34 protein-coding genes, 1 tRNA gene and 1 pseudogene are annotated in these 50,075 nt (G+C 71.9%); 22 read left to right on the top strand and 14 right to left on the bottom strand.

Annotated features, from left to right (window positions below):
• Positions 1-157: 157 nt before the first annotated feature.
• Positions 158-844: a DegT/DnrJ/EryC1/StrS family aminotransferase gene (locus ABD343_RS29225; RefSeq protein ID WP_344532393.1), complete on the top strand. Its 687-nt coding sequence runs from the start codon at positions 158-160 to the stop codon at positions 842-844.
• Between the two features lie 61 nt (positions 845-905).
• Here the strand turns inward: ABD343_RS29225 and ABD343_RS29220 are convergent, their stop codons facing one another.
• On the bottom strand, positions 906-1,817 hold the full coding sequence (locus ABD343_RS29220) for an extracellular catalytic domain type 1 short-chain-length polyhydroxyalkanoate depolymerase (protein ID WP_344532392.1): 912 nt from the start codon (positions 1,815-1,817) through the stop codon (positions 906-908).
• Positions 1,818-1,894: 77 nt separating this feature from the next.
• On the opposite strand from ABD343_RS29220, the gene ABD343_RS29215 reads away from it, so the two are divergent.
• A tRNA-Thr gene (locus tag ABD343_RS29215) sits at positions 1,895-1,967 on the top strand.
• A gap of 63 nt (positions 1,968-2,030) precedes the next feature.
• Here ABD343_RS29215 and ABD343_RS29210 read toward each other — a convergent pair.
• Positions 2,031-4,670 carry a SpoIIE family protein phosphatase gene (locus tag ABD343_RS29210; RefSeq protein ID WP_344532391.1) on the bottom strand — a complete coding sequence of 880 codons (2,640 nt, stop codon included), beginning with the start codon at positions 4,668-4,670 and terminating at the stop codon, positions 2,031-2,033.
• Positions 4,671-5,114: 444 nt separating this feature from the next.
• Here ABD343_RS29210 and ABD343_RS29205 point away from each other — a divergent pair, with 444 nt between their 5' ends.
• The 8 genes and pseudogenes from ABD343_RS29205 to ABD343_RS29170 all read left to right on the top strand — a co-directional run bounded on the left by ABD343_RS29205 (position 5,115) and on the right by ABD343_RS29170 (position 19,275).
• The gene (locus ABD343_RS29205; RefSeq protein ID WP_344532390.1) at positions 5,115-10,730 is read left to right on the top strand and encodes a HAMP domain-containing protein; all 5,616 of its coding nucleotides are present in this window, start codon (positions 5,115-5,117) and stop codon (positions 10,728-10,730) included.
• Positions 10,731-10,990: 260 nt separating this feature from the next.
• On the top strand, positions 10,991-11,686 hold the full coding sequence (locus ABD343_RS29200; RefSeq protein ID WP_344532401.1) for a response regulator: 696 nt from the start codon (positions 10,991-10,993) through the stop codon (positions 11,684-11,686).
• Between the two features lie 134 nt (positions 11,687-11,820).
• A complete protein-coding gene (locus ABD343_RS29195; protein ID WP_344532389.1) occupies positions 11,821-14,580 on the top strand; it encodes an FtsK/SpoIIIE family DNA translocase in 2,760 nt (919 codons plus the stop codon).
• Positions 14,581-14,860: 280 nt separating this feature from the next.
• Positions 14,861-15,691, top strand: coding sequence for a helix-turn-helix domain-containing protein (locus tag ABD343_RS29190; RefSeq protein ID WP_344532388.1), 831 nt, complete (start codon positions 14,861-14,863; stop codon positions 15,689-15,691).
• Between the two features lie 85 nt (positions 15,692-15,776).
• The gene (gene rimO / locus ABD343_RS29185) at positions 15,777-17,339 is read left to right on the top strand and encodes a 30S ribosomal protein S12 methylthiotransferase RimO (protein ID WP_344532387.1); all 1,563 of its coding nucleotides are present in this window, start codon (positions 15,777-15,779) and stop codon (positions 17,337-17,339) included.
• The gene (pgsA, locus tag ABD343_RS29180; RefSeq protein ID WP_344532386.1) at positions 17,336-18,175 is read left to right on the top strand and encodes a CDP-diacylglycerol--glycerol-3-phosphate 3-phosphatidyltransferase; all 840 of its coding nucleotides are present in this window, start codon (positions 17,336-17,338) and stop codon (positions 18,173-18,175) included. Before rimO ends, pgsA begins: the two co-directional genes overlap by 4 nt.
• Positions 18,176-18,198: 23 nt before the next feature.
• Positions 18,199-18,764 (top strand): annotated as a pseudogene (locus tag ABD343_RS29175) (CinA family protein).
• Between the two features lie 130 nt (positions 18,765-18,894).
• A complete protein-coding gene (locus tag ABD343_RS29170; protein ID WP_344532385.1) occupies positions 18,895-19,275 on the top strand; it encodes a helix-turn-helix domain-containing protein in 381 nt (126 codons plus the stop codon).
• A 589-nt stretch (positions 19,276-19,864) separates the two neighbouring features.
• On the opposite strand, the gene ABD343_RS29165 is transcribed toward ABD343_RS29170, so the two are convergent.
• The 3 genes from ABD343_RS29165 to ABD343_RS29155 form a co-directional block, all read right to left on the bottom strand.
• Entirely contained in the window at positions 19,865-20,641 is a 777-nt protein-coding gene (locus ABD343_RS29165) for an SDR family NAD(P)-dependent oxidoreductase (protein WP_344532384.1), read from the bottom strand.
• A gap of 86 nt (positions 20,642-20,727) precedes the next feature.
• Complete coding sequence (locus ABD343_RS29160; protein ID WP_344532383.1) at positions 20,728-21,561, bottom strand: Fpg/Nei family DNA glycosylase; 834 nt, start codon at positions 21,559-21,561, stop codon at positions 20,728-20,730.
• A gap of 120 nt (positions 21,562-21,681) precedes the next feature.
• The gene (locus ABD343_RS29155) at positions 21,682-26,571 is read right to left on the bottom strand and encodes an Lhr family helicase (protein ID WP_344532382.1); all 4,890 of its coding nucleotides are present in this window, start codon (positions 26,569-26,571) and stop codon (positions 21,682-21,684) included.
• A gap of 83 nt (positions 26,572-26,654) precedes the next feature.
• Between ABD343_RS29155 and ABD343_RS29150 the strand changes: the two genes are divergently transcribed.
• Genes ABD343_RS29150 through ABD343_RS29140 form a run of 3 tightly spaced genes read left to right on the top strand, consistent with a single transcriptional unit; the run spans position 26,655 to position 28,646 of the window.
• Positions 26,655-27,506: an AraC family transcriptional regulator gene (locus ABD343_RS29150; RefSeq protein ID WP_344532381.1), complete on the top strand. Its 852-nt coding sequence runs from the start codon at positions 26,655-26,657 to the stop codon at positions 27,504-27,506.
• A gap of 22 nt (positions 27,507-27,528) precedes the next feature.
• Complete coding sequence (locus ABD343_RS29145; protein ID WP_344532380.1) at positions 27,529-28,341, top strand: AzlC family ABC transporter permease; 813 nt, start codon at positions 27,529-27,531, stop codon at positions 28,339-28,341.
• Positions 28,338-28,646: an AzlD domain-containing protein gene (locus tag ABD343_RS29140; protein WP_344532379.1), complete on the top strand. Its 309-nt coding sequence runs from the start codon at positions 28,338-28,340 to the stop codon at positions 28,644-28,646. Before ABD343_RS29145 ends, ABD343_RS29140 begins: the two co-directional genes overlap by 4 nt.
• A gap of 15 nt (positions 28,647-28,661) precedes the next feature.
• Here the strand turns inward: ABD343_RS29140 and ABD343_RS29135 are convergent, their stop codons facing one another.
• Positions 28,662-29,570, bottom strand: coding sequence for a hypothetical protein (locus ABD343_RS29135; protein WP_344532378.1), 909 nt, complete (start codon positions 29,568-29,570; stop codon positions 28,662-28,664).
• 78 nt (positions 29,571-29,648) lie between these two features.
• Here ABD343_RS29135 and ABD343_RS29130 point away from each other — a divergent pair, with 78 nt between their 5' ends.
• The 4 genes from ABD343_RS29130 (at position 29,649) to recX (ending at position 33,201) form a co-directional block, all read left to right on the top strand.
• A complete protein-coding gene (locus ABD343_RS29130) occupies positions 29,649-29,843 on the top strand; it encodes a DUF3046 domain-containing protein (RefSeq protein ID WP_344532377.1) in 195 nt (64 codons plus the stop codon).
• Positions 29,844-29,886: 43 nt separating this feature from the next.
• Positions 29,887-31,122: an AI-2E family transporter gene (locus tag ABD343_RS29125; RefSeq protein WP_344532376.1), complete on the top strand. Its 1,236-nt coding sequence runs from the start codon at positions 29,887-29,889 to the stop codon at positions 31,120-31,122.
• A 189-nt stretch (positions 31,123-31,311) separates the two neighbouring features.
• The gene (gene recA, locus ABD343_RS29120; protein WP_344532375.1) at positions 31,312-32,475 is read left to right on the top strand and encodes a recombinase RecA; all 1,164 of its coding nucleotides are present in this window, start codon (positions 31,312-31,314) and stop codon (positions 32,473-32,475) included.
• A 3-nt stretch (positions 32,476-32,478) separates the two neighbouring features.
• Positions 32,479-33,201: a recombination regulator RecX gene (gene recX / locus ABD343_RS29115; RefSeq protein WP_344532374.1), complete on the top strand. Its 723-nt coding sequence runs from the start codon at positions 32,479-32,481 to the stop codon at positions 33,199-33,201.
• An 88-nt stretch (positions 33,202-33,289) separates the two neighbouring features.
• Here the strand turns inward: recX and ABD343_RS29110 are convergent, their stop codons facing one another.
• The 6 genes from ABD343_RS29110 to ABD343_RS29085 all read right to left on the bottom strand — a co-directional run bounded on the left by ABD343_RS29110 (position 33,290) and on the right by ABD343_RS29085 (position 40,613).
• On the bottom strand, positions 33,290-35,350 hold the full coding sequence (locus ABD343_RS29110; protein WP_344532373.1) for a glycoside hydrolase: 2,061 nt from the start codon (positions 35,348-35,350) through the stop codon (positions 33,290-33,292).
• 51 nt (positions 35,351-35,401) lie between these two features.
• Positions 35,402-36,997 (bottom strand): FAD-dependent monooxygenase, encoded by a 1,596-nt coding sequence (locus ABD343_RS29105; RefSeq protein WP_344532372.1) that lies wholly within the window; start codon positions 36,995-36,997, stop codon positions 35,402-35,404.
• A 178-nt stretch (positions 36,998-37,175) separates the two neighbouring features.
• Positions 37,176-38,054, bottom strand: a complete 879-nt coding sequence (locus ABD343_RS29100) for an amino acid ABC transporter permease (protein WP_344532371.1) — start codon at positions 38,052-38,054, stop codon at positions 37,176-37,178.
• The gene (locus tag ABD343_RS29095; protein ID WP_344532370.1) at positions 38,051-38,698 is read right to left on the bottom strand and encodes an amino acid ABC transporter permease; all 648 of its coding nucleotides are present in this window, start codon (positions 38,696-38,698) and stop codon (positions 38,051-38,053) included. Before ABD343_RS29095 ends, ABD343_RS29100 begins: the two co-directional genes overlap by 4 nt.
• A 155-nt stretch (positions 38,699-38,853) precedes the next feature.
• Positions 38,854-39,765: a glutamate ABC transporter substrate-binding protein gene (locus tag ABD343_RS29090; protein WP_344532369.1), complete on the bottom strand. Its 912-nt coding sequence runs from the start codon at positions 39,763-39,765 to the stop codon at positions 38,854-38,856.
• Between the two features lie 62 nt (positions 39,766-39,827).
• Positions 39,828-40,613, bottom strand: coding sequence for an amino acid ABC transporter ATP-binding protein (locus ABD343_RS29085; protein WP_344532368.1), 786 nt, complete (start codon positions 40,611-40,613; stop codon positions 39,828-39,830).
• 370 nt (positions 40,614-40,983) lie between these two features.
• Here ABD343_RS29085 and ABD343_RS29080 point away from each other — a divergent pair, with 370 nt between their 5' ends.
• Both ABD343_RS29080 and ABD343_RS29075 read left to right on the top strand, forming a co-directional pair.
• A complete protein-coding gene (locus ABD343_RS29080) occupies positions 40,984-41,724 on the top strand; it encodes a response regulator transcription factor (RefSeq protein ID WP_344532367.1) in 741 nt (246 codons plus the stop codon).
• 29 nt (positions 41,725-41,753) lie between these two features.
• On the top strand, positions 41,754-43,163 hold the full coding sequence (locus tag ABD343_RS29075) for a sensor histidine kinase (RefSeq protein ID WP_344532366.1): 1,410 nt from the start codon (positions 41,754-41,756) through the stop codon (positions 43,161-43,163).
• Here ABD343_RS29075 and ABD343_RS29070 read toward each other — a convergent pair.
• Positions 43,129-46,179: an alpha-mannosidase gene (locus ABD343_RS29070; protein WP_344532365.1), complete on the bottom strand. Its 3,051-nt coding sequence runs from the start codon at positions 46,177-46,179 to the stop codon at positions 43,129-43,131. The genes ABD343_RS29075 and ABD343_RS29070 overlap by 35 nt on opposite strands.
• Before the next feature lie 134 nt (positions 46,180-46,313).
• Positions 46,314-47,312 carry a TAXI family TRAP transporter solute-binding subunit gene (locus ABD343_RS29065; protein WP_344532364.1) on the bottom strand — a complete coding sequence of 333 codons (999 nt, stop codon included), beginning with the start codon at positions 47,310-47,312 and terminating at the stop codon, positions 46,314-46,316.
• A 78-nt stretch (positions 47,313-47,390) separates the two neighbouring features.
• On the opposite strand from ABD343_RS29065, the gene miaB reads away from it, so the two are divergent.
• The 3 genes from miaB (at position 47,391) to ABD343_RS29050 (ending at position 49,984) form a co-directional block, all read left to right on the top strand.
• Positions 47,391-48,881: a tRNA (N6-isopentenyl adenosine(37)-C2)-methylthiotransferase MiaB gene (gene miaB / locus ABD343_RS29060; RefSeq protein ID WP_344532363.1), complete on the top strand. Its 1,491-nt coding sequence runs from the start codon at positions 47,391-47,393 to the stop codon at positions 48,879-48,881.
• Positions 48,882-48,884: 3 nt separating this feature from the next.
• Complete coding sequence (locus ABD343_RS29055; protein ID WP_344532362.1) at positions 48,885-49,184, top strand: hypothetical protein; 300 nt, start codon at positions 48,885-48,887, stop codon at positions 49,182-49,184.
• A gap of 92 nt (positions 49,185-49,276) precedes the next feature.
• Entirely contained in the window at positions 49,277-49,984 is a 708-nt protein-coding gene (locus ABD343_RS29050; RefSeq protein ID WP_344532361.1) for a class III extradiol dioxygenase subunit B-like domain-containing protein, read from the top strand.
• Positions 49,985-50,075: the final 91 nt, after the last annotated feature.

The raw sequence follows: 50,075 nt of genomic DNA, 5'->3' as shown, positions 1-50,075 counted from the left end.
CTTTCAGCGCCGATGGTACTGCATGCGGGAGCGTGTGGGAGAGTAGGACACCGCCGAACTCCTTTTGAGGCCGAGGGCCCTGGATTTTCATCCAGGGCCCTCGGCTTTTTTATTTCCCGTCACCGGGAGTTCACGCGGGATGGACAGCATCCGCCTCATGGGGACCACACAGTTGACCGCCGCAGGGGTGGGTGCAGGACACGAGGTCGTACTGCCCGCGTTCGGGGGTGCGGAAGTGGCTGAGGCCGTGCGCGAGCTGGGCGCGCGGCCCGTGTGCGCGGACGTGGATCCCGCGAGCTTCTGCCTCGACGCCGAGGCCGTGGAAGCCGTGGTGACGGAGCGGACCGCCGCGATCGTGCCCGTGCATCTCTTCGGCCAGGCCGCGGACATGGCCGGGCTGGCGAAGGTCGCGCAGCGGCGCGGGGCACGTCTCGTGGAATGGGAGCCGCGGCCGCGTACGGATTCCGTGGACGCCGTGCGCCGGCGGCAGCACGCCGCCTATCTCGCGCGCCGGCTGAACGGCGTCGTGATACCGGGCGCACGTCGGGAAGTCGAGCACGCGTACACCGAGTACGTGGTCCGCGTCCCGGGGAACGGCCGTCCGGACAGGGACGCGTTCAAGCGGGCGCTGCGGGCGCGGGGCGTGGAGTGTCATGTGCCGGTGAAGGCGCCTGTGCACTGGCTGCCGGGATTCCGCGCGGACGTGCATCTGCCCGCCGCGGAGAAGGCCGCCGAGGAATGCCTGGCGCTTCCGCTGTCCTCCGCGATGAGCAAGCGGGAGCTGCACCAGGTCGTCTCGGCGTGCAACGCGCTCGGCGGGCTGATGCACGAGCGGGCGTCCTGACCGGTTCCTCCGAGCCGGTCCGCCGCCCGTTCGCGTTCCGTTCTCTTTCACGTTCCCGTTCTCAGGGTTTCTTCCGCGGGTGCTTCTCGAAGAACTTCCAGAGGAGATCCGTGGCGCGCAGGCCCGCTTGGGGATCGGCGAGGTCGGCTCCCCGGGCGCCGGGCCAGGCGTGGCCCATGGCGGGGAGGGTGTAGACCGCCGTCGCGCTTCTGTCGGCGCAGTCCGCAGTCGTCACGGAATTGCCCTTCGGGAGCCGGTGCTTCGGGGCCGGGGTGCATTCGAGGCGCGAGTGCCAGGTCTTCATGCCGTTCCGGAATTGGCCGTAGTACCGGTCGGTGCCGCCGAGGAAGGTGATGAGGGAGACGGGGCTCTTGGGCGCGTAGGACGGGTCCTTGGGCGCTTCTCCGATGAATCCGCCGCTGACCGGGGCGACGGCCGCGAAGGTGTCGGGGAGTTCCACGGCCAGTTTGAGCGTGAGGTCGCCGCCGTTGGAGATGCCGGTGGCGTAGACGCGGTCCCTGTCGGCGCCCCAGTCACCGGTGAATTCCTTGACGAGCTGCCGGACGAAGCCGACATCGTCCTCGTTTCCGCAGCAGACGAAGGCGTTGAAGCCGCCGCTCTGCCCGTCGGGGTAGACGGCGAGGAACTTCTCCTTGTCGGCCTTGGCGTCGAGGCCGCTGAGTTGGCTCATTTCCTTGCCCGTGCCGGGAAAGGAGTGCAGGGCGATGACGAGGGGGAGGGCGTCGGCGGGCTTGTATCCGGGTGGCGCGTGGACGCGGTAGGTCCGCTTCTTACCCTTCCAGGTGAGGTCGGCTTTCTGGTTGCCGGGGCGGGGCTCGCCGGGCTTGGCCGCGCGTTCGCGGCGCGGTTCGTGGGCGTCTCCGGAGTCGCTGCCGCAGGCCGCGGCTCCGAGGGGCGCGAGCAGGCAGAGGAGTGCCGTGATCAGCCAGGATCGGGGTAATCGGGTGCGCATCGCCGCATCGTGACAGGAGCGCGGTGGACGGTCGAGAGCACCGGCGCCCATGGGGTAAGATCTTTCCCGCTGACCACGCCCCAATAGCTCAGTCGGCAGAGCGTCTCCATGGTAAGGAGAAGGTCAACGGTTCGATTCCGTTTTGGGGCTCAGAGAACAGCAGTTGCGAAAGGGCCTCCGCCACTCGGCGGGGGCCCTTCTGCTGTTCCGGGGCTATTCCGGTACGCGCATCGCGAGGATGGCCATGTCGTCGGACGGCGCATCGTTGGCGAAGCGCTCGACCGCGCGCATGATGCGGGCCGCGACGGCGCCCGCCGTCAGGCCCGTACAGGTGGAGAGGACGTCGGCCAGGCCGTCGTCGCCGAGCATGCGGGTGCCTTCGCGGCGCTCGGTGATGCCGTCCGTGACGCACAGGAGGACGTCGCCCGGGTCGAGGGTGACCGTCTGCTCGTACAGCTCCAGGTCGTCCATCACGCCCAGCAGGGGCTGGGGTTCGGCCGCGGGTTCGACGCTGCCGTCCTGGCGGAGGCGGAGCGGCAGGGGGTGGCCCGCGCAGACGACCTTCAGCTCGGAGCTGCCGTCCTCCTGCTGGGGGCGCAGTTCGCCGTAGAGGAGCGTGAGGAAGCGGCTGCGGGCGCCCTCGTCGAGGATCGCGGTGTTGAGCCGTTCGAGCACGGCCGGGCCGCCGAGGCCCTCGCGGGCGAGGAGGCGCAGCGCGTGCCGGGCGAGGCCGGTGACGGCGGCGGCCTCGGGGCCCGTGCCGCAGACGTCGCCGATGGCGAAGCCGTAGGTGCCGTCGCTGATCTCGAACAGGTCGTAGAAGTCGCCGCCCACCTCGTTGCCCTCACCCGCCGCGCGGTAGATGACCTCGACCTCGACGCCGCCGGCGACCTCGGGGGTCTCGGGCGGGAGGAGGCTGCGCTGGAGGGACTGGCTGATGGCGGTGCGCTCGGAGTACAGGCGTGCGTTGTCGAGGGCGAGCGCCGCGCGGCGGGAGAGGTCCTCGGCCAGCTCCAGGATCTCCTGGCGGAAGCGCTCGTCCGTCGGCTTGCCCAGGGTGAGCATGCCGATGACGCGGTTACGGGCGACGAGCGGCAGGACCACCGTCTCGCCGCCGACGGCGGAGGCGGTCGCCAGCGTCGTGCCGGGCGCGGCGCGGTGGTCCTCGGCGTGCATCACGACGCTCCGGAGCGAGGTGCGCAGCGCCGCAGAGCGCGCGGCGTCGGTCGGAGCGGTCCAGACGCGGGCGCCGGGGGTGGGCACCGGGTCGGGCGGATCGACCTTCGAGAGCAGGGCCTTGAGGTTGTCGATCCGGTCCTCGTCCTCGTGCAGGACGTAGGAGAGCTTGGGGTCGGAGCCCTGGTCGGCGACCGTATAGACGGCGCACCAGGTGGCGAGCGTCGGGACGGTCATCTGGGCCATCAGGGCCAGGGTCTGGTCCCTGTCGAGCGTTCCGGCGAGCAGGTCGGAGGCCTCGACGAGGAACGAGAGCGAGCCGCGGCGCAGCCGCTCCAGCTCGGTGAGGCGGGCCCGTTCGACGGCGAGCGCGATGCGATCGGCGGCGAACTGGAGGCGCAGCGCCTCCTCGTTCGAGTACCGCCCCGGGGCCTCGGTGGCGACGCCCAGCGAACCGGTCAGTCTGCCCTCGACCTTGAGCGGCACGGTGACGACCGAGCGCATGCCGGTGCCGGAGAGGAGCGGGACGGCGCCGGGGACGACGGTGAGGTCCTCGTGCACGGAGGGCATGCGCGCGTTCCCGTACCGGCCGCTGCCGGCCTCGACGGGGACGCGGGCGAAGCGCTGGCGCGCCGAGGGGAGGCCGGTGGAGGCGCGGACCTCCAGCTCGGTCTCGTCGTCGGTGGCGAGGAGGAGATAGGCGGCGTCACCGTCGAGCATGTCGCGGGCGCGTTCGACGGTGCGCTGGAGGAGTCCGTCGAGGTCGTCGGGGGCCGGGGAGCCGATGAAGACCTCGAAGGGGTCGGTGGCCGACGGCTCGTGGGAGTTCGGCTGGCGCTGGCCCGTGGAGTCCGTGGCCGGGCCGCGCGGCGGGGACTGGAGGACGGCGCGCTCGTGCTCGCGGACGAGGAGGCAGACGGTGGAGGGCTCCCCGTCGCCGTCGCGGACGCGCAGGTGCGAGGCGTAGACCGGGATCGTACGGCCGTCGGAGGCGCGGACCCCGTACGAGCCCTCCCAGCGGGAGAGGCGGAGAGCCTCGGCGATGCCGGTGCCGGTGCCGGGGGTGTGGGGCCAGGCCGCGAGATCGGTGAGGGGCTTGCCGAGCACCTGTTCGGCGGGATAGTCGAACAGCTCGGTCGCGTCCTCGTTCCACGCGCTGATGGCGCCGCTGCGGTCGACCTGGACGACCGCGACGTGGACGCGGGTGTCGGCGACGGGCAGCGCGGTGTCCGGGAGGGCGGGGCCGGCGGCGCGGGTGCCGACGGGGCGCTCGGGGAGGTCGAGGCGGAACCAGACGCGCTTGTCTGCGGCCGTGTAGTCGACGCCCCAGCGGGTGGCGAGGGCCGCGCAGAGCAGCAGGCCCCGGCCGCCCTCGCGGTCGGGGCTGCCGGGCTGGAGGCCGGGCTCCTGGAGGGGCAGCTCGCGCTCGGGATAGCGGTCGACGACCTCGATACGGACGCCGTCCTCGTCGCGGAGGCAGAGGACCTCGGCGGCCGTGCCCGCGTGCACGACGGCGTTGGTGACGAGCTCGCTGGTGAGGACGACGGAGTCGTCGACGATGTCGGCGAGTCCCCAGCCCTGGAGGGTGTCGCGCACGAAGCCGCGCGCGGAGGCGACCGAGCGCCCCACCGGCTCGAAGGTGGCAGCGGCTCGCGCGGTGATCACTGGTCTCCCCATCGGTGTCTCGTCGCCTGACTGGCGCGGGAGTGTCCGCTGCGCGGTCACGGCCGCCGTGTGTCCCGGGTCTGCCGTCTCCGCCGGGGCGCTCCCGGGCGCAGGCGGAATGTCGGTGGGGGGACCCCCATACCCGGCGCCCTGCCTTTGCGTCACCGCAGCGCCCCTCCGTAACCCGTCGTGCTCACGCCGCTGTCCTCTGTTGCCCCCTACCCAGCCGGCCGGTGGGGGCACCCCCGCGAGGGGCGGGGATACGGACAGCCGGGTGCCAGGTTACTTACGTTCTCGCCACGCGTGTCCGCCGGATGCGGGTGATTTCCGTCCGGCACGGACGCAGAGCCGTATGCCATGCTGCCGAACTGTTATCGCCGGGTTCGGGCAGGGTGAAACACTGGGAAGGCTCGGAGTAAAAGGGCCCGGGCAGATGGTCGACCCGCGGGAGGGACAGTGGAGTCTGGCGCAGCGGCGCGTAGCACCAACACGCGCGCGAAGGGCGGACGGTCCCGGAGGAACGGGACGATCGAAGTGGACGCCGCGTCCGTCAACAAGCTGCTGGCCGCTTTGACGGCGATGCGCGACGGAAACTTCCGTAAGCGTCTCACCGTGACCGGTGAGGGCCCGATGGCGGAGATCGCCGCCGTCTTCAACGAGGTCGCGGACCAGAATCTGCATCTGACCGGAGAGCTGTCCCGGGTGCGGCGCGTCGTGGGGCGTGAGGGGAAACTCACAGAGCGGCTGCACACCGGCACCTGTGAGGGCTCCTGGGCCTCGGCGATCGATGCGGCGAACGCGCTGGTGGACGATCTGGCCCGTCCCGTCTCCGAGGTCGGCCGGGTGCTGTCCGCCGTCGCGGACGGCGATCTGGAGCAGCGGATGGATCTGCGCTCCCGCGGGACGGACGGGGGCGGTCATCCGCTGCGCGGCGAGTTCCTGAAGGTCGGGCGGACCGTGAACGGGCTGGTGGACCAGCTCTCGGCGTTCACCGACGAGGTGACGCGCGTCGCGAGCGAGGTCGGCACCGAGGGGAAGCTGGGCGGCCAGGCGCGGGTGCGCGGGATGTCCGGCTCCTGGAAGGACCTGACGGACTCGGTCAACACGATGGCGTCCCGGCTGACCGCTCAGGTCCGGGACATCGCCCTGGTGACGACGGCTGTCGCGAAGGGCGACCTGTCACGCAAGGTGACCGTGCATGTCGCGGGCGAGATGCTGGAGCTGAAGAACACCGTCAACACGATGGTCGACCAGCTCTCCTCGTTCCAGTCCGAGGTGACGAGGGTCGCGCGGGAGGTCGGCACCGAGGGCGAGCTGGGCGGCCAGGCGTCGGTCCCGGGCGCGGCGGGCGTATGGAAGGACCTGACCGACTCCGTCAACCTGATGGCGGGGAATCTCACGTCCCAGGTGCGCGAGATCGCGCAGGTGACGACGGCCGTCGCGAACGGCGATCTGTCGCAGAAGATCACGGTGAACGCGCGCGGCGAGGTCGCGCAGCTCGCCGAGACCATCAACGCGATGACGGACACGCTGCGCACTCTCGCGCGGGAGGTCACGCGCGCGGCCAGCGAGGTCGGGACGGACGGTGTGCTCGGGGGGCAGGCCCAGGTGCCGGGGGCCGCCGGGATCTGGAAGGACCTCACCGACTCGGTGAACAGCGCGTTCCGCAATCTGACGGCTCAGGTGCGGGACATCGCGCAGGTGACGACGGCGGTGGCCAACGGTGATCTGTCGCAGAAGGTCACCGTCGATGTGTCGGGCGAGATGCAGGAGTTGAAGAACACCGTCAACACGATGGTGGACCAGTTGTCTTCGTTCGGAGACGAAGTCACCCGTGTCGCCCGGGAGATCGGGGTCGACGGTGTGCTCGGCGGGCAGGCGTCCGTGGCGGGCGCCGCGGGCACCTGGAAGGACCTCACCGACTCGGTCAACACGGCGTTCCGCAATCTGACGGGCCAGGTGCGCAACATCGCGCAGGTGACGACGGCGGTGGCCAACGGTGATCTGTCGCAGAAGGTCACCGTCGATGTGTCGGGCGAGATGCAGGAGTTGAAGAACACCGTCAACACGATGGTGGACCAGCTCTCCTCGTTCGCCGAGCAGGTCACGCGTATGGCCAGGGACGTCGGTACGGAGGGCCGACTCGGGGGTCAGGCCCGGGTCGACGGGGTCTCGGGCACCTGGCGCGACCTGACCAACTCCGTGAACTTCATGGCGAACAACCTGACGTCCCAGGTGCGTCAGATCGCGCAGGTGACGACGGCCGTGGCGCGCGGTGACCTGTCGCAGAAGATCGAGGTCGACGCGCGGGGCGAGATCCTGGAGCTGAAGAACACCATCAACACGATGGTCGACCAGTTGTCCGGGCTCGCCGAGCAGGTCACGCGGGTGGCCCGCGAGGTGGGTACGGAGGGCAGGCTGGGCGGCCAGGCGCAGGTGCCCGGCGTCGCGGGCGTATGGCGCGACCTGACCGACTCCGTCAACGGCATGGCGGGCAACCTGACGACCCAGGTGCGGAACATCTCGCAGGTGGCCACGGCGGTCGCGCGCGGTGACCTGTCGCAGAAGATCGACGTGGACGCGCGGGGCGAGATCCTGGAGCTGAAGACCACGCTGAACACGATGGTCGACCAGCTCTCCTCATTCGCCGAGGAGGTCACCAGGGTCGCGCGCGAGGTCGGCACCGAGGGCATCCTCGGCGGGCAGGCCGAGGTCAAGGGCGTCTCGGGCACATGGAAGGACCTCACCCAGTCCGTCAACTTCATGGCGAACAACCTCACCTCGCAGGTGCGGAACATCGCCGAGGTCACGACCGCCGTCGCGCAGGGCGATCTGTCGAAGAAGGTCACCGTCGACGCGAAGGGCGAGATCCTCGCGCTCGTCACCACCGTCAACGGGATGGTGGACACGCTGCTGTCGTTCGCGGAGCAGGTGACGCGGGTGGCCCGCGAGGTGGGCACCGAGGGGCAGCTCGGGGGCCAGGCCCGGGTGCGGGACGCGTCGGGGATCTGGAAGGACCTCACCGACAACGTCAACATCATGGCCAACAACCTGACGGGGCAGGTCCGGAACATCTCCCAGGTGGCCGCGGCCGTCGCCTCCGGAGACCTGACGAAGAAGGTCACCGTCGAGGCCAGCGGCGAGGTCGCGCAGCTCGCCGACACGGTCAACACGATGGTGACGACCCTGTCGTCGTTCGCCGACCAGGTCACCCGGGTCGCCCGGGAGGTCGGTACGGACGGTGTGCTGGGCGGCCAGGCGCGTGTCGCGGGCGTATCGGGCACATGGAAGGACCTCACCGAGTCGGTGAACTCGATGGCGTCCAACCTGACCGGCCAGGTCCGCAACATCGCGATGGTCACGACGGCCATCGCCAAGGGCGACCTCACCAAGAAGATCGACATCGAGGCCAACGGAGAGATCCTCCAGCTCAAGACCACGATCAACACGATGGTCGACCAGCTCTCGTCGTTCGCCGAGCAGGTGACGCGGGTGGCCCGCGAGGTGGGCACCGACGGCCAGCTCGGCGGCCAGGCGCGGGTGCCGGGCGTCGCGGGCACCTGGAAGGACCTCACCGACTCGGTGAACGAGATGGCGGGCAACCTGACCCGTCAGATGCGGGCCATCGCCGAGGTGGCCACCGCGGTGACGCGGGGCGACCACAACGTGCACATCGACGTCGAGGCCGCGGGCGAGATCCTGGAGCTCCAGGGCTACATCAACACGATGATCGCCAACCTCCGCGACACCACCCAGGCCAACCAGGAGCAGGACTGGCTGAAGGGCAACCTCGCCCGGATCTCCGGCCTGATGCAGGGCCGCCGCGAGCTGCGGGACGTGGCCGGGCTCATCATGAGCGAGCTGACGCCGGTCGTCTCCGCGCAGCACGGCGCGTTCTTCCTGTCGATGCCCACGGGCACGCCGGAGGAGGCCGCGGGCGTCGGCGCGGGGCCCGGCGAGGACGGCTCGTACGAGCTGCGGATGTTCGGGAGCTACGGGTACTGCACGGACTCCATGCCCACCACGTTCAGCCCCGGCGAGTCGCTGGTCGGGACGGCGGCCAAGGAGAAGCGGACCATCTTCGTGGACCACTCGCCGCCCGGGTACCTCAAGATCTCCTCGGGGCTCGGCGAGGCCCCGCCGGCGAACGTCATCGTGCTGCCGGTCATCTTCGAGGGCACGGTCCTGGGCGTGATCGAGCTGGCGTCGTTCCAGCCGTTCGCGCAGATCCAGAAGGACTTCCTCAACCAGATCGCCGAGATGATCGCCACGAGCGTCAACACGATCAGCGTCAATACGCGCACCGAACGGCTGCTGGAGCAGTCGCAGGAGCTGGCGGTGCAGCTCAGGGAGCGCTCGGGCGAGCTGGAGAACCGGCAGAAGGCGCTCCAGGAGTCCAACGCGGCGCTGGAGGAGAAGGCCGAGCAACTCGCCCAGACCAACAGCGACATCGAGATCAAGAACCGTGAGATCGAGGAGGCGCGGCAGGTCCTGGAGGAGCGCGCCGAGCAGCTCTCCGTCTCGATGCGCTACAAGTCCGAGTTCCTGGCCAACATGTCGCACGAGCTGCGCACGCCGCTCAACTCGCTGCTGATCCTCGCCAAGCTCCTCGCCGACAACGCGGAGAGCAACCTCTCGCCCAAGCAGGTCGAGTTCGCCGAGACGATCCACGGGGCGGGCTCCGACCTGCTCCAGCTCATCAACGACATCCTCGACCTCGCCAAGGTCGAGGCGGGCAAGATGGACGTGAGCCCGACCCGTATCGCGCTCGTCCAGCTCGTCGACTACGTGGAGGCGACCTTCCGGCCGCTGACCGCGGAGAAGGGGCTCGACTTCTCCGTACGGGTCTCGCCGGAGCTGCCCGCGACGCTGCACACGGACGAGCAGCGGCTGCTCCAGGTGCTGCGGAACCTGCTGTCGAACGCGGTGAAGTTCACCGACACCGGCGCCGTCGAGCTGGTGATCCGCTCGGCGCGGGACGACGTGCCGGAGACGATCCGCGAGCAGATGCTGGAGCAGGGGTCGCTGCGGGACGCGGAAGCCGACCTGATCGCCTTCTCGGTGGCCGACACGGGCATCGGGATCGCGCAGAGCAAGATGCGCGTCATCTTCGAGGCGTTCAAGCAGGCGGACGGCACGACCAGCCGCAAGTACGGCGGCACGGGTCTCGGGCTGTCCATCAGCCGGGAGATCGCGCGCCTGCTGGGCGGCGAGATCTACGCGGTGAGCGAACCGGGCCGGGGGTCCACGTTCACGCTCTACCTGCCGCTGCACCCGACCGAACTGCCGCCCCAGGGCTACACGCAGATCGACTCGGGCGCCACGCTGGCCATCGCTGCGGCGGAGACGGGCGCGGCGGCGGCCGAGCCGGTCGGTACGGCCGAGGGGCAGGCGGAGGAGGGGCCGCCGATGACGCCGGAGGAGGCCGCCGCCGAGGCGGCGCACAGTCTCGCCGACCGGCGCCGCAGGCGCGAGGAGGCGGGCCGGGGACAGCCCGAGCTGCCCCCGGAGGCCCTGCCGTACAACGCGCAGCACGGCAACGGCGCGGCACCCTCGGCGGCGGGGACGGGCCCCGCGGCGGAGCTGGGGAACGGCTACGAGGGCCGTGGGAGCGCCTCTGAGGGCGCGGCGGACTTCGTCCCGGACACGGTCGCCCCGGAGGGCCAGGAGGTCGCGAGAGCGGAGATGGGCGCCTTCGCCGGGCGCAAGGTCCTCATCGTGGACGACGACATCCGCAATGTGTTCGCGCTCACCAGCGTGCTGGAGCAGCACGGGCTTCAGGTGCTCTACGCCGAGAACGGGCGCGAGGGCATCGAGGTGCTGGAGCAGCACGACGACGCGGCCGTGGTGCTGATGGACATCATGATGCCGGAGATGGACGGATACGCGACGACGGCGGCCATCCGAAAGATGCCGCAGTTCGCCGGGCTGCCGATCATCGCCCTCACGGCCAAGGCCATGAAGGGGGACCGCGAGAAGAGCATCGAGTCCGGAGCGTCCGACTACGTCTCCAAGCCGGTGGACACGGAGCACCTGTTGAGTGTCATGAGGCGGTGGATGGGTGCGCGGTGAATATGACACCGTGACACGTGCGGGGTCTGCGCGGGCCACATGCTGACTCAGTGTGGTCAAGGACGTGTGGAAACGCGGTAAACCGGGAACCTTTTGGTCCCCTGGGGCGTTTCTGCTACGTGCACAGTGACATCGCGGTGACAGGGTGTGGCGGGCCGCAGGGTGCGGCTACCATGACCGGCACAAGGACGGGCGGCGGCGACAGGGAGCCGCTCCCAGGGGCGGCGTCCGAGGGGCTGCCGGGGCGAGGAGGACGGGCCATGGTGCAGAAGGCCAAGATCCTCCTGGTCGATGACCGGCCGGAGAATCTGCTGGCGCTGGAGGCCATTCTCTCCGCGCTCGATCAGACGCTGGTGCGGGCATCGTCAGGGGAGGAAGCGCTCAAGGCGCTGCTGACAGACGACTTCGCGGTCATTCTGCTGGATGTCCAGATGCCGGGGATGGACGGATTCGAGACCGCCGCGCACATCAAGCGGAGAGAGCGCACGCGCGACATCCCGATCATCTTCCTCACGGCCATCAACCATGGCCCGCACCACACCTTCCGGGGATACGCGGCTGGTGCGGTGGACTACATCTCGAAGCCCTTCGACCCGTGGGTGCTGCGGGCGAAGGTCTCGGTGTTCGTCGATCTGTACATGAAGAACGTGCAGCTCCGCGAGCAGGCCTCCCTGCTGCGCCTCCAGTTGGAGGGCAACGGCACGGGACAGCGCGGCGAGCCGGACGAGGAGCCCGCCGAGGCGCCGGGGCTGCTCGTCGAGCTGTCGGCCCGGCTGGCCGCCGTCGAGGAGCAGGCGGAGGCGCTCACCAAGCAGTTGGGCGACTCGGCCGACGCGGCCACGGCCGCGACCGCCGCGCACCTGGAGCGCAAACTCTCCGGGCTCCGCCGGGCACTTGACGCCCTGGAGCCCGGCACGGGCGGCGACACCTCGGCTCACGTGCCGTCACAGAACTGACCCCCGGGGCGCTTTCGGCGCCCCGGGCACGTGCGCCACGGGTGTCAGGAGCGGCCCTCGGGCCCCGTCGGCGAGCGGGCCACACGCCGCCCTCCGAACGACATCAGGGGCCCGTTCCGAGTAACCTCACCCCCATGGCCTCACGAACGTCGGGAAGCGGAAAGGCAGCCAAGAAAGCGCCAGCGAAGAAGGCTGCCGCGAAAAAGGCCCCGGCGAAGAAGGCACCCGCCAAGAAGGCCCCCGCGAAGAAGGCGGCCGCCAAGCCCAAGGGCAAGGGCGGCAAGCCGGCGGCCAAGGGCGCGCCGTCTCCCACCGGGGGGATCTTCCGGATGGTGCGCGCCTGCTGGCTCGGCGTCGCCCACGCGGTCGCCGCGGTGTTCCGCGGCATAGGGCGCAGCGGCAAGGCGCTCGACCCCGCGCACCGCAAGGACGGGCTGGCGCTGCTGCTCCTCGGGCTCGCGCTGGTCGTCGCGGCGGGCACCTGGTCCAACCTCCACGGTCCCGTGGGCGACCTCATCAAGACCCTCATCACCGGCGCCTTCGGCCGTCTCGACCTGCTCGTGCCGATACTGCTCGGCGTCATCGCCGTACGGCTCATCCGGCACCCGGAGAAGCCCGAGGCCAACGGCCGTATCGTCATTGGGCTTTCCGCACTGGTGATCGGCGTGCTCGGGCTGGTGCACATCGGCTGCGGGGCGCCCGGGCGCGGGGAGGGCACCGAGGCGCTCCAGGACGCGGGTGGCCTCATCGGCTGGGCGGCCTCCCGCCCCCTGATCGTCACGCTCAGCGAGATGCTGGCCGTGCCGCTGCTGGTGCTGGTCACGGTCTTCGGGCTGCTCGTCGTCACGGCCACACCCGTCAATGCGATCCCGGAGCGCCTGCGCGACGTCGGGGTGCGCCTCGGTGTGGTGGCGCCCCGGCCCGACGAGGAGTACGAGCCGGAGGACGCCGGGAGCGCCGGGTACGACCCCGGGTACGACGAGGACGAGCCCAGACCGCGCCGTACGCGTCACAGCGTGCGCAAGGACCACATCGACGCGGCCCTCGCCGAGAAGGAGGCGCTGGACCAGCGCCGTACCGGCCGTAAGGGCAAGCGCGGCACCCAGCAGCCGCTGCCGGACGGCGACGCCTCGGACCGGCAGGACCGGCCGCTGGACGCCGTGGATGTCGCCGCGGCGGCTGCGGCCTCGCTGGACGGCGCGGTGCTGCACGGGGTGCAGCCCTCGCCGCTCGTGGCCGATCTGACCAGCTCCGTCTCGGCCGGACGCGAGAAGGCGGGCAAGGACGCCGGTGTCCCGGTGCCGGGCGCACACGGGGACGGGGACCAGGACGACCGGGCGGCCGTGCCCGACCTGACCAAGGCCGCCGCGCCGCCGGAGCCCGACGCGCTGCCGCCGCGGGCCGAGCAACTGCAGCTCCGGGGCGACATCACGTACGCGCTGCCCTCGCTCGACCTGCTGGAGCGCGGCGGCCCGGGGCGCACCCGCAGCGCGGCCAACGACCAGGTCGTCGAGTCGCTGACGAACGTCTTCCGCGAGTTCAAGGTCGACGCCGCCGTCACGGGCTTCACCCGCGGCCCGACGGTGACCCGCTACGAGATCGAGCTGGGCCCCGGCGTGAAGGTCGAGAAGATCACCGCCCTGGCGAAGAACATCGCGTACGCGGTCGCCAGCCCGGACGTGCGGATCATCAACCCGATCCCCGGCAAGTCCGCCGTCGGCATCGAGATCCCCAACAGCGACCGCGAGATGGTCAACCTCGGCGACGTGCTGCGCTCCGCTGAGGCCGCGGGGGAGGAGCACCCGCTGCTCGCCGGGCTCGGCAAGGACGTCGAGGGCGGCTACGTGTACACCAACCTCGCCAAGATGCCGCACATCCTGGTCGCGGGCGCCACCGGATCCGGCAAGTCGTCCTGCATCAACTGCCTCATCACCTCCGTGATGGTCCGGGCCACCCCGGAGGACGTGCGGATGGTCCTCGTCGACCCCAAGCGGGTCGAGCTGACGGCGTACGAGGGCATCCCGCACCTCATCACCCCGATCATCACCAACCCCAAGAAGGCCGCCGAGGCGCTCCAGTGGGTCGTACGCGAGATGGATCTGCGCTACGACGACCTGGCGGCCTTCGGTTACCGGCACATCGACGACTTCAACGCGGCGGTGCGCTCCGGCAAGGTGAAGGCTCCCGAGGGCAGCGAGCGCGAGCTGTCGCCGTACCCGTACCTGCTGGTGATCGTGGACGAGCTGGCGGACCTGATGATGGTGGCCCCGCGGGACGTGGAGGACGCGATCGTGCGGATCACGCAGCTCGCGCGTGCCGCGGGCATCCACCTGGTGCTGGCCACCCAGCGGCCCTCCGTCGACGTCGTCACGGGCCTCATCAAGGCCAACGTGCCCTCGCGGCTGGGCTTCTCGACCTCGTCGCTGGCCGACAGCCGCGTCATCCTCGACCAGCCCGGCGCCGAGAAGCTCATCGGCAAGGGTGACGGTCTGTTCCTGCCGATGGGCGCGAACAAGCCGGTGCGTATGCAGGGCGCCTTCGTCACGGAGGAGGAGGTCGCCGCGGTCGTCGACCACTGCAAGGCGCAGATGGCACCGGTCTTCCGCGACGACGTGACGGTCGGCCAGTCGCAGAAGAAGGAGATCGACGAGGAGATCGGCGACGACATGGACCTGCTCTGCCAGGCGGCGGAGCTGGTGGTGTCCACGCAGTTCGGCTCGACGTCGATGCTCCAGCGCAAGCTGCGCGTGGGCTTCGCCAAGGCGGGGCGGCTGATGGACCTGATGGAGTCGCGCGGCGTCGTGGGGCCCAGCGAGGGCTCGAAGGCGCGTGACGTTCTCGTGAAGCCCGACGAACTGGACGGGGTGCTGGCGGTCATCCGGGGCGACGGCTAGCGCGCGGCGAGCGGGATCGCGCGGGCGGTGGGGGCGCGCACGGGGCGGACGGGACACAAGGTCACTCGTACGAGCGATGAATGGGAGCGTGAGGCAACCGTTTCCGCATTCGTTACGTCCACCGGGAGAGAGCGGCGGGCGGATGCGCGCGTTTCGGGCGGACCGGGTGGCCCGGCCCTCCCGATGGCGGACAAAGTCGGTCCGCCCGCTTGCCCCACCCTTTTGCCCCGCCCCTAGACTGAACCTCCAGCAGGTGGCTACACGCTCGAAAGGCGCCCCCGTGTCCATCGGCAACTCACCCGAAGAGGACCGTCCGCCGGTCGGTGACGAGCACCGCCCCTCGGTCGGCCGAGCCCTCCAGCAGGCCCGTATCGACGCGCGGTTGACCGTGGACGAGATCAGTACGTCCACGCGGGTGCGCGTCCCGATCGTTCACGCCATCGAACAGGACGACTATTCCCGGTGCGGCGGCGACGTCTACGCCCGCGGTCACATCCGTACGCTGGCGCGCGCCGTCGGTCTCGACGGGAACGCGCTCGTCGCGCAGTACGACGAGGAGCACGGCGGCCGCCCGGAGCCGACCCCCGCGGCGACGCTGTTCGAGGCGGAGCGGATCCGCCCCGAGCCCCGGCGCCCCAACTGGACGGCGGCCATGGTCGCCGCGATCGTCGTCGTCATCGGCTTCGTCGGCTTCACGCTGGTCAACGGCGGTGGCGAGGAGGAGTCCGGCGGGGCCGTCGCGGAGAAGACGCCCTCGCAGGCCCCCTCGAAGAAGGAGACCGGGAAGCCCAGCCCGAGCAAGACCGCCGACCCCAAGCCCTCCGACAGCGCCATCGCGGGCGCGCCCGCCGACAAGGTCACCGTCCGGATGACCGCCGAGCGCGGCAATAGCTGGGTCTCCGCCAAGGACCACAACGGGCGCCTGGTCCACGAGGGCGTCCTCCGGCAGGGCCAGTCCAAGACCCTCACCGACGACAAGCGGCTCGACCTCGTCCTCGGCAACGCGGGCGGCGTGAAGCTGTACGTCAACGGCAAGGAGGTCAAGGACGTCGGCCAGGTCGGGCAGGTGCAGCGGGTCAGCTACACGCGAGGAGACCCCGAGGCAGGCTGATCGCACAGCCCTTCGGGGCGGCTGAGCTGGGTGGTCCGGGGCCCTCGCGGCGGGTGGGGAAGCCGGGACGAAGTAGGCTGAGCCCATGCCCGAACGCCGCACCGTCGCCCTTGTCACGCTTGGCTGCGCCCGTAACGAGGTGGACTCGGAGGAGCTCGCAGGCCGCCTGGCGGCGGATGGCTGGGATCTCGTCGAGGACGCCTCGGACGCCGATGTCGCCGTCGTCAACACCTGTGGATTCGTCGAAGCCGCCAAGAAGGACTCCGTCGACGCCCTGCTGGAGGCCAACGATCTCAAGGATCACGGCAAGACCCAGGCCGTGGTCGCCGTCGGCTGCATGGCCGAGCGGTACGGCAAGGACCTCGCGGAGGCGCTGCCCGAGGCCGACGGAGTGCTCGGTTTCGACGATTACGCGGACATCTCCGACCGGCTCCAGACGATTCTGAGCGGCGGAGTCCACGCCTCGCACACCCCGCGTGACCGGCGCAAGCTGCTGCCGGTCAGCCCCGTCGAGCGGCAGGGCGCCTCGGTCGCGCTGCCGGGCCACGGGAACGGCGAGGAGCAGGCCACCGCCACCGCGACCGCCACCGGCTCTGTCTCCGCGACCGTCACCGACTCCGCGCCCGCCGCCGCTCCCGCCGACCTCCCCGAGGGCGTCGCGCCCGCCTCGGGGCCCCGCGCCCCGCTGCGCCGGCGGCTGGGCAGCAGCCCGGTGGCCTCGGTGAAGCTCGCCTCCGGGTGCGACCGCCGGTGCTCGTTCTGCGCCATCCCGTCCTTCCGCGGCTCGTTCATCTCCCGCCGCCCCTCCGACGTCCTGGGTGAGACGCGCTGGCTCGCCGAGCAGGGCGTCTCGGAGATCATGCTGGTCTCCGAGAACAACACCTCGTACGGCAAGGACCTCGGTGACATCCGTCTCCTGGAGACGCTGCTGCCCGAGCTGGCCGCCGTCGACGGGATCGAGCGGGTCCGGGTCAGCTATCTCCAGCCCGCCGAGATGCGGCCGGGGCTGATCGACGTGCTCACCGGCACCGAGGGCGTCGCGCCGTACTTCGACCTGTCCTTCCAGCACTCCGCGCCGGACGTGCTGCGCGCGATGCGGCGCTTCGGCGACACCGACCGCTTCCTCGGGCTCCTGGAGAACATCCGGGGCAAGGCGCCGCAGGCCGGAGTCCGCTCGAACTTCATCGTGGGCTTCCCCGGCGAGACCGAGCAGGACGTCAAGGAACTGGAGCGCTTCCTGAGTGAGGCGAGGCTGGATGCCATCGGCGTGTTCGGGTACTCGGACGAGGAAGGCACCGAGGCCGCCGGTTACGCGGAGAAGGTGCCGTCCGAAGAGGTCGCCGAGCGGCTGGCGCGGGTCTCCCGGCTCGCCGAGGAGCTCACCGCCCAGCGCGCCGAGGAGCGGATCGGGGAGACGGTGCGCGTGCTGGTCGAGTCGGTCGACACGGAGGACGGGCCCGTGGGGCGCGGCGCGCACCAGGCGCCCGAGACGGACGGACAGGTCCTGCTGTCGGTGCCGGAGGGCGTGGACGGGCAGGGACAGGCTCCGGCCGTCGGACGTATGGTCGAAGCACGAGTGGTCGCCGCGGAGGGAGTGGATCTCGTCGCAGAGCCGTGGGACCGAGTGAGTGAGGAGGCGGGCAGATGACGGGAGTGCCGGCCTCCGCTGCGGGACGGGGGCCCGTCGCGAAGGCGAAGGCTGCGCCGACCGTACGGCCGGTGAGCCTGTGGAACATCGCGAACATCCTCACGATGGTGCGGTTGCTGCTGGTGCCCGCCTTCGTGGCGCTGATGCTCGCCAGCGGAGGGCACGACCCGGCCTGGCGCTCGTTCGCCTGGGCGGCGTTCACCATCGCGATGATCACCGATCTCTTCGACGGTGAGCTGGCGCGGCGGTACAACCTGGTCACCGACTTCGGCAAGATCGCCGACCCCATAGCGGACAAGGCGATCATGGGCGCCGCGCTGGTCTGCCTCTCGGCGCTCTCCGACCTGCCGTGGTGGGTCACGGGCGTCATCCTCGCCCGGGAGCTGGGCATCACGCTGATGCGCTTCTGGGTCATCAAGCACGGAGTGATCCCCGCGAGCCGGGGTGGCAAGCTCAAGACCCTGGCCCAGGGCATCGCCGTCGGGATGTACGTCCTGGCGCTGACCGGGCCGCTCGCCACGCTGCGCTGGTGGGTGATGGCCGTCGCCGTCGTCCTCACGGTCGTGACGGGGCTGGACTACGTACGGCAGGCCGTCGTGCTGCGGCGGGCGGGACGTGCCGCGGCGGCGGAGGCGGCCGAGACGTCGGCGGAGATGGCGGAGGCCGGGACCGAAGGGGTCGCCGGGGTCGCGGGGGCCCTGGACTCTCCTGGGACGGCCGAGGCGGCTGAGACGGCTGGGACGGCCGAGGCGACCTCGGGGACCGAGGCGGCCGAGCCCGTCGATGTCGTCGGGGAGGCCGGTTCCGCCGGGGCGCCGGGACCGGAGCGGCAGTGATCCCGCACGGGGGCGGGGCGGGCCTGGACGGCGCGGGACAGGTCGACGAGGCGGTTCGTGCCCTCGGGCTCCTGCGCGAGCGCGGGGAGACCCTCGCGATCGCCGAGTCCCTGACGGGCGGGCTCGTCGCGGCCGGGGTCACGGCGGTGGCGGGCGCCTCACGCGCGTTCCGCGGTTCCGTGACGGCGTACGCGACCGAGCTGAAGCGGGACGTGCTGGGCGTCGACGGGGCGCTGCTCGCCGAGCGCGGGGCGGTCGACCCGGAGGTCGCGCGGCAGATGGCGGGGGGCGTACGCCGGGTGCTGGGCGCCGACTGGGGCATCGCCACCACCGGTGTCGCGGGCCCCGAGCCCCAGGACGGACGGCCCGTCGGGACCGTCTACGTGGCGGCGGCGGGTCCGGACGGATCGGCGGCGGCGGTCCTTCTGCCGCTTGAGGCGGACCCTGAAGGGAATCCTGACCGTGTGCGTGCTCGAATCCGTACCGAGAGTGTTCGAGGAGTTCTGGAGCTGCTCTGCAAGCAACTGATCGAAAATGCCGGGGACAGGGTAGGGAACAGACCGGGGGGAATGGATGTTTGCAGCCCTGAGTGAACACGACATCGCTCCCCGCACGGCCGCTGTCCGAGGCGGTACGGTGGAGGCTGAAGGAGTCGGGGCCAACTGGCCGTCCCGATACAGGCTGTGGAAGACGCCGCGCGTTGAGAGGGAGGAGCACCGATGATTCTGCTCCGTCGCCTGCTGGGTGACGTGCTGCGTCGGCAGCGCCAACGCCAGGGCCGGACCCTGCGCGAAGTCTCTTCGTCCGCCCGGGTCTCGCTCGGATACCTCTCCGAGGTCGAGCGCGGCCAGAAAGAAGCCTCGTCCGAACTGCTGTCATCCATCTGCGACGCACTCGACGTGCGGATGTCCGAGCTGATGCGTGAAGTCAGCGATGAGCTGGCACTTGCCGAGCTGGCCGAGTCCGCGGCGAGCGACACCGTGCCCGCGCCCATGCGGCCGGTGCTCAATCCGCTCACTGTGACGTCGGTCACTGGGGTTCCCGAGGAGCGCGTCACGATCAAGGCGCCGACGGAGGCAGTGGACGTCGTCGCTGCCTGAGAGACGAAGAAGAACCGAAGAAGGTCCCGCCGGAGCGTCCGGCGGGACCTTTGCTGTGTGCGGGGCGTGTGCGGCCGTGCGGGAACGTACGGGTTCGCCGACGGGCGGCTCCAGGGGCGTGCGTACGGCAGAGGGCTGGTTGCCATGCGTGGTCGCGCCGTCGCGGGGAGTGCGGGAGCATGGTGGATCCAGTCGCGAGCCGGCCGGAGCGGGCCGAGGCGGCGGAACGTGCGGCGGGAGGTGGGCGGCATGGCGGGAGGCGCGGGCGGCTCCTGCGGGACGTACGGCACCTGCGGGGCTTGCTGCGCGGGGGTCGCTCCGGATGCCGCTCCGGGGGGCGCGAGAGGGCCGGTGGGCCGTCGGCGCTGGCCGGTGGGACAGGGGTGGCCGTCCGGCGCGCTGTGTCTGCTGTCCGCCCTCTGCGCGCTGCTGTGGGTGAGTGCGGTGGGGCGGCTGGTCTGGGGCGCCGGTGGGGCGCTGGAGGCGTCCGTGGCCGCCGGTGGCTGGGGGCTGAGCCTGCTGCCCGTGCATGTCTCGCCGGACAGGGGCCCAGCACCGCGTGCCACCGATCTCCTCCGGGCGCTCGGGTTCACCACGGCATCGCGACCCCGCCGTTGGGGCGCAGGATCTGGCCGGTCGTGAAGGCCGAGGCGTCCGAGGCGAGGTGCAGCACGGCGTGCGCGATCTCCTCCGGTTCGCCGACGCGGCCCAGCGGGGAGACGCGGGACATGGCCTCCTCGGCGCTCCGCTGCTGGGTGCTGTCGAAGCGGGCGGTCATGGGCGTCCGTATCCATCCGGGGGCGATGGCGTTGACGCGGATGCCGTGCGGGCCCGTCTCGGACGCGAGGATCCTGGTGAGCTGGACGACGGCGGCCTTCGCCGCGCCGTAGCAGAGCAGGCCCGGGGAGCCGCTGTCGACCACGCCGGAGGACATGGTGACGATGCTCCCGCGGGTGCCCGTGCCGATCATGCTGCGGGCGGCCTCCTGGCAGGTGCGCAGGACGCCCTTGAAATTGACGTCGAGGACCCGGTCCAGGTCGGCGTCGTCCGTCTCCAGGACGGTGCTGCGGTGCATGATCCCGGCGACGGCCACCGCGATGTGGAGCCGCCCGCCCGTACGGACGGCGGCGTCGACGGCCCCGGCGACCGAGGCGCGGTCGGTGACGTCGACGGTACGGCCGTGGGCCGTGCCGCCCGTCTCCGCGATCAGCTCCGCCGTACGGGCCGCGCCCTTGCCGTCGAGGTCGGCGCAGTGCACCTGGGCGCCCGCCTCGGCGAGCAGCAGGGCGGTCGCGCGGCCTATGCCGCTGGCGGCGCCGGTGACGAGGGCGGTCCGGCCGGTCAGGTCGTACGCCGTGAGGGTCATGGGTCAGGACGGTACGACCGGATCTGACGGGTCGTCAATTGGTCGTGCGGCCCTCGCGGAACGCCGGTCAGCGGGGCGTCGGCCGGTCAGCGGGGCGCGGGCTGGCAGTGCGGGCAGTACCAGATGCTGCGGGACTGGCCGGGCGGCCCGTACTGGCCGACGCGTACGGAGGTGCCGCAGCGGTGGCAAGGGCGGTGCTCGCGGCCGTAGACGGCGAGGTTCCGGTCGGGGCGGGTGCCGTTGGTGGTGCGGCGGACGGGGCGGTCCTTGTTGGCCTCCAGGAGCCGCTTGGCGACCGTCAGCAGCCGGGAGGGGAGCGGGGGCGTGAGCGAGCCGACCGGGGCCCAGGGCGAGGTGCGGGCGAGGAAGCACAGCTCGGCCGCGTACACGTTGCCGATGCCCGCCAGGTTGCGCTGGTCGAGCAGGGCCTCGGCGAGGGGCCTGGCCGGGTCGGCGAGGAGGCGCCGCTCGGCCTCTGCGGGGTCCCAGTCTGGGCCCAGCAGGTCCGGGCCGAGATGGCCGAGGACGGAGGGTTCCTCGCCGGTGCGCAGCAGTTCCAGGACGGGCAGGCGGTAGCCCGTCGCCGTGTGGGTCTCCGTGGCGAGGACGGCGCGGATCTGGTGGGCGGGGCCGCCCTTGCCGGAGGGGTACGCGCCGCCCGTGAGGCGCCAGGAGCCCTTCCTGGCGCCGCCCGTGAGGCGCCAGGAGCCCTCCATGCCGAGGTGGGAGTGGAGCGTGAGCCCGCCCTCGACGCGGGTGAGGAGGTGCTTGCCGCGCGGGCTGACGTCCAGGACCCGGCGCCCGGAGAGGTCCACCGTCGCGAGCTTGGGCACGCGCAGGTCCGTACGGGTCAGCGTGTGGTCCGCGAGTGCGTCATGGAGCATCCGGGCCGTACGCCAGACCGTGTCACCTTCGGGCATACGGCCATGGTCGCAGGGGCGTGGGGAGAGCGGGAGTGGGCGGAACGGCGATGGGCGGAACGGCACGGGAGCGCGCCTGCCCGGGTTGTGCCCCCCCGGGTTGTGCCCCGGGCTACGCCGCTACGCCGCGCGCAGGCGCAGTCCTCGGGGCGTCGGATGGAAGCCCGCCGCCTCCAGGGCCGTGCCGACGGGGGAGGAGAGCGCGGGCGTGCCGTTGACCCGCTCCACCGTGACCGTGCCCAGGGCGCCCTGGCGGGCGGCGCGGGAGAGGGCCTCGACCGCGGCGGTCAGCCTCTCGTCGGACGGATCGAGCGCACTGCCCTGTCCTCCGGTGCCGGAGCCTTCTCGCGGTCCGCCGCTCGGACCGCCCATGGGACCGCCCATCGGTCTGCCCTCCGGTCCGCTCGTGGCGCCCGTACGGCCGTCGGCCGTGTCGTCGTCCCCGTCCGTCCAGACGAGCATCGTCTTGCCGCCCCGCTCCATGTAGAGCGTCAGGGCGCCGTCGACGAGGACGACCAGTGCGCCCGCCTTGCGGCCCGGCTTGTGAGTGGCTCCGGCGGGAGGGGAGGGCCAGGGGAGCGCCGCCCCGTACGCGTTGGCCGGGTCGGCGGCGGCGAGGACGAGCGCGCGGCGTGCGGAACGGCCGCCCGACGGCCCGGACACCGACGGCAGCTCGCGCTCGCGGGCCGTGCTGACCGCGCGGAGCCGGTCCACGGCGCCGTCCATCGCGAACTGCGCGGCCCCCAGCCCCTCGACGACATAGCCCCGCCGGGCCTGGCCGCTCTCCTCGAAGACGGACAGCACCCGGTACGCGGCGGAGAAGCCGCCCTCCACGCCCTCGGCGGCGACCGCGCCCCGGGTGACCACGCCGTGCCGGTCCAGCAGGGTGCGCGCCAGGGCGTGCGCCCGGTGCGTGGGCTCCGGCTCGGGCGCGGGGAGCAGGGACCAGCGGCCCGCCACCGTCGGCGGCGCCGACTGCGGGCGTCCCGGGCCCCGGCGACCGACGCCGTGGCCTCCCGCGACGCCCGAGCCGGCGGCCACGGCGGCGGCGGTGAACGATCCGTAACGCCCGCGAGGTGTCGCTCTCTTGGCGCGGTGCGCCGTCGAGCCCGCGGTGCGGCCCGAGCCGAGGAGCGCGCGCAGGGGCGCGAGGGTGTCGCCCGTGACCCGGCCTGACCAGACCAGGTCCCACAGGGCTTCGGCCAGCTCGGGATCGGCGGCCTCCGGATGGGTCGTGGCGCGGACCTGGCCGGCGATCTGGCGGAAGAACAGCCCGTACCCGCCCTGGAGTGTGTCTAGGACCGAGCGGTGGAGCGGCGTCAGCTCCAGGGGGTGCGGGGGCGGGAGGAGCAGCGGCGCCGTGTCGGCCAGATAGAGCGAGATCCATCCGTCCTTGCCGGGCAGCGCGCCCGCGCCCGCCCAGACGACCTCGCCGGAGGCGGTCAGCTCGTCGAGCATCGGGGCCGCGTAGTCCCCGACGCGGCCCGGGAGGACGAGCTTCTCCAGCGCGGACGCGGGAACGGGCGCGCCCTGCAACTGCTCGACCGTGCGCAGCAGTCCGTCGACGCCGCGCACCCCGCCCGTGCCGAGGTGCTGCCACTGCGGCAGGAACGCGGCGAGTGCCGTCGGGGGCACGGGCTCCAGCTCGTGACGCAGCGCGGCCAGCGAACGGCGCCGCAGCCGGCGCAGCACCGCCGCGTCGCACCACTCCTGGCCCACCCCGGACGGATGGAACTCGCCCTGCACCAGGCGGCCCCCGGCGGCGAGCCGCTGGAGCGCCCCGTCCGCGACGGCCGTGCCCAGTCCGAAGCGCGCCGCGGCGTCCGCCGAGATGAACGGGCCGTGCGTACGGGCGTAGCGCGCGAGGAGGTCGCCCAGCGGGTCGGGAACGGGCTCCGTGAACGCCTCGGGGACGCCGACGGGCAGCGCCGCGCCCAGCGCGTCCCTCAGCCGTCCCGCGTCCTCGACCGCCGCCCAGTGCTCCTGGCCCGCGATACGGACGCGGATCGCGCGGCGGGCCGCCTCCAGCTCCTCGGGCCAGGACGCCTCGGCTCCGCGCTCGGCCAGCTCGGCCGTGGTGAGCGGGCCGAGGAGGCGCAGCAGGTCGGCGACGCCCTCGGTGTCCTTGCAGCGCCGCTCCTCGGTGAGCCACTGCAGCTCCCGCTCCAGCTCGCGCAGCACGTCGGCGTCGAGCAGCTCGCGCAGCTCCGCCTGGCCCAGCAGCTCCGACAGCAGCCGGGAGTCGAGCGAGAGCGCGGCGGCGCGGCGCTCGGCCAGCGGGGAATCGCCCTCGTACAGATACTGCGCGACATAGCCGAACAGGAGCGAGCGGGCGAAGGGGGACGGCTCGGGGGTGGTGACCTCGACCATGCGGACGCGGCGCGACTCGACGTCGCCCATCAGCTCGGTCAGGCCCGGCACGTCGAACACGTCCTGGAGGCACTCGCGCACGGCCTCCAGGATGATCGGGAACGAGCCGAACTCGCTGGCCACCTGGAGGAGCTGCGCGGCGCGCTGCCGCTGCTGCCACAGGGGCGTGCGCTTCCCCGGACTGCGCCGGGGCAGCAGCAGCGCGCGGGAGGCGCACTCGCGGAACCGGGCGGCGAACAGGGCCGAGCCGCCGACCTGGTCGGTGACGATCTGGTTGATCTCGTCCTTGTCGAACAGCACGTCGCCGACGCCCAGCGGGGGCTGGTCGGGATCGACGGACAGCTCCTTGGACGGGCTCCCCTCACCGGGCTCGCCCAAGGGATCGTCGAAGAGGTCCAGGCCCATCAACTCGGCGTCGGGCAGCCGCAGGACGAGGCCGTCGTCCGCGTGCATGACCTGCGCGTCCATCCCGTACCGCTCAGTGAGGCGGGCGCCGATCGCGAGCGCCCAGGGGGCGTGCACCTGGGCGCCGAACGGGGAGTGGACGACGATGCGCCAGTCGCCCAGCTCGTCGCGGAAGCGCTCGACCACGATGGTGCGGTCGTCCGGCACATGGCCCGTGGCCTCGCGCTGCTCGCCCAGATATGCCAGCAGATTGCTCACCGCCAGGTCGTCCATCCCGGAGGCCGACAGCCGCTCCTGGGCCTTCTCCGGGGGCAGCGATCCGACCTCGCGCAGGAACGCGCCCAGGGCACGGCCCAGTTCGAGCGGGCGGCCGAGCTGGTCGCCTTTCCAGAACGGCAGCCGTCCGGGAACGCCGGGCGCCGGGGTGACCAGCACCCGGTCCCTGGTGATGTCCTCGATCCGCCAGGAGGTGGTGCCGAGGGTGAACACGTCGCCCACCCGCGACTCGTAGACCATCTCCTCGTCCAGCTCGCCGACCCGGCCGCCGCCCTTCTTCGGGTCGGCCCCGGCCAGGAAGACGCCGAACAGGCCGCGGTCCGGGATCGTGCCGCCGGAGGTCACCGCGAGCCGCTGCGCGCCCGGCCTGCCGCTCACCGTGTGCGCCACCCGGTCCCACACCAGACGGGGGCGCAGCTCGGCGAAGGCGTCGGACGGATAGCGGCCCGCGAGCATGTCGAGCACCGAGGTGAATGCCGACTCCGGGAGCGCCGCGAAGGGCGCCGCGCGGCGCACCAGGGCCAGCAGCTCGTCGACGTCCCAGGTGTCGACGGCGGTCATCGCGACGATCTGCTGGGCGAGCACGTCGAGCGGATTGGCCGGGACGCGCAGCGCCTCGATGGCGCCCTCCCGCATCCGCTCGGTGACGACGGCGGACTGCACGAGGTCGCCCCGGTACTTGGGGAAGACCACACCGGCCGACACGGCGCCCACCTGGTGCCCCGCGCGGCCCACCCGCTGCAGACCCGAGGCCACCGAGGGCGGCGACTCGACCTGGATGACGAGATCGACCGCGCCCATGTCGATGCCCAGCTCCAGGCTGGAGGTGGCGACGACGGCGGGGAGGCGCCCCGCCTTCAGGTCCTCCTCGACCTGGGCGCGCTGCTCCTTGGAGACCGAGCCGTGGTGCGCGCGGGCGAGCAGGGCGGGAGCGCCCCCGGCCGCGCCGGAACCGCCCATCAGCTCGGCCGGGGAGTGGTCCTCGGGCATGGGCTCGCCGGTCGCGCGCTCGTACGCGATCTCGTTCAGCCTGTTGCACAGGCGCTCGGCGAGACGGCGCGAGTTCGCGAAGACGATGGTGGAGCGGTGCTCCTGGATGAGGTCGGTGATCCGCTCCTCCACGGACGGCCAGATGGAGGGCTTCGCGCCGCCTCCGGGGCCGCCGCCGGGATCCTTGGCGGCGTCCTGCGCGGGCGACCCGCCCAGCTCGCCCATGTCCTCCACGGGCACGACCACCGACAGCGCGAACTCCTTGCCCGAGGGCGGCTGCACGACCCTGGCCTGCCGCCGGGGCGAGAGGAAACGCGCCACCTCGTCCACCGGGCGGACCGTCGCGGACAGGCCGATACGGCGCGCGGGTCGCTCCAGCAGCTCGTCCAGCCGCTCCAGGGACAGCGCGAGGTGCGCGCCGCGCTTGGTGCCCGCCACCGCGTGCACCTCGTCGAGGATGACCGTCTCGACGCCGGAGAACGCCTCGCGCGCCGAGGACGTCAGCATCAGGAAGAGCGACTCGGGCGTGGTGATCAGGATGTCCGGGGGACGGCGGGCGATCGAGCGGCGCTCCGAGGCCGGGGTGTCGCCGGAGCGGATGCCGACCCGGATGTCGGGCTCGGGCAGCCCCAGGCGGACGGACTCCTGGCGGATGCCGGTCAGCGGGCTGCGCAGATTCCGCTCGACGTCCACCGCGAGGGCCTTCAGCGGCGACACGTACAGCACCCGGCAGCGCTTGACCGGGTCGGCCGGGGGCGGGGCGGAGGCGAGCCGGTCCAGGGACGCGAGGAACGCCGCGAGGGTCTTGCCGGAGCCGGTCGGGGCCACGACCAGCGCGTCCGACTCCTGGGCCAGCGCCTTCCAGGCGCCCTCCTGGGCCGCGGTCGGCTCGCTGAAGGCAGCCGTGAACCACGCCCGGGTCGCCGGGGAGAAGCCGTCCAGTGCCGAGTTCTGACCCATGGGTTCCATCGTGCAGCACACCACTGACAGCGGCGGCCCCGAGCGGGCACGGGGCCCGGGCCCGGCGCTCTGCGGCGCCGCACAATGGGCGGATGGGGAGAGGCGAGAGCGCACGCCACTGGCGGCCCCCGGAGCTGCCGGGGGTGGACCTCCTGCGTGCCCGCTACATCCACAAGACGTTCCTCCGGCACACGCACGCGACGTACGTCATCGCGGCGATAGCCGAGGGCGTGGAGGCGTTCCACCACGGCGGCACCGTGCACAGGGCGGGGCCCGGCGGGCTGGCCCTGATCAACCCGGACACCCCGCACACCGGGCACGCGGGGGTGCCCGAGGGCTGGCGGTACGACGCGCTGTACCCGGACGCCGGACTGGTCGCCTCCATCGCCGCCGAGACCACCTCGATCCGGGGCACGCCCGGCTTCGCCGTCCCCGCCGTCGACGACCCCGGCTCGGCCCGCCTCGTCCACGAGGTCCACCGTGCCGCCGAGGAGGGCAACGCGCTCGCCGCCGACAGCCTGATGCGGATCGCCGTGGCCAGGCTGCTGCGGCGGCACGGGGAGCCTCTTCCGGCGCGCGAGGTGCGCACGGCGGGCGCGCGCCATGCCGCGCGCGCCCGCGCCGTGCTGGAGGAGCGGATGGCCGACCCGCCGACCCTGGAGCGGCTCGCGGCCGAGCTGGGCACCAGCCCGTTCGCGCTGCTGCGGGCCTACCGCGAGGTGTACGGGATGCCGCCGCACGCCTGGCTGACGGACGCGCGTGTGCACCGCGCCCGCGCCCTGCTGGACGCCGGTACGCCGCCCGCCGAGGCGGCGACCGCCGTGGGGTTCACCGACCAGTCGCACCTGACGCGGCACTTCGGCCGCATCATCGGCGTGCCGCCCGGTGCCTACCAGCGGGAACGCGCAAGAACGTACAAGACCGGAGGCTCCGGGGCCGCCTAGCGTCCCCGACGTGCCTCAGGACGTGCCTCAGCAGACAGACACCGACACCACGGGTCCCGCCGCCTCGCCGGACCCGCCGGGCCCGCCGGGCCCGCCTCCGGGGGAGGGCCGAGCCGACCGCGCCGTCGTCCGGGACGCGCTCGGGGTCGGCGTGGCCGTCGGACTCTCCGGATTCGCCTTCGGGGTGACCGCGGCGGGCGCCGGCATCAGCCTGGCGCAGACGTGCGTGCTCAGCCTGTTCGTGTTCACCGGCGCCTCGCAGTTCGCGCTCGTCGGCGCGCTGGCGGCGGGCGGCAACCCGCTGACGGCCGCCGCCGGCGCGTTCTTCCTGGGCACCAGGAACGCCTTCTACGGGCTGCGCCTGTCCACCCTGCTCCGCCTGCCGCGCGGAGTACGCCTCGCCGCGGCGCACTGGGTGATCGACGAGACGTCCGTCGTCGCCCTCTCGCAGCCCGACAGACGCTCCGCGCGGCTCGGCTTCACCGTCACCGGCGCGACCCTCTTCGTCCTGTGGAACCTCACCACGCTCCTGGGCGCCCTCGGCGCCGGGGCGCTGGGCGACACGGAGGCGTGGGGACTGGACGCCGCCGGACCCGCCGTCTTCCTCGCCCTCCTGGCGCCCATGCTGCGCACCGTCGTCGAACGGGTGACGGCGGCCGTCGCCGTCGTCCTGGGCCTCGGGCTGCTGCCCGTACTGCCCGCGGGCGTACCCGTACTGGTAGCCGCGCTGGCGGCGCCCCTCGTGCTGACGGGGCGACGGCTGTCTCCTGGCGGAAGGGGCGCGCGGCCGGTACGGAGCGGGGAACGCGAGGGGTACGAGGAGGGCTCCCGATGAGCGTCTGGATCGCGATCGGCCTGACGGTGGCGGGCTGCTACCTGGTCAAGCTGCTCGGCCTCTCGGTGCCGGAGGGCGCGCTGGAACGGCCCCTGGTCAGACAACTGTCCGTACTCGTCCCCGTGGCGCTGCTCGCGGCCCTGACCGCGCAGCAGACTTTCGGCGACGGCAGCGCCCTCGTCCTCGACGCCAAGGCGGCCGGGCTGGGCGCCGCAGCCGTGGCACTGGTGCTGCGCGCGCCCTTCCTGGTCGTCATCGCCGCCGCCGTACTGGTCACGGCCGGTGTCCGCGCGGTCGGCGGCTGAGCCTCCTGGGCGCCCTTACAGCCGTCCGTACGCCCGCAGCGTCCGCAGGGCCTCCAGGGTCACCAGGGGGCGCCCTTCGAGCGCCGTACCGGGCGCCCATGAGCGCCAGTTGATGTCCCAGCCGCCGTCCTCGCGCTGGGCGGCGGCGAGATGCTCCAGGCCGAGTGCCAGCTCGGCGTCGCTGAACCAGCGCCGGGCCAGCGAGTCGGGGGAGCGGGCGAAGTCCGTCACGTAGTGGTGCTCGCCCGGCGCGTATCCGTCCGGCACGGGGAAGTCGGCCTCCTTGCCGGGTTCCGTCACGACCAGCCGCTGCTCGCGCACCAGGCTGCCCAGCCGTTCCGCCGCCGCCTCGGCGCGCGGCCGGTCGGGCACGCCGTCCAGGAAGACGAGGGCCGCCCGCACCTCGTACGGGTGGGTCTTCTCCAGGGACTCGACGGCGGACCAGCAGAAGTCCGTGGCCCGGAACAGCCAGGCGTGCCAGACGCTGTTGCGGTGCAGCGTGCCGACCACGGGCGCGGTTGCGAGCAGGTCGCTCGGGGGATCGTCCACGACGGGGATCCAGGGCGCGGCCGGATAGCCGCGCAGCGACGGATGGAGCGCGGGCAGCGAGCCGTCCGGCGTGGAGACGGACGTCAGATAGCGGCCGATCCGCTCCACCCGCTGTCCCGCGCAGCGCCCGATGCTGTCCAGCACCTCCAGCGCGGCGGCCGTGTGCAGCGGCTGGCTGACCGGGCCGCGGAGGTCGGGCTCCAGGGCGTGACCGTAGCCGCCGTCGGCGTTGCGGTACGCGTCGAGCGCCGTCTCGACGGCTCCGGGGTCGCCGTCCAGGAAGTCGTGTTCGAAGCGCCGCTGCTCCAGGACGCGTGCCGTCAGCCAGATGAAGTGCTCGGCACGGGAGAGGGGCGTCGTTCCAGAAGGAGCCATTCTCCGACCGTAGGCCCCGGCGGCGGCCCGGTCACGGCCGGAAGCGGGAGCCAACCCGGAGGGCGGGATACTGGGGGCATGCGGTTGACGGACTTCTGGCAGCGGATGGCGGACCACTTCGGTGAGGCGTACGCGGACTCCTTCGCGCGCGATCACGTGATGTCCGAATTGGGAGGCCGGACCGTGCGGGAGGCGCTCGCCGCCGGCTGGGAGGCGAAGGACATCTGGCGCGTGGTGTGCGCGGCCATGGATGTCCCGTCCCACAAGAGGTGAGTCGTTTACGGGGTGTTCTGTCCCGTGACGCGAAACTTGCCCGGTGGGCGCATCCGAGGACGAGGACGGCCGGGACGAAGTCCGGCGGGATCAGCGGGACCGACGGGATCAGCGGGACGGCGACGCGGGCGGTGACGGGCGCGATGATTCCGGGACCGGAGCCGGAACCGCGGACGGTGACGCCGGGGCCGCGGGGGACCGGCGGATGCCGCGCTGGCTGCCCAGGGCGCTCGTCCTCGCGCTGCTGCTGGTCGGCTGCTATCAGCTCCTGAGCTGGGCGTTCGACCGTGTGCTCGGGCTGCTCCTGAACATCCTGATCGCGTTCTTCGTCGCGCTCGCCATGGAGCCCGCCGTGGACGGGCTGGCCTCGCGCGGCATGCGGCGCGGGCTGGCGACCGGGGTGGTCTTCGTGGTCACGCTGGTGGCGGTGGGCGGGTTCTTCGCCGCGCTGGGCTCGGTGTTCGCCGACCAGATCACGAAGATCATCGAGAATCTGCCCTCGTACGTGACCGACCTGGTGAGCTGGGTCAACCGGACGTTCCACACCGACCTCGACGTCGACAGTCTCCAGTCCGACGTGATCCATTCCGATTGGGTGCGCCAGTACGTGCAGAGCGGCGCGCAGAACGTCTGGGGCATCTCCGCGACCGTGCTGGGCGGGGTCTTCCAGTTGCTCACGGTCTGCCTGTTCGCGTTCTACTTCGCCGCCGACGGGCCGCGGCTGCGGGCCGCGCTGTGCTCCGTGCTGCCGCCGGCGCGCCAGGCCGAGGTGCTGCGCGCGTGGGAGATCGCGGTGACCAAGACCGGCGGCTATCTCTACTCCCGGGTGCTGATGGCCCTGGTCTCCGGCGTCGCGCACTACGTCTTCCTGCAACTGATCGGCGTGCCGTACGCGCCCGCGCTGGCGGCGTGGGTCGGGGTGGTCTCGCAGTTCGTCCCCACGGTCGGCACCTATCTCGCCGGGGCGCTGCCGATGCTGATCGCCTTCACCGTGGATCCGTGGTCGGCGGTGTGGGTGCTGGTGTTCGTGATCGCCTACCAGCAGGTGGAGAACTACATCCTGCAGCCGAGGATCACCGCCCGGACCGTGGACATCCACCCGGCGGTCGCCTTCGGCTCGGTGATCGCGGGCACGTCGCTGCTGGGAGTGATCGGCGCGCTCATCGCGATCCCCGCCACGGCGACGCTCCAGGGCTTTCTCGGCGCGTATGTGAAGCGCTACGACGTGGCGGACGAACGGGTCAGACGGGGCACCCGGGTGCGTCGCCGCACCCCCTGACCTGTGCCTTCTCAAAGTTATCCACAGTGATCCCAGGTGACTTGACGTGAAAATCGAACATCGATTCTCATAGGTGGACCGGCGGGGCCGGACCGCGGCAGGGACCGAGGCCGGGCCGATTGTCAGTGGCAGGCGCTAGCGTCGTGTGACGTGAAGCGATCGACTCAAGCAAACACCCGGGTGGCACCCATGGCAGGAACCGACCGCGAGAAGGCGCTCGACGCCGCGCTCGCACAGATTGAACGGCAATTCGGCAAAGGCGCCGTGATGCGCATGGGTGACCGGCCGAACGAACCGATCGAGGTCATCCCCACCGGCGCGACCGCGCTCGATGTGGCCCTCGGCGTCGGTGGCCTGCCGCGAGGCCGAGTGGTGGAGGTGTACGGACCGGAGTCCTCCGGCAAGACGACCCTGACCCTGCACGCGGTGGCCAATGCCCAGCGCGCGGGCGGGACGGTCGCCTTCGTGGACGCCGAGCACGCCCTCGACCCCGAGTACGCGAAGAAGCTCGGCGTCGACACCGACTCACTGATCCTCTCCCAGCCGGACAACGGCGAGCAGGCTCTTGAGATCACCGACATGCTGGTCCGCTCCGGCGCCCTCTCCCTGATCGTCATCGACTCCGTCGCGGCGCTGGTGCCCCGTGCGGAGATCGAGGGCGAGATGGGTGACTCCCATGTCGGCCTCCAGGCCCGGCTGATGAGCCAGGCGCTGCGGAAGATCGCCGGTGCGCTCAACCACTCCAAGACCACCGCGATCTTCATCAACCAGCTCCGTGAGAAGGTCGGCGTGATGTTCGGCTCCCCGGAGACCACGACCGGTGGCCGCGCGCTGAAGTTCTACGCGTCGGTGCGGCTCGACATCCGCCGTATCGAGACCCTCAAGGACGGCACGGAGGCCGTCGCCAACCGCACCCGCGTCAAGGTCGTCAAGAACAAGGTCGCGCCGCCCTTCAAGCAGGCCGAGTTCGACATCCTCTACGGCGAGGGGATCAGCCGCGAGGGCGGCCTGATCGACATGGGCGTGGAGCACGGCTTCGTCCGCAAGTCCGGCGCCTGGTACACCTACGAGGGCGACCAGCTCGGCCAGGGCAAGGAGAACGCGCGCAACTTCCTCAAGGACAACCCCGACCTCGCCAACGAGATCGAGAAGAAGATCAAGGAGAAGCTGGGCATCGGCGTCCAGCCGGAGGCCCCGGCGGCGGAGCCCGGGGCAGACGCGGCGGGCGGTCCGGAGGCCGCCGGGGCCGACGCCTCCGGCGCGGCGGACGACGCGGCGAAGACGGTTCCCGCTCCGGCGACGAAGGCCACCAAGGCGTCGAAGACGTCCAAGGCCGCCGCCGCCAAGAGCTGATCCGTGACACGGCGCACCGACTGGCCGGAGTTCGCGGAGATCCCGGAGCGCGGGGGACGGGACGGCGGTCCCGGCCCCGGCGCACAGGACAGCGGCGGTCCCGCCCCGTCGAGGGCCGAGGCGGGGCCGTCGCGCACGTCTCGCGGTTCACGGGGGGATCGCGAGGCGCGTGACGAGGGGGGGAACCGGGAGAAGCGGGGGCAGCGGCCACAGGAGCCGCAGGACCCGGTGGAGCGGGCGCGCGCCATCTGTCTGCGCCTGCTCACCGGGACTCCGCGGACCCGGCAGCAGCTCGCCGAAGCGCTCAAGAAGCGGGAGATCCCGGACGAGGCGGCCGAGGAGGTGCTCGCCCGCTTCGAGGACGTGGGCCTGATCGACGACTCCGCGTTCGCGGAAGCGTGGGTCGAGTCCCGGCACCACAGCCGGGGTCTCGCGCGCCGGGCGCTCGCGCGCGAGCTGCGGACCAAGGGCGTGGACTCGGCGGTGATCGACGAGGCCGTCGGCATGCTCGACTCCGAGCAGGAGGAGGAGACGGCGCGGGCCCTGGTGGAGCGGAAGCTCCGCTCCACCCGTGGCCTCGACAGGGACCGGCGGCTGCGTCGCCTGGCCGGAATGCTGGCCCGCAAGGGCTATTCCGAGGGGCTCGCCCTGCGCGTGGTGCGCCGCGCGCTGGAGGAGGAGGGCGAGGACCCGGAGGCCCTGGACGAGCACCTTCCGGACGTCTGAGGGGGAGGCGCGGACGGCGGGTCCGGCTCCGCCCTTCCCCACCCCCTGGTCTCTCCCCACCCCCTGGTCCCTCCCCGCCCCCCGGGGCTCACCCCCGGTCCGGGCAGAGGCGGCGAGGCTGGTCCTCGCCCTTGAGTTCGGCGTCCACGCAGCCGGCGGGCAGTGAACCGTAGGGGGTGCTGCCGAAGTTGGCCGTGACGCGGAGGGTGCCGTCGCCGAAGACCGAGCGCTGCACCCGGTGGTCCCGGGTCAGATGGCGGAAGCCCGTCATCCGTTCGGTGCCCGCGGCCTTGTGGAGCGGCGCGAAGTACCGCTGGAGGGCGGCCATCTCCTTCCCCGCCGAGTCCAGGTTCTTGTCGCCGAGCGCGAAATTGAGCGGAGTGTTGTAGAGGACGGACATCAGCGCGCGGTCCGTCTTCTGCTCCGGCAGCTTGCCGTAGGGCATCTCCCAGCGGTCCGTGCTGATCAGGGAGTCGTGCAGCGCGGTCTGATAGAGCGGCACGCGGTACGCCGGGTCGTACAGCGCCTCGGCGAGCGCCGCGGGCAGCCGTACGGGCTTGAAGAAGTGACCCGGCGCGGAAGCGGGGTAGTAGGCGCCCCACGTCTTCTTGTCGTTCTGGAGCTTCCACAGGGCGTCGTTCACCGGCGTCTGCGAGCCGTGGTTGAAGGCGAGGACGGGCGCGGCCCAGGAGACCGCGGACTCCGAGCCGAGGACCAGCCGGTCCCGGCCGGCCAGCACCCGCATCCGGTCCATCCGGTTGGCCCGGTCCTGCTTCTTCGTCATCGGGTGGGACGGGGTGAAGTCGCTGAAGAGTTCACCGGCCGCGTCGACGTCGACGAAGACGCTGTTGACGCCGTTGGCGGTCATCTTCTCCGTGTGCGTGGCCAGATAGTGCTTGCCCGGCTCCGACTTCGCGAAGGCCTGCGAGCTGAGGTAGCAGCCCCGGCCGCCGAAACCGGTCTTGATCTTCCCCGCGCGGTTCCGGACGCAGTAGTCCGGATAGACGGTGCCGGGCCACTTGGCGACGGGGGTGTCGGCGGAGGCGGGGTCCTGGCCGTTGTCGTAGGAGTCGTACGGGCCGACCACGTACCCCTGCTTCTTCGCCGTGGCCACGGCGCGCTCGCTCATGGGCCTGCCGTCCGCGTCGTAGCCGAGCCAGAGTCGGGTGCTGCCCTGCCGCCTGAGCTTCCGTACGGCCTTCTCGTTCCGCGCCCCGCCCCACAGGTAGGCGTGTTCGGCGCCGAGGAGTTTCCGGATCTCCGGGTTCCGGGCGATCTTCTCCTTCAGGGTGCGGACCTGCCCGTGCTCGTCGAGCCAGCGCCGGTAGTCCTCGGCCGGTGCGACGGGCGAGCCGGACGTCAGCGCGAAGGTCACGGTGTACGCACGGGTCTTCTCACGGCCGGAGAAGTCGTGCGTGGCCGTGGCGTGCAGCTTCCCTCCCGTGGACGCGAAGCCGAGCGAGGTGCCGATGTTCTCGGGCACCAGGTAGCTGACGCCGTGTCCGCCGGAGGCGTAGCCCCACAGCGGCAGGGTGAGCGCGCCGCCGCCCGCGAGGTCGGCCTCGGAGCCCGCGAGTCCGGCCTTCTTCCCGTTCCAGAAGGCGTCCGCGACGGGTACGGACAGGCCCTCGCCGCGCGGTATCTGGAGCGACGCCTTCCGCGAGGTGCCCGCGCCCTTGCCGGTGACCGGCCACGCGAGGGTGCGGTCGGCGTCCGCGCGTACGGTCATCCGCAGCCGCCCCTTCTCGCTCGCGGCGCTCACGCGCAGCCCGGCCGACGGGTACGACCACGACGCGGTGGAGCCCTCGACGGTGACGGTGCCGGGCGCGCCCAGCTCGTCGGCCGCCGCGTCCGAGACGGGGAGCGTGCGCCCGTCGCCCGTACGCCCCGTGACGCGCAGCGTGGACGTGTCGACGCGGGCGGTGCCGCCGCGTACGGAGAAGTCGACCGTGCGGCCATGGGCGCGCGGCGCCGGAGAGGGGGAAGGGGAGTCCGGTGAGGCGAGGGACGCGTAGCCCGCCGTGGCCGTCGTGGCGGCGAGGACGGCTCCGGCCGCGATCCCGAGCGTCAGATTCCGGTTCCGCTTCCCGGCGCGATGCCGCCTCCCGTTGCCGCGCCGCGAGGGCCGAGGTGTCTCAGAACGATCCATGGGCGCCACAATGGCCAGCGCTTATAAGGGAGTTCTAAGAGCGAGCGGGACTCAGGAGCGCCGGCCCACGTCGATCGCGTCCGGCTCGCCCCGTACGGCCCGTGCGCACAGCGCCAGCTCCGCCGGGCGCGCGGCGGGCAGCGCGGCCGTGAGGTGGCCGTCGGCGCGGACCACGAGGACCGTGTGCGCCGCCGCGCCCGGGTAGCTCTCCGCGACCAGCAGCGTGGCCCGCAGCGGCAGTCCGTCGACGGCGGCGGCGAGTTCGGGCATCATCCCCGCCGACAGCCAGTGGCGGCTGTCCCACACTCCCGTCCCCGGCGCTATCAGCACCACCAGCAGCTCGCCCCCCGCCCCGCACAACCAGTCGCGCAGTCGTCCCCGCGTCCCGTCCGTCGCGGTCACCGGCACGTCGCGCACCGGGGCGCCGGGGGCGGTGCCCACGGGGACGGTCGAGACGGTTCCGCGCCGGGGCCGCAGGGGCGTACGGGCGTACGCGGCGGGCGCGCCCAGCAGTCCGCGCCCCAAGTGGCCGTCGGTGAGGAGCCCGAGGTGTGCCCGCGCGCCCCCTCCGGGCAGCAGTGCGCGCAGCCCGCCGCCGCGCCGGACGAGCGGCAGCGCCTGGTCGACGGCGCGCAGCCGGGAGCCCACGGCAGCGCGCCGCTCCGCCTCGTAGCTGTCGAGCAGGGCGCCCGCCGCGGCGGCGTGGCCGTGGTGCCAGGCGAGGGCGAGCTTCCAGGCCAGGTTGGCCGCGTCGCGCAGCCCCTCGTCGACGGACTGGATGCCGAGCGCGCCCTGGAGGTGCGCGGCGTCGCCCGCCAGGAACGTGCGGTCGACCCGCCAGTGGCGGGCGAGCCGCTGGTGCGCGGTGTGCACGCCGGTGTCGACCAGTTCGTACGGGCCCGGGGTCCCGGCCCCGTTCCCGGAGGCGGCGCCGAACCAGAGGGACAGCGTGTCCTGGACGCGCTCCAGCATCTCCTCGGGGGTGACGAGGTCGCCGCGCGGCGGCAGCAGCCAGTCGAGCCGCCACACGCCCCCGGGCAGCGGCCGCGCGGTCACCTCGCCGGGCTCGCCGCCGGGGTCGCGGTGCAGCAGGGCCTCGTCCTCCCAGGGGAGCTGGACGCGGAGCGCGGCGACGGCGTGCCGCTCTACCGCGGTGTGGCCCGGGAAGCGCACCCCGAGCAGTTTCCGTACGGTCGAGCGGGCGCCGTCGCAGCCGACGGCGTAGCTCCCGCGCCACCAGGTGCCGCTGTCGCCCCGGGTGTGGGCGGTGACGCCGTCGGCGTCCTGCTCCAGCACGTCGACATGGCTGTGCGGGACGACGCGGGCGAGCTTCTCGCCCTCCAGGGCCGTACGCAGGGCCCGTTCCAGCAGGTGCTGCTCGACGTGGAGGGGCGCGGTCTCGGCGTCGAGATCGACACGCTCCACGAGCTGACGGCGCCGCTCCGCGCGCCAGGAGTGCCAGCGCAGCCCGGTGAGCCGCGGCAGGCAGGCGGCGGTGTCGGGGCGCAGGACGCAGGTGCGTGCGGCCCTGCGGGTCGTTCCGCCGTCCGTGGCGTCCAGGACGACGGAGGGGACGGAGTGACGGGCGAGATGGAGCGAGAGTGCGAGTCCGGTCGGTCCGGCGCCGACGACGATCACCGGGTCCACAGTGGAGAGACCTCACAGCCCTGGTGGTGCTGACGGGGGCCGGGGTTCGCGGTTCCTGGTGGAGCCTGGTGCACGATCACGATCGTATGCAACCCACTGCCTGTGCGGGCGTCAAGTGACGGAGGCGGCGGCCCCCTTGGGGACCGCCGCCTCGGCGGGAGCGGGTGTCACCCGCGTGTCACAGGTGGTCGGCGACCGCGGGAGCCTTCGCCTCGGCGGGCTTGATGCCCGTCTTCGCGCGCCGTCCGCGCTTCTCGATCCAGGTGGCCAGGGCCGAGAGGGCGAGGCAGAGCACGATGTAGATGGTGCCGATGACGATGACGGTGGGAACGTACGGGTAGTCGCCGTTCACCGTCGTGTTGGAGGCGATCAGACGCGCCGTCTGGAGCAGCTCCGGGTACAGGATGATGTAGCCCAGGGAGGTGTCCTTGAGGGTCACCACCAACTGGCTGATGATCGTCGGCATCATCGCCCGTACGGCCTGCGGCATCAGGATGGTCATCATGACCTGCGTCTTGCGCATGCCGATGGCGTACGCCGCCTCGCGCTGACCCTTGGGCACCGAGTTGATGCCCGCGCGCAGCACCTCGGCCTGGACGCACGAGTTGTAGATGCCGAGGCCGAGCACCAGCGCCCACATCGGCTTGATGGTGACGGTGAACGGCAGCAGCGAGTCCAGGATGCCGACCCACAGCGCGAAGATGGTGATGAGCAGCGGGATCGAGCGGAACAGCTCGACGAAGGCCGTGGCGACCCACCGGACCGGCCGGTGCTCGGAGAGCCGTCCCACGCACAGGACGACGGCGAGCACGAGCGACAGCACGGCGGCCATCGCGAACACCTTCAGGGTGGCGAGCAGTCCGTCGAGGATGTTCTCGCGGATGCCCGAGTAGTTGAAGATGTCCCACTTGGCGCCCTCGAACTCGCCCTTGTCGTACAGCCGGTACACGATCAGTGCGACCAGGCCGATGACCAGGATGGAGCCGATGACGGAGTAGACGATGTTGCGTGCCCGGGCCTTGGGGCCCGGAGCGTCGTAGAGCACGCTCGCGCTCATCGGGCGACCTCCATACGGCGCTCCAGCAGCCGGAAGAGGCCGCTGATGGCGAAGGTGATGATCAGGTACCCGATCGTGATCCAGATGAAGATCACGAGGATGTCGTAGCCCTCGTTGCTCAGCGTCTTCTGGATGTTGAACAGGTCGACGTTGTTGAACGCGCCCGCGATGGCCGAGTTCTTCGTCAGGGCGATCAGGAAGCTGCTCAGCGGCGGCAGCGCGGTCCTGGTCGCCTGGGGGAGCACGATCATCCGCAGGGTCTGGGTGAACGTCATGCCGATGCTGCGCGCGGCCTCGGCCTGCCCCAGCGGCACCGTGTTGATGCCGGAGCGGATGGCCTCGGAGATGTACGAGGAGGTGTACATCCCGAGCGCGACGACCGCGAGCAGGAAGGAGTCGATCCCCGGGAAGAGGACCTGCGGCACCACGAAGAACGCGACCAGGAAGAGCAGGGTCAGCGGGGTGTTGCGCAGCAGCGTGACATAGACCGTGCCGAACAGCCGCAGGGGCGGCACCGGTGAGACGCGGAATCCGGCGATGAGCAGGCCCAGCACGAGGGCGAGCAGTGCGCTGGTGGCTGTCAGCGACAGGGTTCCGACGAACCCTTCGCGGAACAGATCGAGATTGTCGAGCAGTACGTCCATAGAGTGTCTCGTCTCCGCGGGCCGGAGTCCGGCGGCGTTTCGGACAGGGGTGTGAGCCCTGCCCGTACGGACGGTGCGGTCACGCCCGTACGAGCAGGGGTTCAGGGGGGTGGCGAGAAGGGGCGGGAGGCGCCCGGAAGGGGCCTCCCGCTAGGTCACTTCTCCTCGATGGCCGGCGGCTCCTGGAACTTCGAGCCCGACTTGCCGAGAGTGGCGTCGTACGCCTTCTTGTAGTCGCCGTTCTCCTGGTGCGCCTTCAGGGCGTCCGCGACGGCCTTCTGCAGGGCGTTGTCGCCCTTCTTCATGCCGACGCCGTAAGGCTCGTCGGTGAACGGCTTGCCGACGACCTTGAGCTTCTTCGGGTTGTCGGCCGCGTAGCCCTTGAGGATCGCGTCGTCGGTGGTGACCGCGTCGACCTGGCCGTCGACGAGCTGCTTGACGCAGTCCGAGTACTTGGCCAGCTCGGTGATCTTGCCGCCGTACTTCGGCTTCTTGATCTCCTGGAGCGGGGTGGAGCCGACGATCGAGCAGACCTTCTTGCCCTTGACCGTCTCCGGACCGGTGATCTTCTTCTCGTCCTTGCGGACGAGCAGCGCGGCGCCCGCGTGGTAGTACGGACCGGCGAAGTCGATCTGCTTCTTGCGCTCCGGGTTGATCGTGTACGTACCGATCATCAGGTCCACGTCACCCTTGCGGACCGCCTGCTCACGGGCGCCGGAGTCGACCGTCTCGAACTTGATGTCCTTCGCGTCGAACCCGAGGTCCGCGGCGATCATCTTGGCGATCTCGATGTCGAAGCCCGAGTACTTCTTGGTCGACTGGTCCTGGAAGCCGAGGTAGGGCTGGTCGGCCTTGGCGCCGATGATCAGCTTGCCGCGCTTCTTGGCCTTCTCGATGACCGGGGAGTCGACCTTGGCGTCCTTGGCGACCTTGTAGGTCGGCAGGGCCTTCTCGTCGGTCTTGCCGCCCTGCTTGTCCCCGGCGGAGCCTTCCTTGCCGCCGCAGGCCGCGGTCGCGGCGAGAGCCAGGATCACGGCCGCGGAGGCGGCGGTCTTCTGGAGCTTCATAGTGAGTATCCCTTGCTCGAACAGTCGTTGGCGAGACGCGCCGTGGTGGTGCTCTGCGATGCCTAGTGGTGCAGGATCTTCGAGAGGAAGTCCTTGGCGCGGTCGCTGCGCGGGTTGCTGAAGAACTGGTCCGGAGTGGCTTCCTCCACGATCCGGCCGTCGGCCATGAACACGACCCTGTTCGCGGCGGACCGGGCGAAGCCCATCTCGTGTGTGACGACGACCATCGTCATGCCGTCCCGCGCCAACTGCTGCATGACTTCCAGGACTTCGTTGATCATCTCGGGGTCGAGGGCCGAGGTGGGCTCGTCGAAGAGCATCACCTTCGGGTCCATCGCCAGCGCCCGGGCGATGGCGACCCGCTGCTGCTGCCCGCCGGAGAGCTGCGCCGGGTACTTGTCCGCCTGGTTGCCCACGCCGACCCTGTCGAGCAGGGTGCGGGCCTTCTCCTCGGCGGCCTGCTTGTCCGTCCTGCGGACCTTGACCTGGCCGAGCGTCACGTTCTCCAGCACCGTCTTGTGCGCGAAGAGGTTGAAGGACTGGAAGACCATGCCGACGTCGGCACGCAGCTTCGCCAGTTCCTTGCCCTCCTGCGGCAGCGGCTTGCCGTCGACGGAGATGTGGCCCGAGTCGATCGTCTCCAGGCGGTTGATCGTGCGGCACAGCGTGGACTTGCCGGAGCCCGAGGGGCCGATGACGACGACGACCTCGCCTCGCGCGATGGACAGGTCGATGTCCTGAAGGACATGCAGCGCACCGAAGTGCTTGTTGACGTTGTCCAGTGAAACCAGCTTGTCGGTCCCCGGCCGGGGGCCCTCCGCGTCCTTGGTCACCGATACTTCGCTCATCGGCGTACAGCTCCGTCCTCGTCGGTTGCGAGGACCCTAGTGAGCCGCTGCCATCAGCGTCATTACATCTGAGCGGAAATTGAGCATAACGATCTGGCCGCAACCGGGCACACTGGGTAAAGGGGACGCCACCCTCGGGAATGGCATCCCCCGGGGCTCGGGAAGGCCCTCCACCGGCTGCTCACGGGGCCGCGGCCGCACCGGCCGTACCGGCTGTATAACGGATGCTCTCGTGCGCCCGGAAGCCCCTTGACTCACCCGGGCTTATCGGGGTGGATGCGGGAGGTTTCTGTACGGCGCGCGCGCCAGGGCGCACGAGGACACGCACCGGCGCGCGTGACAACGGCACACGGGAAAGGAGGGCGGGGACATGAGGCTGCTCCTCGTCGAGGACGACGATCACGTCGCCACCGCGCTCTCCGCCGTGCTGACCCGTCACGGCTTCGAGGCGGTGCACGTCCGCAGCGGCGCGGAGGCCCTGCGCGAGCTGCTCCCGGGCGAGCCCGGCTCCGGCGCGCCCGGCTTCGACGTCGTCCTGCTCGACCTGGGCCTGCCCGACCAGGACGGCTTCGAGGTCTGCGGCCGTATCCGCAGGACCTCGTCCACCCCCGTGATCATGGTGACGGCCCGCGCCGACGTCCGCTCCCGGATACACGGCCTGAACCTCGGCGCCGACGACTACGTGGTCAAGCCGTACGACATGGGGGAGCTGCTCGCCCGTATCCACGCCGTCAGCCGCCGCAGGGCCCCCGAGGACGGCCCGGGACAGGGCCGGCCCGCCGGGGAGGCCGAGCGGGACGGCGGGGCCGCCGACGGGACGCTCACGCTCGGCGCCGTGACCATCGAGCTGCCCACCCGGCAGGTCCGCGTGGACGGTACGGAGGTGCCGCTCACCCGTAAGGAGTTCGACCTGCTGGCGCTGCTCGCGCAGCGTCCCGGCGTCGTCTTCCGGCGGGAGCAGATCATCAGCGAGGTGTGGCGCACGAGCTGGGAGGGGACCGGGCGCACGCTGGAGGTGCACGTCGCCTCCCTGCGCTCCAAGCTGCGGCGCCCCACGCTCATCGAGACCGTCCGCGGCGTGGGCTATCGCATGTCCGCGCAGGGCGCCTGAGCGCCCGCGGGCCGACAGGACGGACGACCGTGCGTTCCCGCCTCCTCCCGCTGCTCCTCATCCTGCTCGCGGGCGTCCTGCTCGCCCTCGGCTTCCCCCTGGCCGTCAGCCAGGCCGCCGCCGAGCAGCAGCGCGTCGTGGTGGACCGCATCGACGACACCGCCCGCTTCGCCTCGCTCGCCCAGTTCGTGACCGCGCCCAGCGAGCCGGGGGAGCGCCGGGCCACCCTGCAGAGCGAGCTGGAGCGGTACCACGACCTCTACGGCATCCGCGCCGGGGTCTTCTACCGCGACGGCCGGGCCATGGCGGCGGCCCCCGGCCGCTGGCGGGTCCCCGGGAAGGACGAGGGGGACGGGGAAGGGGCACGTGCCTTCGCCGAGGCGCTCGCCGGGCGGCGCAGCCATGACCCGCCCCAGGTGTGGCCCTGGCAGGAGGGGCGCATCGCCGTCGCCTCGCCCGTCATCCGGGACGGCGACGTCGCCGCCGTCGTCCTCACCGACTCGCCCACCGGACAGATGCGCTCCCGCATCCTCAAGGGCTGGCTCGCCATCGCCGCGGGCGAGGCGGCGGCGATGCTCCTCGCCGTCGGCGCCGCGCTCCGGCTGACCGGCTGGGTGCTGCGGCCCGTCCGTACGCTCGACCGGGCCACTCACGAGATCGCGACAGGACAGTTCGCCTCCCGGGTGGCCGCCTCCGGTGGGCCGCCCGAGCTGCGCAGCCTGGCGCGGCACTTCAATGAGATGGCCGACCACGTCGAGGGCGCCCTCGAACAGCAGCGTGCCTTCGTCGCCGACGCCTCCCACCAGTTGCGCAACCCCCTCTCCGCGCTGCTGCTCCGTATCGAGGTGCTCGGCCTGGAACTGCCGGAAGGGAACGAGGAAATGGCGTCCGTACGGGCGGAGGGCAAGCGCCTGGCCCGCGTGCTGGACGACCTGCTGGACCTCGCCCTGGCCGAGCACGCCGACGCCGCGCATGTGACGCTCACCGACGTGGGGGCCCTGGCGGCGGAGAGAGTCGCCTCCTGGCTGCCCGTCGCGGAGCGGAAAGGCGTGGCCCTTCGTGCCGCCGGACAGACGGCGGCCACCGGATGGGCCGACCCTGTCGCGCTCTCCAGCGCCCTGGACGCGGTGGTCGACAACGCGCTCAAGTTCACGCCCGAAGGGGGCGAGGTGACCGTGACCGTCACGGCCGAGGGGGAGTGGGTGACGGTCGAGACGGCGGACGGCGGGGACGGGCTGACCCCGGAGGAGATGGAACGGGTCGGCGACCGCTTCTGGCGCAGCGGCCGCCACCAGAACATCTCCGGCTCGGGGCTCGGCCTGTCCATCACCCGCGCCCTGCTGGAGGCGGGCGGCGCGCGGCTCACCTTCGCCCAGGGAGAGCCGCGCGGCCTGCGCGTCCTCATCACCCTTCCGAGGAACGCCCCAGACGCAGTGTGAGGATCTGGAAGGGACGCAGCGTCACCCGTACGCTCCCGTCCTCCCGCCAGGTGTGGTGTCCGTCCGGCAGCGGCCGTTCCAGCAGGTCCGTCTCCGTCACGGACGTGACCGGGAAGCCCGGCGTGAGGACGGCCGTGCCGCGCCCTCCGTGCGACTCGTAGAGCCGCACCACCACGTCGCCGCTCCGGTCCTCCGCGAGCTTGACCGCCTCGGCCACCACCTGGTCGCTGTCGACCGTCACCAAGGGAGCGACGGAAGAAGCGCCGCCCCGTACCGTGCGCTCCGGGAGGTTGATCCGGTGCCCCTCCCGTACGGCGTCGCCGATTGAGGCGCCCGGGGCCAGCCCGTAGCGCATCCTGTGGACGCCCTGGTCGGTCTCCGGGTCGGGGTAACGGGGCGCCCGCAGCAGGGACAGCCGTACGGTCGTCGTCTGACCGCCGTCCTCACGGATGTCGCGGGTGACGTCGTGCCCGTAGGTCGAGTCGTTCACCAGGGCCGCGCCCCAGCCGGGCTCCTCGACCTGGAGCCAGCGGTGCGCGCAGATCTCGAACTTCGCCGTCTCCCACGAGGTGTTGGTGTGCGTCGGCCGGAAGACATGCCCGAACTGCGTCTCCGCCGCCGACCTGTCGGCCTTCACATCCAGCGGGAACGCCGCCTTCAGCAGCCGTTCGCTCTCGTGCCAGTCGACCTCCGTGTCGACGAGGAGCACCTTGCTCCCCGCGCGCAGGGTCAGCGTCTGCACGACGGAGGACGCGCCGAAGGAACGGACGACCCGTACGGTCGCACTTTGTGCGTCCGCCTCCGCGAGGGTCAGCTCGTCCGCGTGCGTCAGGTCGGTGACGGTGTTGCGGTAGAAGGAGTCGATATCCCAGGCGTCCCAGTGGTTGGGGAAGTCCGGGTGGACCTGGAGGAGGTTGGCGGCGTGCCCCGGCGCTACAGCCTCCCGCTCCGCCTCCCTGTCGTACGCGGAGACGACCAGCCCCCGGCCGTCCACCTCGACGCGCAGCAGGCCGTTGTCGAGCGTCCAGCCACCGCGCGGCCGCTCCCCGGCGGTCACCGGGTCCCCCGTACGGTCCGGCGCGAGGACGGCCCCGCCCGCCGGGACGCCGTCACGGGCGTGCGGGGCACCGTTGAAGACGACCGCGCCCGTGCCCTCGCCCTCGCCCCGGCCCGCGAGCGCGTGCTGCGCGCCGTCGATGATCCGCTCCAGCCCGGTCCGCACCCGGGCGTACGTCTCGCGGGCCTCCCGGTGGACCCAGGCGATGGAGGAGCCCGGCAGGATGTCGTGGAACTGGTGCAGCAGCACGGTCTTCCAGAGCTGTTCCAGCGCCTCGTACGGATAGGCGTAACCGTCCGTGCGGACCGCCGCCGTGGCGGCCCACAGTTCGGCCTCGCGGAGCAGGGACTCGCTCTGCCGGTTGCCCTGCTTGGTCCTCGCCTGGGAGGTGTACGTGCCCCGGTGCAGCTCCAGATAGAGCTCACCGGTCCATACGGGCGCGTCCGGGTACTCCTCGTGGGCCTTCTCGAAGAAGGCGGAGGGCTTCTCCAGCGTCACCCTGGGCGAGCCGTCCAGATCGCGCAGCCGCGCGGCACGGGCCAGCATCTCCCGGGTCGAACCGCCGCCCCCGTCCCCGTAACCGAAGGGGACGAGGGAACGGGAAGCGGCGCCCTTCTCACGGAAGTTGCGGGCCGCGTGCGCCATCTCCCTCCCGCTCAGGCGCGAGTTGTAGGTGTCGACCGGCGGGAAATGCGTGAAGACCCGCGTCCCGTCGATTCCCTCCCACCAGAAGGTGTGATGCGGAAAGGGATTGGTCTGGCTCCAGGAGATCTTCTGTGTGAGGAACCATTTCGAGCCGGACAACTTCACGAGCTGCGGCATGGCCGCCGTATAGCCGAAGGAATCCGGCAGCCACACTTCCCGGGTCTCGATGCCGAATTCGTCCAGGAAGAACTTCTTCCCGTAGAGGAACTGCCGCGCCATGGCCTCGCCGCCGACCATGTTCGTGTCCGACTCGACCCACATGCCGCCCACCGGGACGAACTGGCCGTCCGCGACCTTCTTCTTCACCCGCGCGTAGACCTCGGGGCGGTGCTCCTTGATCCACGCGAGCTGCTGTGCCTGCGACATGGCGAACAGGAAGTCCGGATGGTCGTCCATCAGCGCCACCATGTTGGACGCGGTGCGCGCCACCTTCCTCACGGTCTCGCGCAGCGGCCACAGCCAGGCCGAGTCGATATGGGCGTGCCCCACCGCGCTCAGCCGGTGCGCCGAGGCGCGGGCGGGGGAGGAGAGGGCCGGCGCGAGCCGTTCACGGGCGCGTACGGCCGTCCCGGGCACGTCGTGGAGGTCCAGGGCGTCCAGCGTCCTCTCGACCGCTCTCAGCAGCTCCCAGCGCCTCGCGTCCTCCAGCGGCAGCTCCTCCATGAGCGAGCCCGCCACCTCCAGGTCCTGGACCAGCTCCCACACCTCGGCCTGGAAGACGGTGAGGTCCATACGGGCCAGCCGGTACAGGGGGCGGGAGGACGCGGTGAGGCGGTCGCCCTCGTACGTCGGGGTCTGCGGCACGTTGACGATCGGATTGGACGCCGCCTCCACGTACAGCTCGACGTGCTCCCCGCCGGTCGCCGGCCCGGCGATCCGCACCCAGGAATTGCGCGGGTGCAGCCCCTTCACGGCCTCGCCGTCCGGACGGTAGACCAGTCCCTCGCACTGGAAGCCCGGCATGTCGCGGTCGAAGCCCAGATCGAGCACCGCCTCCACCGTGCGGCCCGCCCAGTCGTGCGGCACCTGCCCGGTCACCCGGAACCAGGTCGTGCCCCAGGCGGGCCCCCACTCCTCACCGGCGGCCGAGGGGGCGTACGGGGCCGACAGCCCCTCCGCGACGGGCACGGGCTCGCCCGGCGCCTCCCAGCGCTCGACGGTCAGCGGCCGCGCGGAGGTGTGGACGCACGGCTTCACGCGCTCCTCCAGGACGCGGCGCAGCCGGTCTTCGACAATGCGGCGGTCGTCATGCATGGGAACGCTCCTTGGCGGCACTGGCCCGCGGGCGGTCGGGTCGGGGCGTACGGAGGGGCATACGAACAGGCATACAGAAGGGGATTACCACCCGCGGCGCGGCGGAACCCCTCGAACTCCTCGAACCCTTCGCCCTACGGCTTCTCCTCGCGGTAGTAGCGCCGTGCGCCCTCGTGGAGCGCGACCGGGTCCGTGTAGATCGCGGTGCGCAGGTCGACCTTCTGGGCCGCGTGGACCTTCCGTCCGATCTGGTCGCGGCTCCCCAGCACGGAGCGCGTGATGCTCTCCGTCAGCCCCGGGTCGGCACGGTCCGTGGTCAGCAGCAGATTGGCCACCGCCACCGTCTTCACCGACTTCCCGCGCTGCACGGACGGATACGCGTCGGGAGCCATCACCGCCGCCCGGTAGTAGCGGGTCTCGGGCTCCTGCTCGTGCAGCCGCGGCACGAGGTCGCCGAGCTGCACGAGACGGATACGGGTGCGGCCCGCGAGCCGCTCGATCGCGCTCGTGGGCAGGCCGCCCGACCAGAAGAACGCGTCCAGCTTCCCGTCGTCCAGCAGGCCGGGCATCCGGTCGATCCCGCTGCGCACCTGCTCGACGTCGTCCCGCGGATCGAGCCCGGCCGCCTTCAGCAGCCGCCCCGCGATCAGCGAGACCCCCGAACGCTCCTCGCCGACGCCGACCTTCAGCCCTTTCAGGTCCTTCGCGCTGCGGACGGGGGAGTCCGCCGGGACCACCAGGTGCATGTAGTCGTCGTACAGCCGTGCGCACGCCCTGATGCGCCGGGCGTCCTTCCCGCCGCCGTTCCGGTAGGCCGCGACCGCGTCGGCCGCCGCGATGGTGAAGTCCGCCTCCCCCGAGGCGACCCGCTCGACGTTGTCGACCGACCCCTGGCTGTGCCGGAGCCGGAGATCCACGTCCGGCATGTCCCGGTCCAGCCGCTCCTTGAGGAGCTTGCCGTACCGCTCGTACACCCCCGTACGTACGCCCGTGCCGAAGGTGACCTTTCCGCTGGGCGACGGCCCGGAGGCCGGGACGAGCCACCAGGCGAGCAGCCCGCACACGACGGCCGCGGCGCCCGCTGCCCACAGCAGACGCCCCGTCCGGGTACCGGGAAGACGCAGGCCGACCATGGGCGGGATCCTGCCAGTACGGAGCCGGGGAAGGGAGAGGCGGGGGCCCGTGGTGAGCGCGTACCCTGGTCGACTGAGATGACTGCGAAGACATACGAGCTGCGTACGTTCGGCTGCCAGATGAATGTCCACGACTCCGAGCGGATGGCGGGTCTGCTGGAGGACGCCGGTTACGTGCGCGCGCCCAAGGACGCCGACACCGCGGATGTCGTCGTGTTCAACACCTGCGCGGTGCGGGAGAACGCGGACAACCGCCTCTACGGGAACCTCGGCCAGCTCGCCCCCAAGAAGGCGGCCCGGCCCGGGATGCAGATCGCGGTCGGCGGCTGCCTGGCGCAGAAGGACCGCGACACCATCGTGAAGAAGGCCCCCTGGGTCGATGTGGTCTTCGGCACCCACAACGTCGGCAAGCTGCCGGTGCTGCTGGAGCGCGCCCGCGTCCAGGAGGAGGCGCAGGTCGAGATCGCCGAGTCCCTGGAGGCGTTCCCCTCGACGCTGCCCACCCGCCGCGAGAGCGCCTACGCGGCCTGGGTCTCCGTCTCCGTCGGGTGCAACAACACGTGCACGTTCTGCATCGTCCCCCAGCTCCGCGGCAAGGAGAAGGACCGCCGTCCCGGCGACATCCTCGCCGAGGTCGAGGCGCTCGTCGCCGAGGGCGTCAGCGAGATCACCCTGCTCGGCCAGAACGTCAACGCGTACGGGTCGGACATCGGCGACCGCGAGGCGTTCAGCAAGCTCCTGCGGGCCTGCGGCCGTATCGAGGGCCTGGAGCGCGTCCGCTTCACCTCGCCGCACCCGCGCGACTTCACGGACGACGTCATCGCCGCCATGGCCGAGACGCCGAACGTCATGCCGCAGCTCCACATGCCGCTCCAGTCGGGCTCCTCGCGCGTGCTGAAGGCCATGCGCCGCTCGTACCGCCAGGAGCGCTTCCTGAGCATCATCGAGAAGGTCCGCGCGACCATGCCCGAGGCGGCGATCTCCACCGACATCATCGTCGGCTTCCCCGGCGAGACCGAGGAGGACTTCCAGGAGACCCTGCACGTCGTGCGCGAGGCCCGCTTCGCGCAGGCGTTCACCTTCCAGTACAGCAAGCGGCCCGGGACACCGGCCGCCGAGATGGACGGGCAGATCCCCAAGGAGGTCGTCCAGGAGCGCTACGAGCGCCTGGTCGCCCTCCAGGAGGAGATCTCCTGGGAGGAGAACAAGAAGCAGGTCGGCCGCACCCTGGAGCTGATGGTCGCCGAGGGCGAGGGCCGTAAGGACGACGCGACGCGACGCCTGTCCGGCCGTGCGCCCGACAACCGCCTGGTGCACTTCACCCGCCCCGAGGAGCCGGTGCGTCCCGGGGACATGGTCACTGTGGAGATCACCTACGCGGCGCCGCACCACCTGCTCGCCGAGGGCCCGGCGTCCTCCGTGCGCCGCACCCCCGCAGGCGACGCCTGGGAGCGGCGCACGGCGGCTCCCGAGGAGGCGCCGAACGGGCAGGGCGTCATGCTCGGCCTGCCCTCCGTCGGCGCGCCCCCGCCGCTGCCCGCGGCCCAGGGCGGCTGCGAGGTGCGCTGAGCCGTGCCGCGCTGGGGAGTGATCGTCGTCGAGGACGGCGGCCAGGGCTGGTCGACCGCCAACGTGCTCGCCGAGTACGAGGCGGCCACGCGGGCCGAGGCCGAGGAGCTGGCGAAGCCGTACATCCGCGCCTACACCCCGCGCCATCCGATGACGCCCAAGCGCAACCGGCTGTACCGCACGGCGGACGGCTGGCTGCTGCTGGGCGAGGGCTCGTTCCAGAAGCAGTACCCGTACCACTTCCGGGTCTGCGAGCTGGAGTGGGACTCGGCGGACGTGCCCGTGGAGGACCGCCGCCGCTGACGCGCGGCGCCTCCCTCGCCGCTCGCACGGGAGGGTGAGTCACGGCCGGGGCAGTATGGGCAGAAGGGGCGAGTCCCCTTAAGCTGCGCGCCATGCTTGTCGCCGCAGCCGTATGCCCCTGCCCGCCGCTTCTCGTGCCCGAGGTCGCCAGCGGGGCCGCCCCCGAGATGGACGACGCGCGCGCCGCCTGCTACGACGCCGTGGGCGTCCTGGCGGCCGCCCGACCGGACCGGCTGTACGTCCTCGGCCCCGCCGAGCAGTCCGGCCGGGGCCCGCACCCGCAGGGCTCCCGCGGCTCCTTCCGGGGCTTCGGGGTCGACCTGGAGGTCAGCCTCGGCAAGGGCGACCCCGCCCGCCGGGAGCTGCCGCCGTCCCTCGCCGTCGGCGCCTGGCTGCTGGAACGCACGGACTGGACGGGCGCCCCCGTGGAGGGGCTCGGCGTCGGGGAGCCGCTCGCCCGCGAGCGCTGCGCCTCCGTCGGCAAGGAGCTGGCGAGCAGCGCCGACAGGGTGGCCCTGCTGGTGATGGGTGACGGCAGCAATTGCCGCACCCTCAAGGCCCCGGGCTACTTCGACGACCGTGCCGCCGCCTTCGACGCCGAGGCGGCCCGCGCCCTCGGCTCCGCCGACATCCCCGCCGTCTTCGCCCTGGACGCCGAGCTGGCCTACGAGCTGAACGTCGCGGGCCGCTCCTCCTGGCAGACCCTCGCGGGCGCGGCAGAAGACGCGGGACTGGCCGGACGGCTGCTCTACGACGACGCCCCGTACGGCGTCGGCTACCTGGTGGCGAGCTGGTCGTAGGGCCTGTGCCGCGGGGTCCGTCCCCGTGTCCCGGTCCCCGCGCCCCGGTCCCTGAACGCGCGTGTGGGGGTGTGCGAGCGTACGGACGCTC

The sequence above is a fragment of the Streptomyces albiaxialis genome (assembly GCF_039530985.1).
In the GTDB taxonomy this organism is placed as follows: Bacteria; Actinomycetota; Actinomycetes; order Streptomycetales; family Streptomycetaceae; genus Streptomyces; species Streptomyces albiaxialis.
This window is presented reverse-complemented; position numbering and strand designations above follow the sequence as displayed.

Coding starts and splice junctions, on each gene's coding strand:
- ABD343_RS29225 (WP_344532393.1), top strand. CDS start 158: ATGGGGACCACACAGTTGACCGCCGCAGGGGTGGGTGCAGGACACGAG.
- ABD343_RS29220 (WP_344532392.1), bottom strand. CDS start 1,817: ATGCGCACCCGATTACCCCGATCCTGGCTGATCACGGCACTCCTCTGC.
- ABD343_RS29210 (WP_344532391.1), bottom strand. CDS start 4,670: ATGGGGAGACCAGTGATCACCGCGCGAGCCGCTGCCACCTTCGAGCCG.
- ABD343_RS29200 (WP_344532401.1), top strand. CDS start 10,991: ATGGTGCAGAAGGCCAAGATCCTCCTGGTCGATGACCGGCCGGAGAAT.
- ABD343_RS29195 (WP_344532389.1), top strand. CDS start 11,821: ATGGCCTCACGAACGTCGGGAAGCGGAAAGGCAGCCAAGAAAGCGCCA.
- rimO (WP_344532387.1), top strand. CDS start 15,777: ATGCCCGAACGCCGCACCGTCGCCCTTGTCACGCTTGGCTGCGCCCGT.
- pgsA (WP_344532386.1), top strand. CDS start 17,336: ATGACGGGAGTGCCGGCCTCCGCTGCGGGACGGGGGCCCGTCGCGAAG.
- ABD343_RS29170 (WP_344532385.1), top strand. CDS start 18,895: ATGATTCTGCTCCGTCGCCTGCTGGGTGACGTGCTGCGTCGGCAGCGC.
- ABD343_RS29165 (WP_344532384.1), bottom strand. CDS start 20,641: ATGACCCTCACGGCGTACGACCTGACCGGCCGGACCGCCCTCGTCACC.
- ABD343_RS29160 (WP_344532383.1), bottom strand. CDS start 21,561: ATGCCCGAAGGTGACACGGTCTGGCGTACGGCCCGGATGCTCCATGAC.
- ABD343_RS29155 (WP_344532382.1), bottom strand. CDS start 26,571: ATGGAACCCATGGGTCAGAACTCGGCACTGGACGGCTTCTCCCCGGCG.
- ABD343_RS29150 (WP_344532381.1), top strand. CDS start 26,655: ATGGGGAGAGGCGAGAGCGCACGCCACTGGCGGCCCCCGGAGCTGCCG.
- ABD343_RS29140 (WP_344532379.1), top strand. CDS start 28,338: ATGAGCGTCTGGATCGCGATCGGCCTGACGGTGGCGGGCTGCTACCTG.
- ABD343_RS29135 (WP_344532378.1), bottom strand. CDS start 29,570: ATGGCTCCTTCTGGAACGACGCCCCTCTCCCGTGCCGAGCACTTCATC.
- ABD343_RS29130 (WP_344532377.1), top strand. CDS start 29,649: ATGCGGTTGACGGACTTCTGGCAGCGGATGGCGGACCACTTCGGTGAG.
- recA (WP_344532375.1), top strand. CDS start 31,312: ATGGCAGGAACCGACCGCGAGAAGGCGCTCGACGCCGCGCTCGCACAG.
- ABD343_RS29110 (WP_344532373.1), bottom strand. CDS start 35,350: ATGGATCGTTCTGAGACACCTCGGCCCTCGCGGCGCGGCAACGGGAGG.
- ABD343_RS29100 (WP_344532371.1), bottom strand. CDS start 38,054: ATGAGCGCGAGCGTGCTCTACGACGCTCCGGGCCCCAAGGCCCGGGCA.
- ABD343_RS29095 (WP_344532370.1), bottom strand. CDS start 38,698: ATGGACGTACTGCTCGACAATCTCGATCTGTTCCGCGAAGGGTTCGTC.
- ABD343_RS29090 (WP_344532369.1), bottom strand. CDS start 39,765: ATGAAGCTCCAGAAGACCGCCGCCTCCGCGGCCGTGATCCTGGCTCTC.
- ABD343_RS29085 (WP_344532368.1), bottom strand. CDS start 40,613: ATGAGCGAAGTATCGGTGACCAAGGACGCGGAGGGCCCCCGGCCGGGG.
- ABD343_RS29080 (WP_344532367.1), top strand. CDS start 40,984: ATGAGGCTGCTCCTCGTCGAGGACGACGATCACGTCGCCACCGCGCTC.
- ABD343_RS29070 (WP_344532365.1), bottom strand. CDS start 46,179: ATGCATGACGACCGCCGCATTGTCGAAGACCGGCTGCGCCGCGTCCTG.
- ABD343_RS29065 (WP_344532364.1), bottom strand. CDS start 47,312: ATGGTCGGCCTGCGTCTTCCCGGTACCCGGACGGGGCGTCTGCTGTGG.
- miaB (WP_344532363.1), top strand. CDS start 47,391: ATGACTGCGAAGACATACGAGCTGCGTACGTTCGGCTGCCAGATGAAT.
- ABD343_RS29050 (WP_344532361.1), top strand. CDS start 49,277: ATGCTTGTCGCCGCAGCCGTATGCCCCTGCCCGCCGCTTCTCGTGCCC.